Consider the following 41,424-nt stretch of genomic DNA (forward strand, 5'->3'; position numbering starts at 1 on the left):
AGGCTATTACGATGATCTGTGTGTCTTGCCCTGCCGCTTGGGGTAGGGGGGCACCGGTGGATGGAGCAAAAGTATTATCTTTGTGCAGCCCTCTTGCGGGGCTTATCGTATGCTGTGAGTGGTGGTGGGAGCTCCCCACCATTATTGAATGATAGAGAGTAAGATGAGTATGATGAAGAGAATAGTTACCGGAGGGGTAGGTGCCCTCCTGATGCTGTGTGGAGTGGTGGCGTCCGCTCAGGATGTGGTTGGGCTGAGCGAGGTGATCCCGCTCTATCCCTCCTACTCGGAGCAGATCTTGGCGAGTGACACCCTTACGCAGGGGCTGAGTCCCGAGGCGCTGCAGGTGATCGGTCGGCCTCTGCAGCTGAGGACCTCCGGCTATGTCCCCTCCTCGTCGCTCTTTGCACCGCTGCTCTTCGACCTGTGGAAGCTCCCTTCGCTTCACTTTGACAAGGCAGCCCTAGTTCGGCAGACTGACCCCCGCCTCAATAACCCCTTCATCCGGCAGTCGCTCCTCCGGCAGACGATGGATAAGCTGGAGCAGGAGTATGGTCACACGACCGGCTTTGCGCGGCGTATGGATCGCTGGCGTACGGATCAGCAGCTGAGAGAGCAATTTTTCTTCCTCCACCCCGATCTGATCCGCTACACCTCGGAGTTCCTCCCGAGCGACCATCTGGAGTATAAGCCGGTGGAGGGTCCCTCCTACTCGGGTGAGCTGGCGGTGATGGATATGCCCAATGTACCCACCAAGTCGGAGGGGGTGATCGAGACAGTGTCGGTGGATCGCCGCTATTGGCTCCCACGCTTTGAGGCACACGCTCAGCTGGCGCAAAATCAGGTGTCACCCAACTGGCATAAGGGCGGTACCAGCAGTGCCAACTTCGCCTCTCGACTCTTCTACGGACTGTCGTACAAGAGAGACAAGGTGGAGTGGGTCAATGAGCTGGAGTACAAGCTGGGACTCTTCACCGTGCCGAGCGAGATCAAGCTGGAGGGAAAGCCAAACTTTAAGATCAGCGAGGATGTCTTGCGGATGAGGAGCAACCTCGGTCTCCAGGCTTGGAAGCGGTGGTTCTATACCATCGACCTCAACCTCCGCAGTCAGTTGCTGAAGAACTACGACCGCGAGGGGCAACTCTCCACCTATGCTCTCGCTCCGCTGATCCTCGACGGCGGTCTCGGTATGAAGTACAATCTAAAGAAGAAAAAGATCGGCGGCAACCCCTTCAATAATCTCAATTTCTCGCTCAATGTGGCGCCCGCCTCGATGCAATTCATCTGGATCTGGGCAAAGGATGTGACGAGGGGCAGGTATGGTCTGCAGGAGGATCAGAATTACCTCCTCCGTCTCGGTTCGTCGCTGCGGATGAATCTGGACTGGCAATTCTCCGACGCCCTCTCCTGGCGCTCTCGGCTCTACTACAATACTTCCTATAAGCATATAGAGACCGAGCTGGAGAATACACTGGAGTATACCTTTAATAAGTACTTCAGCACAATGCTCAATGTCAATCTACGCTTTGATGACAGTGTGATCCTCAATGAGCCCAAGACCTTCAAGTCTCTCCTGCAGTACAACGAGCTCTTCAGCTTTGGCTTCTCGCTCAAGATCTGATGGTAGTACCGGGCGGATTTAGGGAGTCCTTTGCTGCGGACTTTGGGGCAGAGGCCTACGAGGCACTCCTTAGGACACTGACTGAGGTGCCCTCGCCGGTGTCGATCCGTCGTCATCCCACTAAGCTCTCCCCACTCACTCCGGGGTCGATCCCGTGGTGTCCGGAGGGACTGCTCCTCCCTGAGCGGCCCATCTTCGGTGCCGATCCACTCTGGCATGCGGGCGCTTACTACGTGCAGGAGCCTGCCTCGATGGCGGTGGCGCGCTACCTCGCTGCGATCGACTTTGCCCCCGTGATCGCCCTTGACCTTTGCGCTGCCCCGGGGGGTAAGTCGACCCTCCTGAGGAGCCATCTCCCCGATGACTGCCTCTTGGTGACCAATGAGCCGGATAAGAAGCGGGCGAAGGTGCTGGAGGAGAATATCCTCCGCTGGGGTGCCGAGGAGACGCTGGTCACCTCGGCTCTGCCGGCTGCTCTCAGGGCGGCGGGGGTGAAGGCGGACCTGATATTGGTCGACGCCCCTTGCTCGGGGGAGGGGATGTTTCGCAAGGAGCCGGAGGCGGTCACAGGCTGGAGCCTCGACTTGGTTGATCGCTGCGCGAAGACTCAGAGGGAGATCCTGAGGGAGGCATGGGAGATGCTGACGGATGGGGGACTCCTTATATATAGCACTTGCACCTACAATAGGGCGGAGAATGAGGCTCAGCTCAGCTTCCTCCGTGATGACTACGGAGCCGAGGTGATCCACCTGCCGGAGCTGCCGCAGTATGGAGCAGAGGAGAGTGATGAGGAGCGGGGTCTGTACCGCTTCTTCCCCCACCGCACCGGTAGCGAGGGGCTTACCTGCTTCGGGGTACGAAAGGCCGGTCCCCGGGTGTCTCCGGAGCCTGTGGCTCGGGGGCTTGCCGGGCGGGCGAGGGCGATCCCCGAGGAGCTGAGAGACCTGGCGGAGGAGCAGCTCCTCTCTACTCCCGATGGAACAGGCTGGCGCTTGCTCTCACTGAGAGGCGTGGCACTGCTCCGGCTCTTGGAGCAGGCGGAGGGCATTCGGATCCTGAGGGCGGGCGTGGATCTCGGGAGCGTCAAGGGGAGAGACTTTATCCCCGATGTATCTTGGGTGCTGAGTGCGACAGCCTCGAACCACCTGCCGTACCCTCGGCGGGCTGTGACGGCGGCTGAGGCCTTTGCCCTCATAGGCAGACAGACCATTCCGAGCTCGGGGGCTAAGGGCTACCGGGTCGCTACCTATGCAGGTGTCCCGCTCACCCTCATCAAGGACCTCGGCTCCCGGGTCAATAACCTTTATCCCAAGGGGCTCGCCCTCCACGACACGAGGCTCACGCCGTCGGACATGCCCCATATCTTAGACAATCAATGAGTAAGCACCTCTTTCCCATCACACTCCTCTCTCTACTCTGGAGCCTTATGCTGCCTCTCGGTGCAACACCTCGGGCGAGCCTGATCACGTGCGGTCAGTCGGGGGAGTTTGTCTTCTACCTCTACGGCCATACAGCCATTAGGATCACGGATCCGGAGACGGGTCTTGATAAGGCGTATAACTATGGCTACTTCTCCATGGAGCAGAAGAACTTTATCCCCAACTTCATGATCGGAAAGCCGATGTACATGCTGGGGGTGACTGACTTTGACAGTATGGTCTATGACTATGCGGCTCAGGGGCGGCGGGTATCGGAGCAGCAGCTCAATCTCAGGCCTGACGAGGTGCAGGCGCTGATGGACTTCCTCGACTGGAACGCCCTGCCTGAGAATGCCGAGTACCGGTACAACTACTTCTACGACAACTGCGCCACCCGCCCTCGGGACCTCATCGAGCGCTTCACTAAGGGAGGGCTGGTCTATCGGGTGGACCCTGCATCGCTGCCGACCTTCCGCGAGGCGACGCGGCAGTGTAGCAAGTCGGCGAAGTGGTACACCTTTGGCACCGACCTTTGCCTCGGCGTGAAGAGCGATGCTCGGATGACGGTACACGATGCCGCCTTTGTCCCCGAGCTCCTGGAGCAGTCGATGGACCTCGCTTTCCGTAAGGATACGGGAGAGCCGATCGTGTCACGGAAGGAGGAGATCGTCCCTCAGACACAGCTGATCGAGGTGCCACGCTTTGATGGTCCCCTTGTGACGATCCTCGCATTGGTCGCCATATATCTGATCTGCTACTTCGTCGTGCGGAGGTACACCCCGATACCGTGGCAGATGCTGCGCTGTGGACTCTATCTGCTCCTCGGGCTGGCAGGGATCGTGCTGTGGTTCCTCAGCCTCTTCTCTGCGCACCCACATACACTCCTCAATGCCAATATGGTGCTGATGCACCCCTTCTGGCTCATCCTTGTGGTGACGATGTGGCGGGAGCTGCGACACAGACGTCTCAACAGCCTGCTCTACCTGATCAACCTCCTGCTCGCCCTTGTCTATCTCGGGCTCGGCTATGTGCAGACACTGCCCATCGGCATGGCTTATCTGGCGATCCTGATCGGGCTGGACCAGTTCATCGGCCGCTACGTGGAGTGGGGAGGGACTGGCAAGGTATTTGAGGTACATAAGTAAATGAAAGATCTACTCACCCCCCTCGTCGTCCTCCTGAGCGTCTGCTCGCCCGTCGCCGCCCGTCAGGCTCCCAAGCTGGTGGTGCTGCTGACGGTGGATGAGCTGCGGACCGACCTCTATGAGGCGATGGCACCTCACCTCTTAGAGAATGGTCTCACGCGCCTCTCTCGCGATGGGCGGGTCTACGACACCGTCATCCACCCGCTCACAGAGGCGGATCCCGTAGCCAGCGAGGCGGTGCTGCAGACCGGTGCCCTCGGTCTCGAGAGTGGCATAACCGGTAGGTGCACCATCGTCCGCAAGGAGGGCGGGCAGAGGCACCTCGAGGGGTCGGTGCTGGAGGACAAGAAGTATATCGGCTATGGTACGGCTGACAGGCTCTCGCCTCTGGCGCTCGCTGCCCCGACGATCGCTGACCGTCTGGCGCAGGCCACGCACGGGCTGGGGCAGGTCTTCTCCATTGCTCCCTCAGCAGAGGAGGCGATCATAGCGGGCGGGCATGAGGCACAGGCGGCCTACTGGCTTGATGACTCCACGGCGCGATGGGTAAGCTCCACCTTTTATCCCACAGGATTGCCGTGGTACATCGGCAAGAGCAGCACGGTGGCGACACGCCTCGACAAGGGGTCGATCACCTGGCAGGCCTCCAGTCCGGCTCTCTATGCGTCGCTCCTACCCTATGCCTGCAGTGGAGCCTTTTCCTCTGACCATATCTACACGAGGGCATTCTCGTCCGTGCAGGACCTGAAGCACTCCCCGGTGGTCAATGAGTATGTGGTTCGCCTCGCTGAGTCGGTGATCGATGGAGCCGGTCTCGGTGCGGATGAGTCGATGGACCTGCTAGCCCTCCATATGACGGCAGGCACCCCTCCATCAGTATCTGCGGGGATCTCGCCGGAACTACTGGACAGCTACGTGCTGCTGGATAGGGCGGTGGCACAGCTGATGGAGCTGCTGGATCGAAAGTTTGGGAAGGGGGAAGTACTCGTGGCACTGTCGGGTAATGGTATGGCTCGGTGCGAGCCGATCCGTGATGATAAGAAACGGTACCCCACCTTCTCCCCGGAGCGTTGCCGCGCCATCACCAATATGTACCTCCATGCGAAGTATGGAGTAAAGGGGATGGTGACCGAAGTGACCGACCGGGGGGAGCTCTTCCTGGATCGCAAGGTGGTAGAGCAGCGGGAGGAGCTCTCCCTTGCCGAGGTGCAGGATGCGGTCTGCTCTTTCCTCCTCGAGATGGCGGGCGTCGCCTACACGATACCGAACCACAGCCTGAGGGATCTGCTCCCGGGGGATCCCGTAGGTTGTACTCGGCTGACGGCACTCCATAGTGCGCTCCCCTCTCAGAGGGCGGATGTCTTCGTCGGGATCAGTCCCGGGTACCTTATCGATACCGGTACTGCTACTCCGCAGCCCTCCTACACCGCCATGCCGACGATGCTCATCCTTATGGGTGAGGGCATCGAGCCGGAGGTGATCCACACTCCGCTGGATCTCCGTGGCGTCTCTCACGAAATCTCCCGGGTGCTCCGTATCCGGCCACCGACGCCCTGATCGATACTGATCAGATATTTTTTGTACCTTTCGTCTCCCTCGGGAGGCCGGTACTCTCGAGAATGACAACGGATACACTTTTTTACTAGATAATATATATATGAGTTTCTTTAAGGACTTACTTGCCGGCATCTTCGGCAACAAGTCGCAGAACGACCTCAAGCAGATATACCCCATCGTCGATAAGATCAAGGCGACCTACGAGACGATTGATAAGCTGAGCGCTGACGACCTGAGGGCGCACTCCGCTCGCATGAGGCAAGATCTCCGCGACCATGTGGCGGAGGAGCGACGTGAGATCGCTGAGCTGAGAGGGCAGGTGGAGAGCGCAGAGCTTAGTGAACGTGAGGCACTCTGGGAGAAGATTGACACGCTGGAGGATCAGGTAAAGGATAAGCTGGAGGATAAGCTCAATGAGATCCTCCCCGAGGCTTTTGCCGTGATGAAGTCCACAGCACGTCGATTTGCTGAGAATAGCGAGATCACCGTCACCGCCACGCAGTACGACCGTGACCTCTCCGTGGATCACGACTTCGTCACCATTGATGGTGATAAGGCGATCTACAAGAATGAGTGGGAGGCCGGCGGCAATCTCACGAAGTGGGATATGGTCCACTACGACGTGCAGCTGATCGGTGGTATCGTGCTGCATCAGGGCAAGATCGCTGAGATGGCGACAGGTGAGGGTAAGACGCTGGTGGCAACGCTGCCGGTCTTCCTCAACGCCCTCACCGGTAACGGCGTCCATGTGGTGACCGTGAATGACTACCTCTCCAAGCGTGATGAGGAGTGGATGGGGCCGCTGTACCAATTCCACGGTCTCACCGTAGACTGCATCGACAAGCACGAGCCCAACTCGCCTGAGCGTAAGCGCGCTTACGACTGCGACATCACCTTCGGGACCAATAACGAATTTGGCTTCGACTACCTGCGCGACAACATGGCACGTCGCCCGGAGGATATGGTGCAGAGGGTCCACAACTTCGCCATCGTAGATGAGGTGGACTCCGTGCTGATCGATGATGCCCGTACCCCGCTGATCATTTCCGGACCGGTGGAGTCAAAGGGAGATCAGATGTTTGAGGAGTTCCGTGAGGATGTAGAGTCCGTCGTTAACGCTCAGCGGACGCTCTGTACCCGGCTCCTCAATGAGGCGAAGAAGAAGATCGCAAGCGACGACCCCAAGGAGGTGGATGAGGGCTATCTGCTGCTCTTCCGCAGTTATAAGGGCCTGCCGAAGTATAAGCCACTGATCAAGTACCTCAGCACTGAGGGCGTGAAGAAGCGTCTCTTGGACACAGAGGGCTTCTATATGCAGGACAACAACCGCGAGATGCATGTGGTGACCGATCCGCTCTACTTCGTCGTGGATGAGAAGAATAGCCAGATCGAGCTGACAGATAAGGGCTTTGACCTGCTGTCGCAGAAAAATGAAGATCCAAGCTTCTTTGTCCTCCCCGATATTGCCGCCCAGATGTCTGATCTGGAGAATAAGGAGATGAGTGAGGAGGAGAAGGCCGGTACCAAGGATGAGCTACTCACCAACTACTCTGTCAAGAGTGAGCGTGTCCATACGGTGCAGCAGCTACTGAAGGCTTACACCCTCTTTGACCGAGATGATCAGTACGTGGTGATCGACAATCAGGTGATGATCGTCGACGAGCAGACCGGTCGTATCATGAATGGTCGCCGCTACTCCGATGGACTTCACCAGGCGATCGAGGCAAAGGAGCACGTAAAGGTGCAGCAGGCCTCGCAGACCAAAGCGACGATCACGCTACAAAATTACTTCCGTATGTACCACAAGCTCTCCGGTATGACCGGTACGGCTGAGACGGAGGCTAAGGAGTTTTGGGACATATACAAACTCGATGTCGTCGTGATCCCGACCAATAGACCGGTGATCCGCAATGACGAGAACGACCGCATCTACAAGACGGCAAAGGCAAAGTACAATGCCGTCATCGATGAGATCCAGGCGATTACCGAGGCAGGACGACCGGTCCTCGTCGGTACCACCTCCGTGGAGATCTCGGAGCTCCTCAGTAGGATGCTCGACCTGAAGCATATCCCGCATAATGTGCTCAATGCAAAGCTCTTCCAGAAGGAGGCAGACATAGTTGCTCAAGCGGGTCAGTCGAGTACGGTGACCATTGCCACCAATATGGCAGGTCGTGGTACTGATATCAAGCTCTCCCCCGAAGTGAAGGCAGCGGGTGGTCTCGCCATCATCGGTACAGAGCGCCATGAGTCGCGTCGTGTGGATCGCCAGCTGCGTGGTCGTGCCGGCCGTCAGGGAGACCCCGGGTCATCCGTTTTCTTCGTTTCGCTGGAGGATAAGCTGATGCGCCTCTTCGGCTCGGATCGTATGGCGAAGGTGCTCTCCACGATGGGACTTAAGGATGACGATATGCTGGTCTCCAAGCAGCTCAGCAAGACGGTGGAGAATGCTCAGAAAAAGGTCGAGGAGAATAACTACGGCATCCGTAAGCACCTCCTCGAGTACGACGATGTAAAGAATGCTCAGCGTAAGGTGATCTACACCCGGCGCCGTCACGCCCTTATGGGTGAGCGCATCGGGCTGGATGTGATGAATACCCTCGAGCAGTCTGCGATCTACCTCGCGACAAAGTATGAGGGCGGCTCCTTCGATGACTTCCGCACAGAGGTGTATAAGGTCTTTGCGATCGAGTGCCCGGTGTCTGAGACGGACTTTAGGGGGATGGATGCCAATGGCATTGCGTCCAAGCTCCTCGATGAGGCCTCTGCTACGCTGAAGCGTCGTATGGACCGGATGGCGGAGCAGGCCGACCCGGCGCTGCAGGCTTTCTACAAGGAGCATGGCTCCCAGGTGGAGCAGATCTACGTCCCCGTGACGGATGGTAGACTGATGTACAATGTGGTGACGAACCTAAAGGAGGCGGTGGAGAGCCAGTCGCAGAGCATCGCCAAGTCCTTCATGAAGACGATCCTCCTCTACACGATCGATGAGGCTTGGGAGCGTCACCTCCTCGCCATGGACGAGCTGCAGAATGCCGTGCGTACCGCCTCGTATGAGAATAAGGATCCTCTGGTGATCTTCAAGGTCGAGGCGTATGAACTCTTCAAGCGTATGATCGATGACCTCAATGTGAAGATCACCGAGATCATTATGCGTGGCCATATCAATATTGCCACACCGGAGGAGCAGGAGGCGCGTCGTCAGGCTCAGGCTGCTCGTGCCGCTGCGATGGCTCGTGCCGCTGCCCAGCAGCAGGTGCGCATCGGTGAGCATCACGATGACCCGCATAGCAACGACCGCAGTCGCTACCGTGAGCAGAAGGATGACTATCAGGAGCAGGCAGAGCAGCGTACCGAAGCAGGTCGTGCTGCGTCTGAGGCTGCCCAGGCGAATAACACCCCATACCGCGCAGCCAAGAAGGTGGGTCGCAACGATCCCTGCCCCTGTGGAAGTGGAAAGAAATTTAAGAACTGTCACGGCCGCAACCTCTGACGATAACTGAGCTCGACTAATTTATCTAAGGACAGCCATGACGTACCCTGACTCCGGTGGAGAAGCAGTGGAGCGGAGGGGCTGTCCTTTTTTTATATACCACTTATGATATACTCAATGACCGGCTACGGGAGGGCGGAGAAGAGCGGTGAAGGAAAGAAGGTCACCGTGGAGATCTACTCCGTGAATAGCAAGAATGCGGATGTCAATGTCCATATACCGGGTCACTTGCGCACGCTGGAGCAGGAGATCCGAAAGAGGACTACTACGCGCTGCCTCCGTGGCAAGATGGACGTCTACGTCTCTGTGGACCACCTCGAGACGCAGGCACCACTCACGCTTGACGAGCAGGTGGCAGCTACCTACTGGGAGCGGCTGCAGCAGCTCAGCCACGACACCGGTATCCCGCTGCCTCAGGACCCTATGAGACTGATCATAGGCTTCCAGGGTGTGCTCCATACGGTAGAGATCGATGAGGCAGAGCGGGAGAGCGATGAGCGCTTGGTGATGGAGGCGCTGGAGGAGGCAGTCGACCACTTCATTGCCTTCCGGGCTCAGGAGGGAGAGTCGCTCTATCGGGTGTTCCAAGAGAATATCGAGGCGATCAGAACGCTCATCGGCTCTACGGAGCCATACGAGCAAGAGCGCATCGACACGGTGAGGGAGAGACTTGAGACGGAGCTGCGTCGCGTGACACAGAATAACTTCGATGCCAGTCGTCTCGAGCAGGAGATGATCTACTACATTGACAAGCTCGATGTGCACGAGGAGCGGAATAGGCTCATCAACCACCTCTCCTACTTCGAGTCCACCATGGATGGCGAGGTAGGTCAGGGGCGTAAGCTCGGCTTCATCGCACAGGAGATCGGTCGGGAGATCAATACCTTTGGCTCCAAGAGCAACCACGCCACGCTCCAGAAGATCACTGTCAAGATGAAGGATCATCTCGAGCAGATCAAGGAGCAGGTACTCAACGTCCTCTGATCCCTTCTTCCTCTCCTCCCTATGCACTCGCTTTATCCTCGCCGGAGTCTCTTCTCCTGTCGCCTCTTCCGTAAGCTCCGCTACGGACGGGGTCATGGGGTCCACTCGCCGATGGCTTATCGGGTAGTCTGCTCTGTCGTGCAGCCGAAGTATGAGTATTACCTCCCCACACCGGATGAGGATCGGCTGGCGCTCTGGTATAGGCTTGTCGCCCGTCTGGGCTATGAGGTGGCCACCTATGGTGAGACGGCTCCGGATCGGCAGACAGCGATGGACTACGCTGCTCTCGCTGACAGTCGTGTGCGGACTCTGCCACTGAGCGACCTCGGGACGATGGATCGAGTGCTGCTCTATACTGACAGCGCCGAGGAGGCTCTACGCTTCCTGCAGGTGAAGGGTAGGGCAGTGCTGCTGACTGACGTGAGGCGGGATGGTGCAGCTGAGGAGCGGCTGCGGGACTTAGTGGCCCAACTGACTCGAGGGGTGGTGATCGATCTGTATGACCACGCCCTACTATTTAGTAAGAATGACAACCTTTACATTTATCGTAGTACTGTCTAACAATGGACGAACAAAAGAAAAGCAAGCTCTACACCGGTCGTGGCGATAAGGGCAAGACCTCTCTCGTTGGTGGCAAGCGGGTCTCCAAGGCGTCACCAAGGCTTAATGCCTACGGTCAGCTCGATGAGCTCAATTCATTCATCGGTCTGCTTCGTGCTGAGCTGCCGTCCGCTCTGGAGCAGGATGAGCTGCTGCAGGAGATCCAGGAGCGGCTCTTCACCTGCGGCACGCATATCGCGACGGACACGACTGACCCGGAGCTCCTGAAGTACTGCGGCAGTGGCCTCTCCGAGGAGGATATCCACCACCTGGAGCAGATGGTTGACAAGCTCGATGGGGAGCTGCCGAAGCTGAAGCAATTCATCCTCCCCGCCGGTGGTCGGGCTGCCTCTGTGGCGCATATTTGTCGCACTGTCGCGAGGCGCTCGGAGCGGGACATCTATGCCTTCCTCGAGGCGGAGCCGACTGCGGAGATTGATCCCGCCGTCCTGCAGTATATTAATCGCCTCAGTGACTACTTCTTTGTCCTCGGTCGGGCTGCCGCTCGTGCCGAGGGTGGTCAGGAGGTGGTCTGGAAGGGGAGCAAAGAGGTCTTCTGACTTCGCCCTCTCCGGGTACCACGTCGCTGCCCTCGTCTCGCCGCCATTCTCTAATACCGGTAAAAGAGAATACTAATACCGATATTAGCGAAGTCTATTACCGGTATTAGTTCTATCTAATATCGGTAATAGGATACACCCCTGATGGTGGCGATAGGGGAGGGGGTGGTGCCGTTTGATTTGGTATATTTGCATACTGAATGGACTATCGTAACCGTGCTGAAGCGATGCAGAGAGAGGAAGCTGAGCGATCGGCTCTCGGCTCTCTTGCCTTGCTCTGGAGGCTACTTTTTCCATCCGAAATGGACACAATGAAATTGGTAGATAGATATGTCGACTAAGCCCAAGAAATCGCACCGGGTCCCGGTGACCGGCTCTACATTCCTCAGTACAGTCAGTATCTGTGCTGTACTCTTCCTGATCGGTCTAGTGGCGATGATCGGTCTCGTGGGGCGTGGCTTAGGGGACTACATCCGCGAGAGTCTCAGCTACACCGTGCTGCTTGATCCGGAGAGCCCCGATGCCGACATCGTCTCGATGCGGGACAAGATCTCGTCCAGACCCTACACCAAGGAGGTGACCTATTACTCCAAGGAGGAGGCGATGCAGGAGTTGGCCGAGGAGCTGGGGGAAAACCCTGAGGACTTCCTCGGGTGGAACCCCCTCTCGCCTACGCTGGAGGTACACGTCCTCTCGGAGTATGCGTCCAGCCCGGATAGTGTTGAGCTGATCGCTAAGGATCTGCAGTCTTTCCCTATCGCACAGACGGTCTCCTACCGCAAGGACCTGGTCGACGAGCTTAATCGCAACCTTAGCACCATCGCCCTGATCATGAGTGCTCTGGCGCTGCTCCTACTGGTGATCTCGGTCGTCCTGATCAATAATACGATCCGACTGAGGGTCTATGCCAAGCGCTTCATCATCTACACGATGCGATTGGTAGGGGCGACCGGCTCCTTTATCCGCCGCCCCTTCATCGCCTCGGGCATCAGGAGCGGAGTAGTGGCAGCGGTCGTGGCCATCGGGCTGATGGTCTGGTGTCGGTACTACCTCCTGACGAAGTATCCGATCCTCAGTGGCGTGCTGTCGGTGCAGAATATGGTGATCGCCGGGGCTGTCGTGCTGCTCTCAGGGATCCTGATCTCCTGGATCGCCTCTGCCGCTGCAGTCAGTCGCTACCTCAAGATGGATGAGGATCGTCTCTATCGTGCCTAAGAGCGCGCCATCAAGACACATTGTTATGAGTAAAGATAAGGGTAAGAAAACGCACTTTGAGACCTACGGCTTCGGGAGAGTCAATCTCCTGATCCTCCTCGGCTCTCTTCTCCTCCTGATCATTGGGTATCTGCTGATGAGCGGAGGTGCCTCCACGGATGGGGTGACATTTAATCCTGAGGTCTTCAGCCCCATGCGCATCCGTGTGGCTCCGCTGGTCTGCATGCTGGGCTATGCCGGCATCGCCGTAGCGATCCTCTGGAGGAAGCGAAGCGACTATAAGGGGAGCGACAACGGTGAGGAGACTCCCTCCGATGACACCACTGAGCCAGCTGAGAGATGACAGTCGTCCAAGCCATTGTCCTCGCCATCGTCGAGGGGCTGACAGAGTTTCTGCCGGTCTCCAGTACCGGTCACTTAGTGATCGCTCAGTCCCTGATGGGTATCGAGAGTACGCCTTTCGTGAAGGCCTTCACCGTCATGATCCAGCTCGGAGCGATCCTCTCTGTCGTGGTGCTCTACTGGAGGCGTTTCTTTGACTTCAGGGTGGCACCGGAGATGGATAGCCCCGAGGTGCCTGCGTGGAAGCGCACGGCAAGCCGCTTCCGCTTTTACATAGCTCTCCTGATCGGGCTCTTGCCGGCGGTAGTGCTGGGAGTGCTCTTCGGCGACTGGGTGGATCATGCACTCGGCTCGGTGTGGATCATCGCCGTCAATCTCCTCATCGGAGGTGTGGTGATGCTCTTCATCGACAAGTGGCTCCACAAGGGGGGGCACGGACGGGAGATCACCTATAAGAATGCCTTCATCGTCGGGCTCTTCCAGACCATTGCCATGTTTATGCCCGGGATGTCGCGCTCGATGAGTACGATCATCGGTGGTATGGTGGCGGGGATGGATCGGAAGCGAGCAGCAGAGTTTAGCTTCTTCCTCGCTGTGCCGACGATGCTGGGTGCCACCTGCTACGAGGTGCTGAAGTTCTGGAAGTCCGGCGAGCTGTCGGTACTCTCCGATCATATGGGCCTTTTAGTGGTGGGAAATGTGATCTCCTTCATTGTCGCCTTGGCGGCGGTCCGTTTCTTCATCACCTTTGTGCAGAAGCACACCTTTGCCTCCTTTGGCTGGTATCGGATCGCTGTCGCTGGTGTCATCCTGGTGATGCTGGGCTTGGGCATGGATCTTGCAGTTTTCTAAGAGAAGGTGATGGACAAGAGAGAGGAGCGACTGACACGAGCGGTCTATCAGATAGGCGCTGAGAGAGGGCGAAGGCGTGTTGCACCGCCCAACCCCTTCAGCGAGGGGATGATCGTCTCCGTAGATAAGCCGATCGGCTGGACCAGCTTTGACTTGGTCAATCTCTTTCGCCGGCTCGCCTGCACGGAGCTCAATCTTAAGCGGCTTAAGGTGGGGCATGCCGGTACCCTTGATCCTCTGGCCACCGGGGTGGTGGTACTCTGTACCGGGCGCTTCACGAAGCGCATCGAGGAGCTGCAGGATCACGACAAGTGCTACGAGGCGACGATACGGCTGGGCGCCACCACGCCGAGCTTTGACTTGGAGCACTCCATCGACGCTTTTTACCCCTACGACCACCTCACAGAGGCGGAGATACGTACAGCTCTGCTCTCGTATGAGGGGGAGATTGATCAGGTGCCGCCCGCCTACTCCGCAGCGAAGATCGGCGGGGAGCGTGCCTATATGATCGCACGTCGGGGGGATGAGGTGGAGTTGCCGGCTAAGCGGGTCCGCTTTGATCGGATCGAGCTGCTGAGCTACGAGCCACCTCTTGCACGGGTGCGCGTGACGGGAGGTAAGGGCATCTTCATTCGTGCGCTGGCTCGTGACCTGGGAGAGCAGCTCGGCTGTGGCGCTCACCTCACACGACTGCGGCGGACACGAGTGGGCGACCGAAGCGTGGAGGAGTGCATCCGCCCGGAGGACTTTGTGCCATTCATCCGGCAGACGCTGGATGCGTATGCTTCCGTCCATCAGACCGACCTGAGGGCGTGGCGGGATCGCATCGTGGCTGAGGGGGGAGAATAGATAAAATCAATTTTAGAGACACTGATATATGAAGTTGTCACAATTTGGCTTCAAGCTACCAAAAAAACTGATTGCTCAGCATCCGACAGACTTTCGCGATGAGTCTCGGATGATGGTGCTCCACCGCAAGAGTGGGGAGATCGAGCATAGACAGTTTAAGGATCTGATCGAGTACTTCTCTGAGGATGACGTGATCGTCCTCAATAATGCGAAGGTCTTCCCTGCCCACCTCGTGGGTCATAAGGAGAAGACGAATGCCCGCATCGAGGTATTCCTGATGCGCGAGCTGAAGGCTGAGAACTACCTATGGGATGTCCTCGTGGACCCGGCTCGTAAGATCCGGATCGGGAATAAGCTTTTCTTTGGTGACGATGAGCGGCTGGTTGCTGAGGTGATCGACAATACCACCTCCCGAGGTCGTACCCTACGCTTCCTCTATGACGGGGATCATGACCACTTTATCCAGGATCTGAAAGATCTTGGTATGACACCTCTGCCCGACTATATCAAGCGTGAGCCGACACCGGATGATGCTGAGCGGTACCAGACCATATACGCTGAGGCTGAGGGAGCTGTCGTGGGGCCGTCGGCAGGATTTCACTTTAGCCGCGAGCTGATGAAGCGTCTCGACTTGAAGGATGTCCACTTTGCGAAGCTTGAGCTAAGCACCAGCCGTGTGATGTACGATGAGATCGATGTGGACGACCTGGCGAAGTACAAGATGGGCTCCGAGCAGATCTCCATCACGCAGGAGTGCTGCGACGTGGTCAATAAGGCGCGTATGGGAGGGCATAAGATCTGCGGTGTCGGCACCTCGACGATGAAGGCACTGGAGACCGCGCTCAGTACCGATGGCTTCATCAAGCCATACGGGGGGTGGACGGGGAAGTTTATCTACCCGGAGTACACCTTTGGCATCGCCAATAGTATGGTGACCGGCTTCCATATGCCGTACTCCTCTACGCTGCTCACGGCTGTCGCCTTTGGCGGCTACGACGTGATGATGAATGCCTACAAAGTGGCGATCAAGGAGGAGTACCGCTTTGGTTGCTATGGCGATGCTATGCTCATCCTCTGACACCTATGGAGCACGCTGCTTATATCGCTCTCGGGAGTAACTTGGGGGACCGCACCCACTACCTCTCTGAGGCTGCACGGCTGATCGGTGAGCGGGTGGGGGAGGTCTTCGCTGTCTCCTCTCCTATGGAGACGGAGCCGGTGGGCTTTGAGAGTGAGCATAAGTTCCTCAATCAGGTGCTCGCCGTCCGTACTTCGCTTGCCCCTCGTGCCCTCCTGACGGTGACGCGCGAGATAGAGCGAGCGCTGGGGCGTGAGCGGAAAAGCATCGGCGGGATCCACTTCGACCGGACCTGCGATGTTGATATACTGATGATCGATGATCTGGTCTACCACGATGAGTGGCTGGAGATCCCTCATCCTCGTATGCGAGAGCGGCTCTTTGTCCTCCGCCCCCTGGCAGAGATAGCGCCTGACGTGATCGACCCGGTCACCGGTAAGACCATCCGAGAGCTGCTATGGGACGTCTCTTAGGGCTGGATGTAGGGCGCAAGCGAACCGGTATGGCGGTGACAGATCCTCTGAGGATCATCCCCGATGGTATGGGTTATGCCTCCACCGGTGGGATCCCTGATCGAGTGAGGGACTACTGCCAGCGGGAGAATGTGGATGCGATCATCATCGGGCTACCTAAGCAGGCGGACAATTCGCCCTCTGAGAGTGAGAAGTACATTACCCCGCTGATCAATAGGCTGCGTAAACTTTTGCCTACTATGCCCATCATAAGGTATGACGAGCGCTTCACTTCGGTGATCGCCAATCGGACTCTCGTCGAGAGCGGAATGGGGCGGATGAAGAGGCGGGAGAAGGGCTTGGTCGACGAGATCAGCGCCGTGATCATCCTGCGTGACTTCCTTGAGAGTCGGATCTATCGTGAGATGCAGGATCGGGGAGAGATATAACTAATGAATAGAAAGTAAGCAATGGAACTACCTATATACGTCTACGGCACTGATGTACTGAGAGAACCGACCAAGGAGGTGACTCCTGATCTGCCCGGTCTCCAGAAACTGATTGCCGATATGTACGACACTATGTATGCCTCCGATGGGATCGGACTGGCCGCCCCGCAGGTGGGCAAGGCGCTGCAGCTCTTTGTCATCGATGCGTCGCCCCTCCAGGACGCCTATCCCGAGACAGCGGATATGAAGCACACCTTTATCAATGCGGAGGTGCTGGAGTATGGCACGGAGGAGGTCACTTTGGACGAGGGATGCCTCAGTCTCCCCGGTCTCAGCGAGCCGGTGAGCCGACCGACGATGGTGCGGGTGAAGTATCAGGATGAGAGCTTTGAGTGGCACGAGGAGACCTTCCGAGGCTTCAGCGCCCGGGTCTTCCAGCACGAGTTTGATCACACGCGAGGGATCCTCTTCACGGACAAGGTCCCCGCGATGCGCAAGGCCATGATCCGCAGTAAGCTCAAGAAGATGTCCCGCGGCAATGTCCGAGCGGACTACAAGATCATCACCAACAGCCGATAACTGACCAGGATGAGAGAGAGGATCCGCCTACGACTCTGGATGACTGCCCTCTTGGTGGTCTGTCATCTCCTGCCCGCACACGCCCAGATCGACCCGACCCGGGTGATGACCATAGGGCAAAATGCGATCCTCTTCAAGGACTACGTCCTCGCCATCCAGTACTTCAATACTGCCATTCGGGTCGACTCCACCTCTGCACGCCCCTACTACTGGCGGGCGGTGGCAAAGTACAGTCTCGGGGATGTCAGGGGTGCTGAGCAGGATGCTTCTGTCAGCATCGGACGCAATCCCTTCCTCTACGACGCCTTTTCCCTCCGCGCCCTCCCCCGCCACACGCTGGGAGAGGACTCGCTGGCGCTTCAGGACTACAAGGTGGTGCTTGCCGATAATCCCGACAATCGGGGGGCGCTGCACAATGCTGCGGTCCTCTACACCTCGATGAAGGATACGATCTCAGCCCGTCGCCTTCTGGATCACCTCCACCGATACCATCCCGACTATGCGGATGGCTATCTGATTGATGGCGGTCTCCGGCTGCAGCAGGGGGATACCGTTGCAGCGCAGGGGCTTTTTGAGAAAGCGCTTGCTCTCTCTCCTTCGCTGACCAATGCGCACTTATCTATGGCGGATATTGCCTACAGCAGGCACAAGTATCGGGAGGCGGAGGACTACCTCGACAAGGCGATACGCATCAATGCCAATGAACCAATACTCTATACCAATAGAGCGCTCATCCGATATCAGCAGAATAATATGCGCGGAGCGATGGGCGACTACACTATGGCGGTGGAACTGGATCCCAATAACCTCATCGCCCGATACAATCGCGCCCTCCTCCGGACGCAGGTGGGGGAGCTCAATGGAGCATTAGACGACTTCAGTAGAGTGGTCATGCTGCAGCCGGACAATTACTTTGCGATCTTCAATCGCGCCTTAGTCGCCAATGAGCTCGGCAGCTACACTCTCGCCAAGTCCGACCTGACCAAGATCATCAACCGCTATCCCACATTTGTCCCCGCCTTTGCCGAGCGCGCCAGAGCCAATATGGGGCTGGGGCAGACCCTTGAGGCAAAGAAGGACAATTATCTCGCCAGCAAGATGATGTACGATCCCGCCACCCGTCGCAAGGCCGAGCAGCAGCAGAAGGAGATGTCGGAGTTGCTGAAAGAGGATGCGGAGAATATGTACGCTGAGGGAGGCGCCCGTCAGGTCCGAGACGAGCGGGACGACAACATCCGCAAGTTCCGTCTCCTCGTCTACAACAGCCGGGAGAAGGGGTACAATGAGCTCTATGTTGAGGCGGAGGAGGGCGGCATCCGTGGTCGCGTGCAGGATCGAGAGATGCCGGTGGAGCCGATGCCACTCTTCACCCTCTCCTACTATATGAAGGAGGAGGCTCAGCCCCGACTCGGCAAGGAGCGGGACTACTCGGGCGAGCTTCATCTGCCGACGTCTGATCGCAAGATCTATGTGGTCAATGACCTCCCGGTGCTCAATCAGCTGCAGTTTGACTACCACATGAGCCGCATTGACTCCTTCCCGCAGATGAGGGAGCAGGATCTCTTTGCCCTCGCCATGGATCAGGTGATGGTCAGCGACCATGCGGCGGCGGTGGCAACACTCGACCGGGTGATCGCTGAGCATCCCGACCAGCCCGATGCCTACCTCCAGCGTGGTGTATCCCGCATCAAGGACTTCATCAATAGGGAGACCGTCCGCCACACCCAGATCGACCTCGGCGTCGATGTCTCCAAGGCGGATCTCTCCAAGGATTACCTCCTCAAGAAAGCGACCTACACCTCCTCCATGGAGGACTTCCGTAAGGTCCTTGACCTCGTCCCCGGTTACCTCCCGGCGCTCTACAACCTCGCCTATGCTCATTATGGTCTCGGGCAGTACCACGAGGCGATCTCCGCCCTCAGCGATCTGATCATCACGGATCCCTCATTTGGTGATGCCTTCTTTGCCCGCGGACTTGCCTACTACGCCACAGGGGATAAGGAGAAGGGGGATCGGGACATGAGCCGCGCCGGCGCACTCGGTGTCTTCGGCTCCTACAACATCATCAAGCGCATGCAGTAATGACAGACAGCAAGAAGATCAATATTGCCCTCGACGGCTACTCCTCCTGCGGCAAGAGCACCATCGCCAAGCGTCTCGCCCGCGCCCTCGGCTACACTTACGTCGATACCGGTGCTATGTATAGGGGCGTCACCCTCTTTGCCCTCCGCGAGGGACTCTTCAGTGGGGAGGAGCCGATGGTCGAGGAGATCATCCGCCGTCTCCCTGAGGTCGAGATGCGCTTCGCCATCTACCCCGATGGCCAGCACCTCCTTCTCAATGGCGAGGATGTCGAGCGGGAGATCCGAGGTATGGAGGTCTCTGAGCATGTCAGCCCGATCGCTACTATACCGGAGGTCCGCGCTGCGCTTACGAGACAGCAGCAGGCTATGGCGAGGGAGAAAGGAGTCGTAATGGACGGACGGGATGTAGGCACCACCATTCTCCCCGATGCGGAGCTTAAGATCTTTGTCACCGCCCGCCCCGAAGTCCGGGCACGCAGGCGCTTTGACGAACTGACGGCTAAGGGCGAAGTGGTCACCTACGACTCCGTGCTCGCCAATGTCCGTGAGCGGGATCGCATCGACTCCGGTCGCGCTGTCAGTCCCCTCAGGCAGGCTGAGGACGCCCTTGTCCTTGACAACTCTGACATGACCCTCGACCAGCAACAGGCCTGGGTCGAGGAGCGGGTGAGGGAGCGCCTATGATCGACATTGAGATCAATAGCAAGTCCGGCTTCTGCTTCGGTGTCGTCACTGCGATTGAGAAGGCAGAGACCGAGCTCGAGGGGGGGCACTCGCTCTACTCCCTCGGTGACATTGTCCACAATAGTCAGGAGGTATCACGTCTCTCCGAGAAGGGACTCCGCCCGATCCGCCACGAGGATCTCAGCCGCCTGAGAGATAAGCGGGTACTCTTTCGGGCACACGGCGAACCGCCCGAGGTTTATGCTGAGGCGCGCGCTCGCGGACTGGAGATCATCGATGCCACCTGCCCGGTCGTCCTCTCCCTCCAGCGCAAGATCCGCAAGACCTATGAGAAAACCTCCCGCGAGGGAGGGCAGATCGTTATCTTCGGCAAGCTGGGGCATGCCGAGGTGAATGGACTCGTCGGTCAGACAGAGGGGCATGCGATCGTCGTCCAGTCGATCAGCGACGTGGAGGAGAAGGTCGACCTTGGATGTCCGGTCTATCTCTTCAGCCAGACCACTATGGACGGCAAGGCTTACCGGGAGCTCATCAGCTATATCAGCGACCACCTCGTCACCGGGGTATACTTCGAGAGCCACGACACCATCTGCCGTCAGGTCGCCAATCGGATGAAGGATCTCATCGACTTTGCCAAGAGTAAGGACGTTATCTACTTCATCGCCGGGCAGAATAGCAGCAACGGCAAGGTACTCTACCACGCCGCACTGCAGGCCAACCCCCACACCTACTTTATCTCTGACCCCTCCGAGATCACCGTCCCTCTCCCTCCTGAGGTCCGGATGGTGGGCATCACCGGCGCCACCTCCACCCCTATGTGGCAGATGGAGCAGGTCCGCGATCGTCTCCGCGAGCTCAATCCCTGACCACTGTGGGCCCCCGGGAGCCCTCCGGCTTCCCATCCTCTTTCGTCTTCGTCCTCATGCCCGGTCACGTCGGGGTCTGATTTTGTGGGTCGGGTCAGAATACGGCAAAAGTTTGTACCTTTGTCTATTATAGATAGTAAACAGAGAAAGTAGATCAATCAATATAGATCATGGCAAATATCACAATTACATTTCCGAACGGGTCTCAGAAAGAGGCTCCTAAGGGGGTAACCAGCCAAGAGCTGGCGGCAGAGATCAGCCCTCAGCTGGCTAAGAAGATCTTGGTGGCAAGGGTGAATGGCAAGCTATGGGATGTAATGCGTCCCATAGAGGAGGATGCACGTGTGCAGTTCTTCACCTGGGATGATGACGAGGGGAAGCATGCCTTCTGGCACACCTCGGCACACCTGACTGCCGAGGCGCTGCAGGAACTTTACCCTGGGGTGAAATTTGCCATAGGTCCCGCTGTTGATGACGGCTACTACTACGATATCGACATGACGGATACAGGCACCACTCTGACTGAGAGTGACCTGCCTAAGCTGGAGAAGCGTATCATGGAGCTTGCCAAGGAGGATCAGCGGCTGGTCCGTCAGGAGATCTCCAAGGAAGACGCTCTCCATCACTGGACTGAGGAGGATAAGGATCCGTATAAGGTGGAGCTTATCCAGGACCTTGAGGATGGGACGATAAGTACCTACACCTGTGGCAACTTCGTTGACCTATGCCGTGGACCGCATATCCCAAGCACCGGTCTGATCAAGGCGGTCAAGCTGACCAAGCTCGCAGGAGCTTACTGGCGTGGGGATGAAAATCGTCAGATGCTTACCCGCGTGTACGGCATCACCTTCCCCAAGGCTAAGATGCTCGATGAGTACCTCCAGATGGTGGAGGAGGCGAAGCTCCGTGACCATCGTAAGATCGGTAAGGAGCTTGAGCTCTTTACCTTCTCGAGCGAGGTGGGTCCCGGTCTGCCCCTCTGGCTTCCGAGAGGCACGCAACTTCGGCTGACCCTGCAGCGCTTCTTGGAGCGTGTCCAGGAGACCTATGGCTACCAGCAGGTGATGACGCCCCATATCGGTAGCAAGCAACTCTATGTCACCTCCGGCCACTGGGCAAAGTATGGGAAGGACTCCTTCCGCCCCATCACGACCCCGCAGGAGGGCGAGGAGTACATGCTCAAGCCGATGAATTGCCCCCACCACTGTATAGTCTTCCGGAGCAAGCCGCGCTCCTATAGGGATCTGCCGGTGCGCATTGCGGAGTTTGGTACGGTGTACCGCTACGAGCAGAGTGGAGAGCTCCACGGGCTGACCCGTGTGAGAGGCTTTACGCAGGATGATGCGCATATCTTCTGCCGCCCTGATCAGATCAAGGAGGAGTTTGAGCGCGTGATGGACATCATCTATATTGTCTTCAAGACGCTTGAGTTTAAGTCCTTTGAGGCACAGATCTCCCTGCGCGACCCCAATAATAAGGAGAAATACATCGGGTCGGATGAGAATTGGGAGAAGGCAGAGAATGCCATTATCGAGGTCTGCAAGGATCGAGGTGTTAAGGCCAAGGTAGTCGAGGGGGAGGCTGCCTTCTACGGTCCGAAGCTCGACTTTATGGTCAAGGACGCTATCGGCCGCAAGTGGCAGCTCGGTACCATCCAGGTGGACTACAATCTGCCGGAGCGCTTCCAGCTCGAGTACACCGGGGAGGACGGGCAGATGCACCGTCCGGTGATGCTCCACCGTGCACCTTTTGGTTCGATTGAGCGCTTTGTCGCCGTCCTCTGCGAGAATACGGCGGGCAAGTTCCCCCTCTGGCTCTGCCCTGACCAGGTGGCAGTCCTGCCGGTCTCAGAGAAGTATCTTGACTACGCCTATAAGGTGGAGGATGAGCTGAAGGAGAAGGGTATCCGTGTCAAGGTCGATGATCGAGACGAGAAGCTCGGTAAGAAGATCCGCGAGACAGAGCTGATGCGCATCCCCTACCTCTTGATCGTAGGCGAGAAGGAGGAGGCAGAGGGTACTGTTTCTATTCGCAAACAGGGTGAAGGCGAGCAGGGTACAGAAAAAATTAGTACCTTTGCCGACGCTGTGGCTCAGGAAATCTACAAGCAGACCCATCAGTGGGAGCAAACTGATGAGGCTCAGAAGGCCTTTGCTCACCAGCACGATAAGGAATAATAGACTGATAACTACCGGTTTGGTCGACTTTCGTGCCTGTCCCGCCAGGGAAGGTAGGAAGTGGAGGCTGCCGACACGTAACTTATATTTTTAGACCTCAAGAAGAGACTTAATGTCCGCAAGAAGACAGCCAAATAGTCGCGGCAGTCGCGACGATGAAAACTCCAATCGTATCAATGAGCAGATCCGTGCTCGTGAGGTGCGTGTCGTAGGGGACAACGTGGAGCAAGGGATCTACACCATCCAGGAGGCTCGCCGTATGGCGCAGCAGCAGGAGCTTGATCTCGTGGAGATTTCGCCCAATGCAGATCCGCCTGTCTGTAAGATCTTGGACTACCAAAAGTTTCTTTACCAGCAGAAGAAGAAGGCTAAGGAGCAGAAAGCCAATCAGGTCAAGACAACGCTCAAGGAGATCCGCTTCGGACCTCAGACAGACGACCATGACTACAGCTTCAAGCTCCGCCATGCCATCAGCTTCCTGCAGGAGGGCAGCAAGGTACGTGCTTATGTCTTCTTCCGCGGTCGGTCCATCGTCTTTAAGGACCAGGGCAAGCTCCTCCTCCTTCGTTTTGCCAACGATCTCGAGGACTATGCTCGGGTGGATCAGCTCCCTAAGCTTGAGGGAAAGCGCATGAGTATGCTCTTTTCACCCAAGAAGGGGGTCGCCAAGAAGAAGAGTGACGATAGTAGCAGTAGCAATCAACATCACACCTCTGACGAAAGCTCCGATAGTGAGCCGGATGAGGAGGCGTAACAACGTCCACGGCGTGAGCCGCGGCAAACACTAATTTATACAATATATAATCCATCAAGTCATGCCTAAGGTTAAGACTAATTGCGGTGCTAAGAAGAGATTTTCTCTCACCGGATCAGGAAAAATCAAGCGTAAGCATGCTTACAAGAGCCACCTCCTGGCATGTAAGTCCAAGAGGCAAAAGCGTGATCTCACCAAAACCGGACTGGTACACGAGTCCAATGAGCGTGGGGTCAAGAAACTGCTGGGACTTGCATAAGTAAGCGGTCGACTACGTAAGATTTTAGTAACAGGATGATGAGCAGAGAAGTGCGGGGAGTAATGATCCGCCGCTCATGTCCACAGAAATTTTAGAATCATGTCAAGATCAGTCAATCATGCCGCCTCTAAGGCGCGGCGCAAGAGAATCCTCAAGCAGACCCGTGGCTACTATGGTGCACGTAGGAATGTCTGGACGGTAGCTAAGAATACTTGGGAGAAGGGACTTACCTACGCTTACCGCGATCGTAAGGTCAAGAAGCGCACTTTCCGTGCCCTCTGGATCCAGCGTATCAATGCGGCTGCACGTCAGGAGGGACTCTCCTACTCAAAGCTCATGGGGATGCTCCACGACAAGGGTATCGAGATCAATCGTAAGGTCCTTGCTGACCTCGCGATGAATCACCAGGAGGCGTTTAAGGCGATCGTAGACAAGGCTAAGGCCTGATACTTCGGTCCACAATAAGACTCATCTAAGAGCAGCATCGTAGTCTCTACGGTGTTGCTCTTTTTTTATCCCTATCGGCTCTGTGGTGCGCCATTTCTCTGTGTAGGGGGTCCCTTGTAGGTAGAAATGGTGGCTCTTTTTGTCACAGCTCGCTTTAGGGAAAGGTCTTGACTTGGAAAAGTGTTACCTTTGTGTCTATCATAATCATATAGTGTAGTTATGACTCTATTTAGTGTCAATATCAATAAAGTAGCCACGCTCAGGAATGCCCGGGGGGAGAATCGTCCGGACATTATCCGGGTGGCTAAGGACCTCCAGCGGATGGGGGCGCAGGGGATCACCGTCCATCCCAGACCCGATGAGCGTCATATTAAGTATGCTGATGTCCCGGCGCTGAGGCAGGTGGTCGATACGGAGTACAATATCGAGGGCTATCCCTCTGAGGACTTCCTGTCCTTAGTCACGCAGGTGGGTCCTGATCAGGTCACCCTGGTGCCTGATGCACCTGATGCACTGACGAGCAGTGCAGGGTGGAACGTGGAGGCGCACTATGACCAGCTGGAGAAGATCATCGACCGACTTCACCGGGCCGGCATCCGCGCCTCTATCTTTGTGGACACTGACTTGGAGAATCTCGTCGCTGCTCGGAGTGTAGGGGCTGATCGAGTGGAGATGTATACGAAGCCCTATGCTGACCTGTATCCGACGCACCCTGAGGAGGCTGTCCGACCTTTTGTGGCCTGTGCCAAGCGTGCTAAGGAGCTGGGGCTCGGAGTCAATGCCGGTCACGACCTTAGCCTCGACAATCTGGCACTCCTCCACAGGCATATCCCGGAGCTGGATGAGGTCTCTATCGGCCATGCCGTGATCTGCGAAGCCCTGTATGAGGGATTTGAGACCGTGGTCCGCAAGTATCTCGAGATCCTCAGTAAGTGAGATCATTAGGTGGGGGAGGATGTAGTATAGCACAATAATTTTATCAGAATATCATCAGATGAATTTCCTTCAAATCGCGGCAGATACTCTGCCTCAGCTCTCTCAGGTGGCAGGCTCCGCCGTCACCGATACAGAGACGATGAATCTATGGGACTTGGCTGTCAAGGGAGGCTGGATCATGATCGTCCTCCTGCTCCTCTCGATCATCGCCTGCTACATCTTTGTGGAGCGGGTCCTCTTTTACAACAAAGCCGGCAAGAGCAATCCCTCCTTCATCGAAAAGACTCGGGACTATATCCGTGAGGGCAAGCTGGAGTCTGCCAAGGATCTCTGCGAGGCTGAGCATACCCCGGGCGCGAGGATGATCTCCAAGGGAATTGATCGCTTGGGACGTCCGACAGAGGAGATCATGGCAGCGATAGAGAATGTGGGCAACCTCGAGGTGCAGCGCTTGGAGAAGTCACTTCCTCTCCTCGCTACCGTCGCCGCCGGAGCGCCGATGATCGGCTTCCTCGGTACGGTGACCGGTATGATCCGTGCCTTCTACAATATGGCACAGGCGGGAGCCAATGTCGATGTCTCACTGCTCTCCTCCGGTATCTATGAGGCGCTGGTGACGACAGTCGGTGGTCTGATCGTCGGTATCCTCGCCCTCTTTGCCTACAATTACCTCACGACTCGGGTGGATAAGATTGTCTCAAAGTCTGAGTCGGAGGCTCTGGACTTTATGGATCTGCTCAATGAGCCTACCGTCACGTCTGCACGAAAGGGAGGGATACACTGATGAAGCTGAAGCGTAGATCTAAGGCTATAGGAGACTTTAGTATGGCATCGATGACCGATGTCATCTTCCTGCTCCTGATCTTCTTCATGGTCTCGAGTACTCTCGTGGTGCCGAGTGCCCTGAGGGTCCTGCTACCTAAGAGTTCTCAGCAGACCAATGCCCGCCCCGTCACTCGTGTTACTGTCACCCCGGAGGGGGAGTACTTCGTTGGTGTCGGTAATGGAGCGGATCGGCAGGTGACCTTTGAGGAAATTGCCCCCTTTCTGCAGGAGACTCTGGATCAGAATCCTGATATGTTCGTCGCCCTCTATGCAGATGAGGGTGTGCCGTACGGTGAGGTGGTGAAGGTGCTGAATATTGCGGTGGAGAATCGCTATCAGATGGTCCTCGCCACTCGCCCGCTCAAGGAGTAATCATGGCTCAAGCAAAGTATAGTGGAGGAAGATAAGAGAAATAGCAGGCAATGGATCTCGGCAGCCATTGCAGTGGGGGTGCACGTCCTCGCTGTGGGGCTGCTCTTCGTCGTCCTCATGCCTCCGATCAAGGTCCCGGATCTACCCGCCGGGATCTTAGTCTCCATAGGAAATATGGCAGAGGCTGAGGGGACCTACGATCCGCACGAGATCATCCCACCTGAGGAGGTGGACCCCGTGGAGCCGACACCCACACCGCCCGATGAGGACCTGCTGACGCAGGACCTGCCGGAGGCTCCGGAGGTGAAGCAGGTCAAGCGTGAGGAGCCTAAGAAGGAGCAGGTGAAGAAAAAGGACACCCGCGCGGAGCTGGAGAGGCAGCGCCAAGAGCGTCTCCGGGAAGAGCAGAAGAAGCGCGAGGCTGCTGAGGCTAAGCGCAAGGCCGATATCGCCGGTAGGGTGGCAGGAGCTCTGGGAAATGCTCAGAATGCATCCGGGTCGGGGACTACCCCGTCGGGCTCGACGACAGGGCACCAGGGCTCTCCCTCCGGTAATGTGACCGGTGGAGGTGCAGGCTCCGGAGTGGCAGGCTTTGGCGGCTGGTCTCTTGCCGGGCGTGATATTGTGGGCGGACTCAAGAGACCGGACTTCACAAAGAATGTGGAGGGCCGCATCGTCGTCACCATTACCGTCAATAGTAGTGGAAACGTCATCGCTGCCACGATCGCTCCCGGGACAACCATAGGCGACTACTCCATGCAGCAGAGTGCGATCAAGGCCGCCAAGGCCACTCGCTTCAGTCGCGCCGATCAGGTGAATAATCAGAGAGGAAAGATAACCTACAAGTACGAGCTCAACTGAGCTCTTTAGATCAAGAAAATATGTCTAAGACAGCTTATATTATCCTGGCAGATGGATTTGAGGAGACAGAGGCGATGGGTGCCTGGGATGCTCTCCGCCGGGGAGGTGTGGAGGCGACCTTCGTCTCGATCAACGACACGACCTCTGTAGAGGGCGCCCACGGGCTCCACTTTACTGCCGACCATACCATCGATGAGATCCGGAGGCAGCCCGCTGATGCCATCGCTCTACCCGGTGGAGCTACCGGTACAGAAAATCTCTATCAGAGCGACAAGGTGAGGGACCTGATCACCTCTCAGCTGAGAGATGGTCGATTGGTCGGTGCCATGTGTGCCGCTCCCTCTGTGCTTGGCCGAATGGGGCTCCTCCGCGGCAAGCGAGCCACGGCGTACCCCGGGTGGGAGAAGTACCTCGAGGGAGCAGAGGTCGTAGAGACTGAGGCGGTGGTGGACGGACAGATCATCACTGCGAGAGGTCCCCGCTACTGCTTCGCCTATGGTGTGGCGATCCTGTCACAGCTCGAGGGACGAGACAAAGCTGCTGAGGTGGCTCGAGGTCTGCTCTTGCATGAGCAGGTGGCGCCTCTTGATATATAAATGTATGAGAAATTGATATGGAGATAAATAAAGAAGAGATAAGGAAGGGACTAAAGTTTTACAACACCGAGGACCGTAAGCTGGAGGACTTCAAGCCACTCCAGTCCCCGCATGTTGGTATGTACGTCTGCGGCCCCACGGTCTATGGTGACGCCCACCTGGGCCATGCTCGGCCGGCCGTCACTTTTGACATCTTATTCAGGTACTTGTCGCACCTAGACTATAAGGTCCGCTATGTCCGCAACATCACCGATGTCGGGCACCTCGAGCACGACTCCGATGATGGTGAGGACAAGATTGCGAAGAAGGCGCGACTGGAGCAAATCGAGCCTATGGAGGTGGTGCAGCACTACTTGACTGCCTATCATCACAATATGGAGGCGCTCAATGTCCTCCCTCCCTCCATTGAGCCGATGGCGAGTGCCCACATCCAGGAGCAGATCGAGCTGACGCAGCAGATCTTGGATAATGGCTTTGCCTATGTCTCGGGCGGATCGGTCTACTTTGACGTAGAGAAGTACGATAAGAAGTACAATTATGGTCGCCTCTCAGGTCGCAACATCGAGGATATGCGGGCGAATACGAGGCAGCTTTCCGGTCAGGACGAGAAGCGCAATCCGCTTGACTTTGCCCTCTGGAAGGAGGCCTCTCCGGAGCATATCATGAAGTGGAAGAGTCCCTGGGGCATCGGCTTCCCCGGCTGGCACTGCGAGTGTACCGCTATGGGACGGAAGTATCTGGGGGATCAATTTGACATCCACGGAGGCGGGCTGGACTTGGTCTTCCCCCACCACGAGTGCGAGATCGCTCAGGCGGTCGCCTCGATGGGGCATCCGATGGTCCACTACTGGCTCCACAACAATCTCATCACCATCAATGGTCAAAAGATGGGCAAGAGCCTCGGTAACTTCATCACGCTTGATGAGGTCTTCAGTGGCAAGCACAAGCTCCTCGATCAGGCATATGATCCGATGACGGTTCGCTTCTTTGTCCTGATGGCTCACTACCGCAGTCAGCTTGATTTCAGCAATCAGGCGCTACAGGCTGCAGAGAAGGGACTGACCCGGCTCCACGAGGCTTACAAGGCGCTGGATACGCTGAAGCCATCCGCCACTCAGACCACTGAGGTAAGGGATTTCATCCACGCCTCCTATGAGCACCTCAATGACGATCTCAATACCCCGCAGGTAGTTGCAGAGCTCTTTGATGCAGCTCGTGTGATCAACACCGCAAAGAATGGTGATCAGCCGCTCACTGAGGAGCAGATCAGCGATCTGCGTCAGCTCTTTGATACGTTCCTATACGGAGTGCTGGGTATGCGTGTGGCGAATGCAGGCCTGTCCTCTCAGCATCAGGAGGCCTTTGACGGCGCGATGGATCTCCTCCTGGACCTGCGTCAGCAAGCTAAGGACAGGAAGGACTGGACCGTCTCCGATGAGATCAGAGACCGCCTGACGGCACTCGGCTTTGTCGTCAAGGACACCAAGGATGGTGCTGAGTGGTCGATCTGACAAGTTTTTTTCTGTCCCTCTCACTAATACCGATATTAGAGAAATCTAATATCGGTATTAGTCTCGCCTAATATCGGTATTAGATATTCCTAATATCGGTAAAAGAAAATGCTCCCCTTAATGTGACTGGGATCCACGGTTCTGCGGAGGTGTCTCCGGGACTCCTGGTCGGAGACCGTGAGACAGGGGGTATGTGAGGGTTGTCTCGATGGCGATTGCTCTGCATTTGGGGATGAATTGGCTCGATATATCGAGAGAATTGTCTACCTTTGCAACGTAGAGGGGGATTGGGCCCGGTAGCTCAGCTGAATAGAGTGTCAGATTCCGGATCTGAAGGTCATGGGTTTGAATCCCATCCGGGTCACTCGGTACATATGTGGTGAGGCGGGGTGTGTACGCCCTTTGTACCCCGAATTATTTTGCTACATTTGTGACAGAACAATAAAAACCAAATAGATATCAATCATGAATTTCCTGAAATACTTAGGCGTCCTCGTTATGCTCATCGGAGCCGGAGTACTGGTCTTCATCGGTGTTACCGGTGGTGCACAGGCTAATATAGGGCTATTCGTAGGTCTCGGTCTCATCCTTCTGGGCTATGTCCTCCATATTGTGCTGGACAAGAAAGCCTCCGAGCAGGAGCGTCTGCATAACTGAGCCATCCCTCTCCTCTCCCTCTTGACGTAGAGCAGAGGATTTCTGCCCTACAGATGATAGAGGATCGATATTTCTAAGAAAAAAGAGAAAGAGGAGCGGTGTATCCGGTGACACTGGGTGCGCCGCTCCTCTTCAGGTTATATCACATACCCATTATCCGGACTGAGCAGACTATGCTTAAGATACTCAACGATCAGACCACTCAGCGACTACTGGCCAGTGCAATGGAGGGCGTAGGCGCCCTGGATGAGCATCAGCTGGCGGAGAGGCTTGCTGACGCTTTTATGACTCAGCTACAGCGAGAGCTGAGGTCGAGGCAGCACTTGATCGTCTTTGCCGGTCCGAGTATGGCGGGAGCCGTGGCACTGCTCTCGGCAGTCACACTCAATATGCTGGGGCACACCACCGATGTCACCCTGCTCAATGACAGTAGCTCGGGGGTGCTGCCTGAGGTGGTCTCCTGGGCCAAGACCAGAGCCCTGGAGTCAGGACTGGTCTTGCGTGAGGTCAGTCGGGACTTTGTCCCGCCCAAGATGGATCAAAGGACGATCGTCATCGATGGGATCTGTGGCACGGAGCAGAGCGGTCGCTTTGTCGGTAGCCTTGCCAATGTCTGCCGGTTCATCAATAAGAAGCGCCCCTTTGTCATCTCCCTCGATATGCCATCCGGTCTCTGTGCTGAGGACAATAGGGACAATGACCCTGAGGCTGTCATCCACGCCAGTGTGACCTATGCCTTTCACTCTCCCAAGCTGGCTTTCTTCCTGAGAGAAAATGCGGCACTCGTGGGGGACTGGAAGGTCCTTAGTATCGGCTTGGATGACAGCTCCCTCACGAGCGATGTGAAGTACTACCTCCTTGAGGACGGAGATATGGAGGGAGCCTTCGGCTCTCGGAAGCGCTTCACCAATAAGTACGACTATGGTCGGACGCTCCTCATCGCCGGATCTAAGGGGATGATGGGCGCCTCGATCCTCGCTGCACGAGCTGCGATGCGTGCCGGGACGGGGCATCTGACCATTCATCTCCCTGCTGGAGCGGATACGATGATGCATCTCGCCGTACCTGAGGCGTTGGTCACCGAGGATCACTCTGCGGAGGGCTTCACCGGCACCAGCGAGGATCTCTCGCTCTATGATGCCATAGCCGTAGGACCCGGTCTCGGGCGGAGTGAGGCCACCGGTCGCGCCCTTATGGAGCTCATCGAAAGCAGTAACCGCCCTATGATCCTCGATGCGGATGCACTCTATCATCTCTCCAAGTGCCCTGAGAAGCTCAGTGCCCTTACTGCCGGATCGATACTTACTCCACACGCAGGGGAGTTTGATCGTCTCTTCGGTCCCTCTGAGACCGACTACGAGCGTCTGATGAAGGCAGTCGAGATGGCCTCTCGCTATGCATGCTATATTGTCCTCAAGGGAGCCTTTACCGCTACTTGTACGCCGCGGGGGCGTGTGATTATTAATTCGTCTGGCAATCCGGGTCTGGCCACGGCAGGCACAGGAGATGTGCTTACGGGGATCATACTTGCGCTACTCGGCAAGGGCATCAAGCCCCTGCACGCCTGTGTGGAGTCGGTTTTTATCCATGGCTATGCAGCGGATCTCTATCGGAATGAGGCGTCTGAGGAGACGCTGACAGCCTCCGATGTGATCGACCGTATCCCGATGGTGTATAAGGGCTTCCAGGACTACTCTACGCCCTGGGACAAGACCCTCTGATCCGGTGGAATTGATTAGGTAAGGAATAAGAATAGGCGACAACGATTTACCACTTATGCGAATAGGAGACTCGGCTCTCATGCCACCGGTGACGATGTCACTGATATGTGTCAATGGAGTGATGCTGATCGCTCTCTGGCTCTGTCAGAGGGTGGGTATAGATCTCAATTTCTTCTTGGGGCTGCACTACTGGCAGGCTGGGAGCTTTAAGATCTATCAGTTTGTCTCCTATATGTTTATGCATGGTGGGTTCAGCCACTTCTTCTTCAATATGTTTGCGCTCTGGATGTTCGGTACTGTGATCGAGCGAACCTGGGGTGCGAAGAGGTACCTGATCTACTACTTTGTTTGTGGCTTGGGGGCGGCAGTAGTGCAGGAGATCGTCTGGGGTATCGGGATGTCACCTGAGACGCTGGCGTACTATGGGGACTACTTGATCACGGTGGGGGCGAGTGGAGCGATCTTTGGGATCCTCCTTGCCTTTGGGATGCTCTATCCCAATGCGCCTCTCTTCATCATGTTTATCCCTATCCCGATCAAGGCTAAGTGGATGGTCATCGGCTACGGCATTATGGAGCTCTTTGCCGGCGTGTCGCAGACCGGAGACAATGTTGCCCACTTCGCCCACCTCGGCGGGATGATTTTTGGCTACCTGCTCATTATGTACTGGCGCAAGCGGGACAAGAAGCGGGTACGAGACGGGGTGCAGGAGTTTTTCTGATACTTCCTATGGGAGACCGGAGGCATAGAGCAAGCCTGCTGAGCACCACCGGACGGATTGTCTGGACGGTGGTGATGGTGCTGGTATTTCTCCTCTATGGAGGAGCGATGCTCTCGCCCTCTATCTCACCGCTCAGGACTCAGATCCCCTCCTTCCTTAATCTCTCTTTCCCCTTTCTCCTCGTGGCAGTCCTCCTTCTCCTCGTAGCTGCGCTGGTGATGAGACTATGGAGGTCTGCCGTTGCTTGCGTGCTCTTACTGGTCTTGAGTGGAGGCTATATCCTTACCTTTTTCCCGCTCCACAGTACTTCACTGAGTGATGCGAGGGACCTGAGAGTCGTCTCGTACAATGTTGCCAATATGGCTCTTAAGGATGACGCTGGCATCCCGGCAGCTCTTCACATCCTTGAGCAATCGGGAGCCGATATCATCTGTCTGCAAGAGGGGGTCTCCCCGGAGCAGATAGGAGGATATGGTGAGGAGGGGAGGAGACTCCTGCAGCGCTATCCCCACCGTCGCTACTACTCCGATGATCGGCTGCTGCTCCTCAGCCGGTACGACATCATCGATGGCGGTATGATCGACTATAAGTCTTACACCAATGGCTCCGCATGGTACCTCCTTAGGATTGCACCGGACCGCTCCCTCCTCTTGGTCAATAACCATATGGAGAGCTATAGCCTCGCATCGGAGGAGAAGGCGACCTTCCGTGGCTACCTTACGAAGCCGAGCCTGGAGGAGATGAAGTCTCGCCTACTCGCTATCAAGCGGAGGCTTGGTCCGTCACTCAATGTGAGAGCCGGTGCGGCCAATGCTGTGCGAGATAAGGTGAGATCTCTGCAGCGAGACTTCGCACCTACATACACCATCATCTGTGGTGACTTTAATGATACGCCTATGTCCTACTGCTACTCTCGCATCAGGGATGACCGCAGCGACGCCTTTGTGGAGACCGGTAGGGGGATGGGGGTTTCATTTAATGAGCCACTGTATGCATTTAGAATAGATCACCTCTTTTACGACGGTCCACTGAAGGCTATGGCCGCAGAGATCCCGAGCCACAAGGAGTGCAGCGATCACAACCCGCTCTTAGTGGACTTCAAGACCCTCGATACAAACGAATAAGCTCCCTATGTCTAGTAAAGTCAGATCTTTCCTTGCCCGCCTGATCACAGGAGTCCTCTACGTCTCGATCATTCTCTTTGGGATCCTAACGGACTCGGTCAATATGATGGCGGCTATTTTTGCCATCCTCACATCCTTTGCTACCTACGAGTATCAGACCATCACTCAGGTCAATAGGTACTTCCCGATCCTCAAGACGGTGCATGCGGTGATGGCAGGCGTGCTCTTCTTCATTATATTCAACGTCATCTCGCAGGGCTACACCTACAAGCATCTACTGATAGCAGTGCTCCCGTACGTTGCCTACTACCTCTTCTACATCATCACGGAGCTCTTCCGGAGACGTCCCCATGCGATCGAGGAGATAGCGCACGCCTTCTTCTCGCACCTCTATACGACTGTGCCCTTTGGGGCGCTGATGCTGCTCTGCTATATGGCTCCGGAGGACACAGGGCAGTACCTGCTCAGCTTTGATCACACGTTTTGGTTGCTGCCGATATTTGTATTCATCTGGCTCAATGACTCCGGTGCTTATTGCGTCGGCAGTATGATCGGCAAGCATCAGATGGCACCGCACATCTCCCCTCACAAGACTGTGGAGGGATTGCTGGGCGGTATCGCCTTCACCCTCTTGGGAGCAGTGGCATTTTACTACTTCTTTCCGGCAGTGACCAGCTTGGTTAATTGGCTCATCCTCGCTGCCATTGTGGGCTTCTTTGCCACCTGTGGGGATCTCTTTGAGAGCCTGCTAAAGCGCTGCTATGATGTGAAGGACTCCGGGCATATCCTTCCCGGGCATGGAGGCATACTGGACCGCATCGATAGCACGATCCTTGCAGCACCCCCCGCATTCATCTTTATTATCCTCTTCGTCTACCTCTGACAGAGTCACTCGAGTAGCCCCTCAGGCAGGGTGAGGCGAAGGATGTGGTGCGCCTCATCAAGTGTCTCTATCCACTCTGTCACCCAGGGGAGCAGATGCTCTTTCTCATCGTCTGAGCGTACACACAGCAGGACATTAGCGGTACTGTCATCGTACCGCTCCACTACACCGAGATAGGAGTCATCATCAGAGCTGTAGACTCGCCATCCGATGAGGCTCTGGTAGCTCTCGCCCTGATCTTGAGTCAGGTCGTGCTGATCGCTCGGTGCGGCGAAGGTGGGACAGCCGCGGTATAGCTCCGCTGTCTCCATGTCATCCACACCGGAGACCTTGACGACCACTTGACCGCTCCGGTCCACCAGCTCCTCAATCTCAAAGGGGACCTTGATCCCCTCTATCTCGATGAAGATGTAGTCGTCCAGTGCTGTCTCCGGGAAGGAGTCGACGATGAAGTCGCCCATCGTGCCATAGGTCTTGAGTATCGGACCGAGGGCGATGTAGTGGTCAGGTAGCGGTCGGAGATCGGTGGGCTTCATTGTAGAAACGTTAGTCGATGCGACTTATCGAGGCACCGATGGCATTGAGGCGCTTGTCGATATTTTGGTAGCCGCGGTCGATCTGCTCGATGTTATTGATTCGGCTCGTCCCACTGGCCGACATGGCTGCGATGAGTAGCGCAATACCAGCACGTATATCGGGTGAGTCCATCGTGGCGGCACGGAACGGGTGAGAGCGATCAAGCCCGATCACGGCAGCACGGTGAGGATCACACAGGATGATCTGCGCACCGATGTCGATCAGCTTATCCACAAAGAAGAGTCGGCTCTCAAACATCTTCTGATGAAAGAGTACGCTCCCTCTCGCCTGCGTCGCGGCCACCAGCATCACGCTGATGAGGTCCGGTGACAGTCCCGGCCATGGTGCGTCCGCAATGGTCAGGATAGAGCCGTCCATAAAGGTGTCGATCTCGTAGTGCTCCTGTGCCGGGATGAATAGATCCTCTCCCCTCATCTCGGTCCGTATCCCCAGTTGCTGAAATGCCCGGGGGATCATCGCCATCTCCTCAATGTGTGGATTGACGATGGTGATCTCGGAGGCGGTCATTGCGGCCATGCCGATGAAGCTCCCCACCTCGATCATATCAGGGAGGATCGTGTGGTCCGCTCCTGACAAGTGGTCTACTCCCTCTATCGTCAGTCTATTGCTTGCAACCCCCTCTATCTTGGCCCCCATCGCGATGAGTAGCCGGCAGAGCTGCTGTACATATGGCTCGCAGGCAGCGTTGTAGATCGTGGTAGTGCCCTCGGCAAGGACCGCTGCCATGATGACGTTGGCGGTGCCGGTGACCGATGCCTCCTCTAAGAGCATATACTTCCCGTGCAGTCCGTCCTTAGCCTGCATTGAGAAGAGCTCTGTCTCCTCGTCGTAGTCAAAGGTGGCTCCCAGACTTTGGAAGCCTTGGAAGTGAGTGTCGAGCCTGCGCCGACCGATCTTGTCTCCTCCCGGCTTCGTGATCACAGCCTTCCCGAAGCGTGAGAGTAGGGGACCCAAAAGGAGGATCGACCCTCTCAGCTTGCGGCACTTGACGAGAAACTCCTCAGAGTAGGCAAAGTCAAGATTGACATCATCGGCCTGGAAGCAATAGGTATCCTCACTCTCCTTAGTCACCTTCACCCCCAGATCCATCATCAGCCGGATGAGGTTTTTCACGTCGAGGATGTCAGGGACATTGGAGATGCGGACCTCCTGGTCGGTAAGCAGGGCGGCAGAGATGACCTGTAGGGCTTCGTTTTTAGCCCCCTGAGGGACGAGGGTCCCCTTCATCTGCCGACCACCCTCTATGACAAATGCGCCCATGATACTTATCTTCTTTTCTTCTTATTGTGGTTGCCGCCCTTGTTCCCTCGCCCCCGATTGTTGTTGCTGCCCTTCCGATTATTATTACTCATATGGGGATTGTTGCCGGTCGGGGCTGTGAGGACTCCCGCCTCAGGCAGCGTGCAGATGTGCTCATCGAGGTAGACCTCTCCCTTGGAGAGCTCGTAGAGGTCTGCAAAGATCTTGGAGTCAGCGACGGAGGACTTATTCCAGCTGCAGTACTGGCGCTTCATCTCCACGGCAGTGATCCTCGCCAGCTCATCCCGCTCCTCGCCCTCCGGAAGCACCTTCACGATCTCCACCATCCGCTCTATCGTGTGTCCATAGTGGCGATACTTGGGAGGCTCCTGTGTGCAGTCATCCAGTCTCGGCACGACCGGCTCTTCATATTCCTCACGAGAGGTGACAGGGTAGGGGAAGTCCACCTCCAGCCGGAAGCGGGACATGATATATAGGTGATCCCAGAGGATCTGCTCGAAGTCCTCCCGATCCTTATCTGTCGTGGCAAAGGAGCGCATCGTATCGATGATCGTCTCCGCACACTGCTGACGGGTTGCGGGATCCTCTATCTCGACACAACGGTCAACCATATTCTGGACATTACGTCCGTACTGAGGCAGGATCAAGGGCTTGGCGTCGTTTTCCTTATAGTCTTGTAGCATATATCTTACTTTTGCTCATCGAGACGGGTCCGGATCTTCTTGGTCTCCTCCTCGTAGCCGGGCTTGCCGAGGAGCGCAAACATATTGCGCTTGTAGTCCTCTACACCGGGTTGGTTAAAGGGATTGACCCCCAGCATATATCCGCTGATGCCGACAGACTTCTCGAAGAAATAGAAGAGCTGACCAATATAGTACTCACTCAGCTCCGGGATCTCAAGGCGCAGCACAGGCACGTCCCCATCAAGGTGAGCGAGGATGGTCCCCGTCTCTGCATTCTTATTGACAAAGTCGACATGCTTACCGGCGAGATAGTTGAGCCCGTCAAGATTATCCTTATCCTCAGGCACGATGACGGAGTGGCGCGGTTTCGTGACACTTACAAAGGTCTCAAAGAGGTTCCTCTCGCCCTGCTGGATCATCTGTCCTATGGAGTGAAGGTCGGTTGTGAAGTCGGCTAAGGTTGGGAAGATGCCCTTCCCATCCTTGCCCTCGCTCTCAGCAAAGAGCTGCTTCCACCACTCGCCTATGTAGTGGAAGCGGGGATTGAAGTTATTCAGTATCTCCAGCTTTTTCCCATTATGGTAGAGTGCATTGCGGGTAGCGGCATATCGGACAGCCATATTCTCCTCGCCCTTGACACTCCGCCCAATGTGCTTCTCCATATCCTGCGCCCCTCTCACTAATGATCGGATGTCGCAGCCGGCAGCAGCGAGAGGCACCAGCCCGACCGGCGTGAGGACGGTAAAGCGCCCGCCTACCGGATCAGGGATGACGAAGGTCTTATAGTCCTCATCATCGGAGAGTTTGCGAAGAGCTCCCTTGTGTGCATCGGTGATGGCGATGATGTGCTTGCGCGCAAAGTCTACTCCCTCCTGCGACTCCAAGAGCTCCTTCAGGAGCCTAAAGGCAATAGAGGGCTCAGTCGTCGTACCGCTCTTGGAGATATTGATGATGCCAAACTTGCGTCCTCTCAGGAGATCAATCAGCTCGGCGAGATAGTCCTCGCTCACCTGATTGCCGGCAAAGAGGAGTCTGGGCCCGCGCTGCTCCTTGTAGTCGGCAAAGGAGTCTCTCACGCCATCGTAGACCGCACGGATCCCGAGGTAGGAGCCACCGATCCCGACGGAGACCACAAAGTCGCAGTCTTCCCGTAGGGGCTTCACCGACTCCTCGATCTCACTCAGCGTCTCCTCTGTGATTGAAGAAGGCAGGGAGACCCAGCCGAGGAAGTCATTTCCCGGTCGATCTCCTGTGTAGAGTGACTCATGAGCCGCATCGGCCTCCTTGATGAGTGTGCGGTACTCTGTCTGCAGATCATTGTTGCACAGAGCGTTCTTAGTGTCCAGCGAGATATACTCCATATGTTCTCAATACTTTTGTTCTTTGATTTTACTTATACGCAAATATACCTATTTCCTTACTTGAGACCTTTGCATAATACCCCATCTGCAGCGTCACATTCGAGATTCGGGCTTGGTCATGTGCGTAAGCACACTCCCTTCGCCCTCACTCTCAGTCCCTTGCATCTGGGGCATTCTGCAAAGTCCCTGCCGAAAAAGCGGTGCTTTTTCGGCGAAAGACCATTTTGCAAAGGTCTTTACTTAGGATCCTTGCGCCATCCTCTTTCTGTCAGTGCTACTCCAGCTGATGTGATGCTCTCCGTAAGAGCCACTCCTCTTACCTACAAGCGGATATCCTCGTACCCCGGAGGCATATCGTAGATGGCGTTGCGGAAGATCTTGTAGCCGGGCTCCCTGCCATCCTTTGGTACATAGATCAGCAGGTAGTCAAAGCGGATGTCGCTGTAGACTAAGTGTCTCCCTCCTTTCTTATCCTGGAGGAAAGCCTTGGCGGCACGTAGGATGTTGAGTTGCTTCTGTGGGGTGATGAGCGACTCGAGGTCCCGAAGAGCTCCGAGGTTACTTCTCGCTTTCACCTCGATGAAGCAGAGGGTGGTCCCCTCCATGACGATCAAGTCCAGTTCCAGCGGTCCGGACTTGTAATTTTGTGCAATGATGGTGTAGCCCTTTTGGCGCATTAGGTCGGCGCACATCAGCTCGATCGCATGACCATCGGTGGCGGAGGCATTGTCAGATCTCATCGGGATGCTCTCTCTCGTAGTCAAGGAGTAATCTCTTCCTCTCGCTGCCCCAGCGGTAGTGCCCTGTGGAATGGTCTGCCGGTACTACTCGGTGACAGGGTAGGAGGATGGCGTATCTGTTTTGAGACAAAAGATGCCCGACTGCCCTCGCGTACCCAAGGGTGAGCGAATTAAGTCGGCAGAGCTCCCCATAGGTAATGGTCTGGCCCGCCCTGATCGTGGAGAGGAGGTCCCAAAAGTGGGGTGCCCAAGCTGGGCTTGCCTGATGGATCCTGTACCGACTCGGCAGGGGACGACAGAGGGACAGCGCGCTCTGGAGGTCTGCAAGCAAGGACACCTCCTCAGGGACCTCCTCGGGAGCCGGCAGGCACGACCACAGATCCAGCGTGTGTGGATCTATGATCACCCTCACGGGACCTATTGGAGAGAAGAGGAAGTGGCTCTCAGTCCCTGTAGTCAACGCAGGCTCTGGAGACAAGATAGGGCTTGATGTACTTACCTACCAGTGCGACGTGATCGGGGTGAGTGGCGTAGTCGTGGAGCTTCTGCAGATCCTCGCAGTGAGCGATGAGGGCGAGGTCGTACTTCTCCGAGGGGTTGGCGTTGATCTCGATGCGCAGGTCCACCAGCTCCTTGATGGTGTGGGGCAGCTGCTCAAAGTCTGACTTCAGTGCTGCAAGGTGCAGATCTTTCTCCTCGCCGGCGAGCTTGTCGTCAAGCTGGAAGAGGACTATGTGGGTGATCATGATTTATTGGATGTTAGAGAATTGTAGTTCGTCAAGCTGTGAGTCTTTATACCCTAAGAAGTAGAGGATGCCATCCAGCCCGGTGGTGGTGATGGACTGCTTGGCGCTCTCCTGCACCTTTGGCTTGGCGTGGAAGGCTATGCCCAGCCCGGCTGTGGAGAGCATCGGCAAGTCGTTTGCTCCATCACCGACAGCCACGGTCTGTCGGATGTCGACCTTCTCCAGCTGGGCGATGAGCTTCAGGAGCTCCGCCTTACGTCGCCCATCGACCACCTCGCCGATGTATCTCCCTGTCAGCTTATTATCCGGCCCTATCTCGAGATCATTGGCGTAGACGTAGTCGAGGTTAAAGAGGTCCTTGAGGTAATTACCGAAGTAGGTGAAGCCACCGCTGAGAATGGCAATCTTGAAGCCGACACGCTTGAGGATATGCATCGTCCGCTCCAGACCATCCATAAGAGGAAGGTTGACGGCAATATCTTGCATAACACTTGCGTCTAGCCCTTTGAGAAGTGCCACGCGCTCCTTGAAGCTCTCCCGGAAGTCGATCTCGCCTCGCATGGCGCGGGCGGTGATCTCCTTTACCTGATCGCCTACACCTGCCCTCTCTGCAAGCTCATCGATCACCTCAGTCTTGATGAGGGTCGAGTCCATATCGAAGCAGATCAAGCGTCTCATCCGACGGAACATACTATCCTGCTGGAAGGAGACGTCCATATGGTGCTCGTCAGAAATGCGGATGATATGTCGCTGCATAGCGACCTGATCCTTGGGGGTCCCGCGGAGGGAGATCTCAATACTGGCCCTTGGGTGCCTCTGATTCTCCACCAAGGGGATGCGCCCTGTCAGGCGATCCACGGAGTCAATATTCATCCCCTGGTCTGCCACCTCCTTGGTGATCGCTGCCACCATATCGGCGGTGATTGTCTTGGAGAGGAGCGTGATGATGTACTTATTCTTCCCCTGATTGCCGACCCACTCCGAGTAGCTGTCGGGATCAATGATGCGGAAGGTGACCGTCACACCCAGATCATTGGCGCAGAAGAGTAGGTCCTTCAGCACGTTTCCGCTACCCTGTGAGGAGACAGAGAAGAGGACACCGAGGGTGAGGTGCTTATGGATGTCAACCTGTCCTATGTCGAGGATCGTCAGGTCGTGCTTTGCAAGTACGGTGGTGATGGCTGCAGTGACGCCCGGGCGATCGGTGCCATTGAATACCGCCAGTAGGATTTCCTTCTGATCAGATGATTCCATGCTTTACAATAGTGTAGGCTCAAAACTTGTCTTAGCAAAGATAGCAAAATGGCAGACTACTTCAGCGGATACCTCCAGCCCTCGATTCCGCAGGCTGGAGATTTGTTGCGG

At 56.3% G+C, this 41,424-nt stretch carries 42 protein-coding genes and 1 tRNA gene; 35 read left to right on the forward strand and 8 right to left on the reverse strand.

Annotation, left to right across the window (positions count from 1 at the left end; genetic code table 11):
- Positions 1 to 169 precede the first annotated feature (169 nt).
- The 35 genes from HMPREF2890_RS08005 (at position 170) to HMPREF2890_RS08175 (ending at position 34,672) form a co-directional block, all read left to right on the forward strand.
- Positions 170 to 1,621, forward strand: a complete 1,452-nt coding sequence (locus tag HMPREF2890_RS08005; RefSeq protein WP_168160440.1) for a DUF3078 domain-containing protein — start codon at positions 170 to 172, stop codon at positions 1,619 to 1,621.
- Positions 1,621 to 3,000 (forward strand): RsmB/NOP family class I SAM-dependent RNA methyltransferase, encoded by a 1,380-nt coding sequence (locus HMPREF2890_RS08010; RefSeq protein WP_083289905.1) that lies wholly within the window; start codon positions 1,621 to 1,623, stop codon positions 2,998 to 3,000. The genes HMPREF2890_RS08005 and HMPREF2890_RS08010 overlap by 1 nt, the downstream gene beginning before the upstream one ends.
- Complete coding sequence (locus tag HMPREF2890_RS08015; protein ID WP_070467422.1) at positions 2,997 to 4,184, forward strand: lipoprotein N-acyltransferase Lnb domain-containing protein; 1,188 nt, start codon at positions 2,997 to 2,999, stop codon at positions 4,182 to 4,184. The genes HMPREF2890_RS08010 and HMPREF2890_RS08015 overlap by 4 nt, the downstream gene beginning before the upstream one ends.
- Positions 4,185 to 5,741 (forward strand): alkaline phosphatase family protein, encoded by a 1,557-nt coding sequence (locus tag HMPREF2890_RS08020; protein ID WP_070467424.1) that lies wholly within the window; start codon positions 4,185 to 4,187, stop codon positions 5,739 to 5,741. It begins immediately after the preceding gene.
- 100 nt (positions 5,742 to 5,841) lie between these two features.
- Entirely contained in the window at positions 5,842 to 9,234 is a 3,393-nt protein-coding gene (gene secA, locus HMPREF2890_RS08025) for a preprotein translocase subunit SecA (RefSeq protein ID WP_070467426.1), read from the forward strand.
- A gap of 105 nt (positions 9,235 to 9,339) precedes the next feature.
- Positions 9,340 to 10,218, forward strand: a complete 879-nt coding sequence (locus HMPREF2890_RS08030; RefSeq protein ID WP_246825373.1) for a YicC/YloC family endoribonuclease — start codon at positions 9,340 to 9,342, stop codon at positions 10,216 to 10,218.
- Positions 10,219 to 10,239: 21 nt separating this feature from the next.
- Positions 10,240 to 10,779 carry a hypothetical protein gene (locus HMPREF2890_RS08035; RefSeq protein ID WP_070467431.1) on the forward strand — a complete coding sequence of 180 codons (540 nt, stop codon included), beginning with the start codon at positions 10,240 to 10,242 and terminating at the stop codon, positions 10,777 to 10,779.
- A gap of 2 nt (positions 10,780 to 10,781) precedes the next feature.
- Positions 10,782 to 11,378, forward strand: coding sequence for a cob(I)yrinic acid a,c-diamide adenosyltransferase (locus HMPREF2890_RS08040; RefSeq protein WP_070467434.1), 597 nt, complete (start codon positions 10,782 to 10,784; stop codon positions 11,376 to 11,378).
- A gap of 330 nt (positions 11,379 to 11,708) precedes the next feature.
- Complete coding sequence (locus HMPREF2890_RS08045; RefSeq protein ID WP_070467436.1) at positions 11,709 to 12,593, forward strand: cell division protein FtsX; 885 nt, start codon at positions 11,709 to 11,711, stop codon at positions 12,591 to 12,593.
- A 25-nt stretch (positions 12,594 to 12,618) separates the two neighbouring features.
- A complete protein-coding gene (locus HMPREF2890_RS08050; RefSeq protein ID WP_070467438.1) occupies positions 12,619 to 12,936 on the forward strand; it encodes a DUF3098 domain-containing protein in 318 nt (105 codons plus the stop codon).
- Positions 12,933 to 13,787 carry an undecaprenyl-diphosphate phosphatase gene (locus tag HMPREF2890_RS08055; protein ID WP_070467440.1) on the forward strand — a complete coding sequence of 285 codons (855 nt, stop codon included), beginning with the start codon at positions 12,933 to 12,935 and terminating at the stop codon, positions 13,785 to 13,787. Before HMPREF2890_RS08050 ends, HMPREF2890_RS08055 begins: the two co-directional genes overlap by 4 nt.
- A 9-nt stretch (positions 13,788 to 13,796) precedes the next feature.
- Positions 13,797 to 14,636, forward strand: a complete 840-nt coding sequence (gene truB / locus HMPREF2890_RS08060; RefSeq protein ID WP_070467442.1) for a tRNA pseudouridine(55) synthase TruB — start codon at positions 13,797 to 13,799, stop codon at positions 14,634 to 14,636.
- Positions 14,637 to 14,664: 28 nt separating this feature from the next.
- Positions 14,665 to 15,714, forward strand: coding sequence for a tRNA preQ1(34) S-adenosylmethionine ribosyltransferase-isomerase QueA (gene queA, locus HMPREF2890_RS08065; protein ID WP_070467444.1), 1,050 nt, complete (start codon positions 14,665 to 14,667; stop codon positions 15,712 to 15,714).
- 5 nt (positions 15,715 to 15,719) lie between these two features.
- On the forward strand, positions 15,720 to 16,187 hold the full coding sequence (gene folK, locus HMPREF2890_RS08070) for a 2-amino-4-hydroxy-6-hydroxymethyldihydropteridine diphosphokinase (RefSeq protein ID WP_070467446.1): 468 nt from the start codon (positions 15,720 to 15,722) through the stop codon (positions 16,185 to 16,187).
- Entirely contained in the window at positions 16,172 to 16,615 is a 444-nt protein-coding gene (ruvX, locus tag HMPREF2890_RS08075) for a Holliday junction resolvase RuvX (RefSeq protein WP_070467449.1), read from the forward strand. Before folK ends, ruvX begins: the two co-directional genes overlap by 16 nt.
- Positions 16,616 to 16,636: 21 nt before the next feature.
- Complete coding sequence (gene def, locus HMPREF2890_RS08080) at positions 16,637 to 17,194, forward strand: peptide deformylase (protein WP_070467451.1); 558 nt, start codon at positions 16,637 to 16,639, stop codon at positions 17,192 to 17,194.
- 9 nt (positions 17,195 to 17,203) lie between these two features.
- A complete protein-coding gene (locus HMPREF2890_RS08085) occupies positions 17,204 to 19,276 on the forward strand; it encodes a tetratricopeptide repeat protein (RefSeq protein WP_246825377.1) in 2,073 nt (690 codons plus the stop codon).
- Positions 19,276 to 19,962, forward strand: a complete 687-nt coding sequence (gene cmk, locus HMPREF2890_RS08090) for a (d)CMP kinase (RefSeq protein WP_070467455.1) — start codon at positions 19,276 to 19,278, stop codon at positions 19,960 to 19,962. The genes HMPREF2890_RS08085 and cmk overlap by 1 nt, the downstream gene beginning before the upstream one ends.
- Positions 19,959 to 20,828, forward strand: a complete 870-nt coding sequence (locus tag HMPREF2890_RS08095; RefSeq protein WP_070467457.1) for a 4-hydroxy-3-methylbut-2-enyl diphosphate reductase — start codon at positions 19,959 to 19,961, stop codon at positions 20,826 to 20,828. The genes cmk and HMPREF2890_RS08095 overlap by 4 nt, the downstream gene beginning before the upstream one ends.
- Before the next feature lie 170 nt (positions 20,829 to 20,998).
- A complete protein-coding gene (gene thrS / locus HMPREF2890_RS08100) occupies positions 20,999 to 23,005 on the forward strand; it encodes a threonine--tRNA ligase (RefSeq protein WP_070467459.1) in 2,007 nt (668 codons plus the stop codon).
- A 112-nt stretch (positions 23,006 to 23,117) separates the two neighbouring features.
- On the forward strand, positions 23,118 to 23,759 hold the full coding sequence (infC, locus tag HMPREF2890_RS08105; protein WP_070467461.1) for a translation initiation factor IF-3: 642 nt from the start codon (positions 23,118 to 23,120) through the stop codon (positions 23,757 to 23,759).
- A 61-nt stretch (positions 23,760 to 23,820) separates the two neighbouring features.
- Entirely contained in the window at positions 23,821 to 24,018 is a 198-nt protein-coding gene (rpmI, locus tag HMPREF2890_RS08110) for a 50S ribosomal protein L35 (RefSeq protein ID WP_070467464.1), read from the forward strand.
- Between the two features lie 99 nt (positions 24,019 to 24,117).
- Positions 24,118 to 24,465: a 50S ribosomal protein L20 gene (rplT, locus tag HMPREF2890_RS08115; RefSeq protein WP_070467466.1), complete on the forward strand. Its 348-nt coding sequence runs from the start codon at positions 24,118 to 24,120 to the stop codon at positions 24,463 to 24,465.
- Between the two features lie 219 nt (positions 24,466 to 24,684).
- Entirely contained in the window at positions 24,685 to 25,401 is a 717-nt protein-coding gene (locus HMPREF2890_RS08120) for a pyridoxine 5'-phosphate synthase (RefSeq protein ID WP_070467468.1), read from the forward strand.
- Positions 25,402 to 25,459: 58 nt separating this feature from the next.
- Entirely contained in the window at positions 25,460 to 26,185 is a 726-nt protein-coding gene (locus HMPREF2890_RS08125) for a MotA/TolQ/ExbB proton channel family protein (protein WP_070467470.1), read from the forward strand.
- The gene (locus HMPREF2890_RS08130; RefSeq protein ID WP_070467472.1) at positions 26,185 to 26,598 is read left to right on the forward strand and encodes an ExbD/TolR family protein; all 414 of its coding nucleotides are present in this window, start codon (positions 26,185 to 26,187) and stop codon (positions 26,596 to 26,598) included. Before HMPREF2890_RS08125 ends, HMPREF2890_RS08130 begins: the two co-directional genes overlap by 1 nt.
- Positions 26,599 to 26,619: 21 nt before the next feature.
- On the forward strand, positions 26,620 to 27,459 hold the full coding sequence (locus HMPREF2890_RS08135) for a cell envelope integrity protein TolA (RefSeq protein ID WP_070467474.1): 840 nt from the start codon (positions 26,620 to 26,622) through the stop codon (positions 27,457 to 27,459).
- 20 nt (positions 27,460 to 27,479) lie between these two features.
- Positions 27,480 to 28,055, forward strand: coding sequence for a DJ-1 family glyoxalase III (locus HMPREF2890_RS08140; RefSeq protein ID WP_070467476.1), 576 nt, complete (start codon positions 27,480 to 27,482; stop codon positions 28,053 to 28,055).
- Positions 28,056 to 28,072: 17 nt separating this feature from the next.
- Positions 28,073 to 29,566 (forward strand): cysteine--tRNA ligase, encoded by a 1,494-nt coding sequence (cysS, locus tag HMPREF2890_RS08145; protein WP_070467478.1) that lies wholly within the window; start codon positions 28,073 to 28,075, stop codon positions 29,564 to 29,566.
- Positions 29,567 to 29,856: 290 nt separating this feature from the next.
- Positions 29,857 to 29,930, forward strand: a tRNA-Arg gene (locus tag HMPREF2890_RS08150).
- Between the two features lie 101 nt (positions 29,931 to 30,031).
- Positions 30,032 to 30,223, forward strand: coding sequence for a hypothetical protein (locus HMPREF2890_RS08155; RefSeq protein ID WP_070467480.1), 192 nt, complete (start codon positions 30,032 to 30,034; stop codon positions 30,221 to 30,223).
- 173 nt (positions 30,224 to 30,396) lie between these two features.
- Positions 30,397 to 31,944, forward strand: a complete 1,548-nt coding sequence (locus tag HMPREF2890_RS08160; protein WP_070467507.1) for an NAD(P)H-hydrate dehydratase — start codon at positions 30,397 to 30,399, stop codon at positions 31,942 to 31,944.
- A gap of 55 nt (positions 31,945 to 31,999) precedes the next feature.
- A complete protein-coding gene (locus HMPREF2890_RS08165; protein ID WP_070467483.1) occupies positions 32,000 to 32,665 on the forward strand; it encodes a rhomboid family intramembrane serine protease in 666 nt (221 codons plus the stop codon).
- Positions 32,666 to 32,673: 8 nt separating this feature from the next.
- A complete protein-coding gene (locus HMPREF2890_RS08170; protein ID WP_070467486.1) occupies positions 32,674 to 33,789 on the forward strand; it encodes an endonuclease/exonuclease/phosphatase family protein in 1,116 nt (371 codons plus the stop codon).
- Between the two features lie 7 nt (positions 33,790 to 33,796).
- Complete coding sequence (locus HMPREF2890_RS08175) at positions 33,797 to 34,672, forward strand: phosphatidate cytidylyltransferase (protein ID WP_083289908.1); 876 nt, start codon at positions 33,797 to 33,799, stop codon at positions 34,670 to 34,672.
- A 5-nt stretch (positions 34,673 to 34,677) separates the two neighbouring features.
- Here HMPREF2890_RS08175 and HMPREF2890_RS08180 read toward each other — a convergent pair whose 3' ends face one another.
- From HMPREF2890_RS08180 to serB, 8 genes are all read right to left on the reverse strand, one after another.
- Complete coding sequence (locus HMPREF2890_RS08180) at positions 34,678 to 35,208, reverse strand: ribosome maturation factor RimM (protein ID WP_070467488.1); 531 nt, start codon at positions 35,206 to 35,208, stop codon at positions 34,678 to 34,680.
- Positions 35,209 to 35,218: 10 nt separating this feature from the next.
- Positions 35,219 to 36,529, reverse strand: a complete 1,311-nt coding sequence (gene murA / locus HMPREF2890_RS08185; protein WP_070467491.1) for a UDP-N-acetylglucosamine 1-carboxyvinyltransferase — start codon at positions 36,527 to 36,529, stop codon at positions 35,219 to 35,221.
- 5 nt (positions 36,530 to 36,534) lie between these two features.
- On the reverse strand, positions 36,535 to 37,212 hold the full coding sequence (locus HMPREF2890_RS08190; RefSeq protein WP_070467493.1) for a DUF4290 domain-containing protein: 678 nt from the start codon (positions 37,210 to 37,212) through the stop codon (positions 36,535 to 36,537).
- A 5-nt stretch (positions 37,213 to 37,217) separates the two neighbouring features.
- Complete coding sequence (locus HMPREF2890_RS08195; protein WP_070467495.1) at positions 37,218 to 38,573, reverse strand: glucose-6-phosphate isomerase; 1,356 nt, start codon at positions 38,571 to 38,573, stop codon at positions 37,218 to 37,220.
- A 320-nt stretch (positions 38,574 to 38,893) separates the two neighbouring features.
- Positions 38,894 to 39,313, reverse strand: a complete 420-nt coding sequence (locus HMPREF2890_RS08200; RefSeq protein WP_070467497.1) for a YraN family protein — start codon at positions 39,311 to 39,313, stop codon at positions 38,894 to 38,896.
- A complete protein-coding gene (locus HMPREF2890_RS09120) occupies positions 39,303 to 39,719 on the reverse strand; it encodes an MGMT family protein (protein ID WP_070467500.1) in 417 nt (138 codons plus the stop codon). Before HMPREF2890_RS09120 ends, HMPREF2890_RS08200 begins: the two co-directional genes overlap by 11 nt.
- 37 nt (positions 39,720 to 39,756) lie before the next feature.
- Positions 39,757 to 40,059: a Dabb family protein gene (locus HMPREF2890_RS08210; RefSeq protein ID WP_070467502.1), complete on the reverse strand. Its 303-nt coding sequence runs from the start codon at positions 40,057 to 40,059 to the stop codon at positions 39,757 to 39,759.
- 3 nt (positions 40,060 to 40,062) lie between these two features.
- The gene (gene serB / locus HMPREF2890_RS08215; protein WP_070467504.1) at positions 40,063 to 41,313 is read right to left on the reverse strand and encodes a phosphoserine phosphatase SerB; all 1,251 of its coding nucleotides are present in this window, start codon (positions 41,311 to 41,313) and stop codon (positions 40,063 to 40,065) included.
- Positions 41,314 to 41,424 lie beyond the last annotated feature (111 nt).

This window comes from Porphyromonas sp. HMSC065F10, from assembly GCF_001808555.1.
Lineage (GTDB): Bacteria > Bacteroidota > Bacteroidia > Bacteroidales > Porphyromonadaceae > Porphyromonas_A.

Coding starts and splice junctions, on each gene's coding strand:
- HMPREF2890_RS08160 (WP_070467507.1), top strand. CDS start 30,397: ATGCTTAAGATACTCAACGATCAGACCACTCAGCGACTACTGGCCAGT.
- HMPREF2890_RS08045 (WP_070467436.1), top strand. CDS start 11,709: ATGTCGACTAAGCCCAAGAAATCGCACCGGGTCCCGGTGACCGGCTCT.
- HMPREF2890_RS08170 (WP_070467486.1), top strand. CDS start 32,674: ATGGGAGACCGGAGGCATAGAGCAAGCCTGCTGAGCACCACCGGACGG.
- infC (WP_070467461.1), top strand. CDS start 23,118: ATGTCCGCAAGAAGACAGCCAAATAGTCGCGGCAGTCGCGACGATGAA.
- cysS (WP_070467478.1), top strand. CDS start 28,073: ATGGAGATAAATAAAGAAGAGATAAGGAAGGGACTAAAGTTTTACAAC.
- HMPREF2890_RS08130 (WP_070467472.1), top strand. CDS start 26,185: ATGAAGCTGAAGCGTAGATCTAAGGCTATAGGAGACTTTAGTATGGCA.
- cmk (WP_070467455.1), top strand. CDS start 19,276: ATGACAGACAGCAAGAAGATCAATATTGCCCTCGACGGCTACTCCTCC.
- murA (WP_070467491.1), bottom strand. CDS start 36,529: ATGGGCGCATTTGTCATAGAGGGTGGTCGGCAGATGAAGGGGACCCTC.
- HMPREF2890_RS08155 (WP_070467480.1), top strand. CDS start 30,032: ATGAATTTCCTGAAATACTTAGGCGTCCTCGTTATGCTCATCGGAGCC.
- HMPREF2890_RS08020 (WP_070467424.1), top strand. CDS start 4,185: ATGAAAGATCTACTCACCCCCCTCGTCGTCCTCCTGAGCGTCTGCTCG.
- folK (WP_070467446.1), top strand. CDS start 15,720: ATGGAGCACGCTGCTTATATCGCTCTCGGGAGTAACTTGGGGGACCGC.
- HMPREF2890_RS08035 (WP_070467431.1), top strand. CDS start 10,240: ATGCACTCGCTTTATCCTCGCCGGAGTCTCTTCTCCTGTCGCCTCTTC.
- secA (WP_070467426.1), top strand. CDS start 5,842: ATGAGTTTCTTTAAGGACTTACTTGCCGGCATCTTCGGCAACAAGTCG.
- HMPREF2890_RS08030 (WP_246825373.1), top strand. CDS start 9,340: ATGATATACTCAATGACCGGCTACGGGAGGGCGGAGAAGAGCGGTGAA.
- HMPREF2890_RS08175 (WP_083289908.1), top strand. CDS start 33,797: ATGTCTAGTAAAGTCAGATCTTTCCTTGCCCGCCTGATCACAGGAGTC.
- HMPREF2890_RS08050 (WP_070467438.1), top strand. CDS start 12,619: ATGAGTAAAGATAAGGGTAAGAAAACGCACTTTGAGACCTACGGCTTC.
- HMPREF2890_RS08190 (WP_070467493.1), bottom strand. CDS start 37,212: ATGCTACAAGACTATAAGGAAAACGACGCCAAGCCCTTGATCCTGCCT.
- HMPREF2890_RS08120 (WP_070467468.1), top strand. CDS start 24,685: ATGACTCTATTTAGTGTCAATATCAATAAAGTAGCCACGCTCAGGAAT.
- HMPREF2890_RS08140 (WP_070467476.1), top strand. CDS start 27,480: ATGTCTAAGACAGCTTATATTATCCTGGCAGATGGATTTGAGGAGACA.
- def (WP_070467451.1), top strand. CDS start 16,637: ATGGAACTACCTATATACGTCTACGGCACTGATGTACTGAGAGAACCG.
- truB (WP_070467442.1), top strand. CDS start 13,797: ATGGACAAGAGAGAGGAGCGACTGACACGAGCGGTCTATCAGATAGGC.
- HMPREF2890_RS08005 (WP_168160440.1), top strand. CDS start 170: ATGATGAAGAGAATAGTTACCGGAGGGGTAGGTGCCCTCCTGATGCTG.
- thrS (WP_070467459.1), top strand. CDS start 20,999: ATGGCAAATATCACAATTACATTTCCGAACGGGTCTCAGAAAGAGGCT.
- rpmI (WP_070467464.1), top strand. CDS start 23,821: ATGCCTAAGGTTAAGACTAATTGCGGTGCTAAGAAGAGATTTTCTCTC.
- serB (WP_070467504.1), bottom strand. CDS start 41,313: ATGGAATCATCTGATCAGAAGGAAATCCTACTGGCGGTATTCAATGGC.
- HMPREF2890_RS08085 (WP_246825377.1), top strand. CDS start 17,204: ATGAGAGAGAGGATCCGCCTACGACTCTGGATGACTGCCCTCTTGGTG.
- HMPREF2890_RS08015 (WP_070467422.1), top strand. CDS start 2,997: ATGAGTAAGCACCTCTTTCCCATCACACTCCTCTCTCTACTCTGGAGC.
- HMPREF2890_RS08040 (WP_070467434.1), top strand. CDS start 10,782: ATGGACGAACAAAAGAAAAGCAAGCTCTACACCGGTCGTGGCGATAAG.
- HMPREF2890_RS08200 (WP_070467497.1), bottom strand. CDS start 39,313: ATGAGATCTGACAATGCCTCCGCCACCGATGGTCATGCGATCGAGCTG.
- HMPREF2890_RS08180 (WP_070467488.1), bottom strand. CDS start 35,208: ATGAAGCCCACCGATCTCCGACCGCTACCTGACCACTACATCGCCCTC.
- HMPREF2890_RS08095 (WP_070467457.1), top strand. CDS start 19,959: ATGATCGACATTGAGATCAATAGCAAGTCCGGCTTCTGCTTCGGTGTC.
- ruvX (WP_070467449.1), top strand. CDS start 16,172: ATGGGACGTCTCTTAGGGCTGGATGTAGGGCGCAAGCGAACCGGTATG.
- HMPREF2890_RS08195 (WP_070467495.1), bottom strand. CDS start 38,573: ATGGAGTATATCTCGCTGGACACTAAGAACGCTCTGTGCAACAATGAT.
- HMPREF2890_RS08010 (WP_083289905.1), top strand. CDS start 1,621: ATGGTAGTACCGGGCGGATTTAGGGAGTCCTTTGCTGCGGACTTTGGG.
- rplT (WP_070467466.1), top strand. CDS start 24,118: ATGTCAAGATCAGTCAATCATGCCGCCTCTAAGGCGCGGCGCAAGAGA.
- queA (WP_070467444.1), top strand. CDS start 14,665: ATGAAGTTGTCACAATTTGGCTTCAAGCTACCAAAAAAACTGATTGCT.
- HMPREF2890_RS08165 (WP_070467483.1), top strand. CDS start 32,000: ATGCGAATAGGAGACTCGGCTCTCATGCCACCGGTGACGATGTCACTG.
- HMPREF2890_RS08125 (WP_070467470.1), top strand. CDS start 25,460: ATGAATTTCCTTCAAATCGCGGCAGATACTCTGCCTCAGCTCTCTCAG.
- HMPREF2890_RS08210 (WP_070467502.1), bottom strand. CDS start 40,059: ATGATCACCCACATAGTCCTCTTCCAGCTTGACGACAAGCTCGCCGGC.
- HMPREF2890_RS08055 (WP_070467440.1), top strand. CDS start 12,933: ATGACAGTCGTCCAAGCCATTGTCCTCGCCATCGTCGAGGGGCTGACA.